General features: G+C 68.2%; 43 protein-coding genes and 4 pseudogenes. 26 read left to right on the top strand and 21 right to left on the bottom strand.

Going from position 1 to position 57,671, the window contains the following annotated elements:
• Positions 1-194: 194 nt before the first annotated feature.
• The gene (locus ACWEH3_RS28150) at positions 195-680 is read right to left on the bottom strand and encodes an Lrp/AsnC family transcriptional regulator (protein ID WP_450021829.1); all 486 of its coding nucleotides are present in this window, start codon (positions 678-680) and stop codon (positions 195-197) included.
• Positions 681-741: 61 nt separating this feature from the next.
• Here ACWEH3_RS28150 and ACWEH3_RS28145 point away from each other — a divergent pair, with 61 nt between their 5' ends.
• Both ACWEH3_RS28145 and ACWEH3_RS28140 read left to right on the top strand, forming a co-directional pair.
• Positions 742-1,368, top strand: coding sequence for a LysE family translocator (locus tag ACWEH3_RS28145; RefSeq protein WP_450021831.1), 627 nt, complete (start codon positions 742-744; stop codon positions 1,366-1,368).
• Positions 1,369-1,572: 204 nt separating this feature from the next.
• Positions 1,573-2,819, top strand: a pseudogene (locus tag ACWEH3_RS28140) (IS256 family transposase).
• A 1,184-nt stretch (positions 2,820-4,003) separates the two neighbouring features.
• Here ACWEH3_RS28140 and ACWEH3_RS28135 read toward each other — a convergent pair.
• Positions 4,004-5,130, bottom strand: a pseudogene (locus tag ACWEH3_RS28135) (IS701 family transposase).
• Between the two features lie 368 nt (positions 5,131-5,498).
• On the opposite strand from ACWEH3_RS28135, the gene ACWEH3_RS28130 reads away from it, so the two are divergent.
• Positions 5,499-5,903, top strand: a complete 405-nt coding sequence (locus ACWEH3_RS28130; RefSeq protein ID WP_450021833.1) for a hypothetical protein — start codon at positions 5,499-5,501, stop codon at positions 5,901-5,903.
• A 277-nt stretch (positions 5,904-6,180) separates the two neighbouring features.
• Here the strand turns inward: ACWEH3_RS28130 and ACWEH3_RS28125 are convergent.
• Together ACWEH3_RS28125 and ACWEH3_RS28120 are read right to left on the bottom strand one after the other, a co-directional pair.
• A pseudogene (locus ACWEH3_RS28125) lies at positions 6,181-6,794 on the bottom strand (IS1380 family transposase); the annotation flags it as partial.
• Positions 6,795-6,839: 45 nt separating this feature from the next.
• Complete coding sequence (locus ACWEH3_RS28120; RefSeq protein WP_450021835.1) at positions 6,840-7,742, bottom strand: helix-turn-helix transcriptional regulator; 903 nt, start codon at positions 7,740-7,742, stop codon at positions 6,840-6,842.
• A gap of 115 nt (positions 7,743-7,857) precedes the next feature.
• Between ACWEH3_RS28120 and ACWEH3_RS28115 the strand changes: the two genes are divergently transcribed.
• Together ACWEH3_RS28115 and ACWEH3_RS28110 are read left to right on the top strand one after the other, a co-directional pair.
• Entirely contained in the window at positions 7,858-9,222 is a 1,365-nt protein-coding gene (locus ACWEH3_RS28115; RefSeq protein WP_452358412.1) for a hypothetical protein, read from the top strand.
• A gap of 187 nt (positions 9,223-9,409) precedes the next feature.
• Positions 9,410-9,655 carry a hypothetical protein gene (locus tag ACWEH3_RS28110; protein WP_450021839.1) on the top strand — a complete coding sequence of 82 codons (246 nt, stop codon included), beginning with the start codon at positions 9,410-9,412 and terminating at the stop codon, positions 9,653-9,655.
• A gap of 557 nt (positions 9,656-10,212) precedes the next feature.
• On the opposite strand, the gene ACWEH3_RS28105 is transcribed toward ACWEH3_RS28110, so the two are convergent.
• Entirely contained in the window at positions 10,213-11,733 is a 1,521-nt protein-coding gene (locus tag ACWEH3_RS28105) for a catalase (RefSeq protein WP_450021841.1), read from the bottom strand.
• Positions 11,734-12,106: 373 nt separating this feature from the next.
• On the opposite strand from ACWEH3_RS28105, the gene ACWEH3_RS28100 reads away from it, so the two are divergent.
• The 7 genes from ACWEH3_RS28100 to ACWEH3_RS28070 all read left to right on the top strand — a co-directional run bounded on the left by ACWEH3_RS28100 (position 12,107) and on the right by ACWEH3_RS28070 (position 18,172).
• Positions 12,107-12,436, top strand: coding sequence for a DUF732 domain-containing protein (locus tag ACWEH3_RS28100; protein WP_450021844.1), 330 nt, complete (start codon positions 12,107-12,109; stop codon positions 12,434-12,436).
• Positions 12,437-12,549: 113 nt separating this feature from the next.
• Positions 12,550-13,599 carry a fused (3R)-hydroxyacyl-ACP dehydratase subunits HadA/HadB gene (locus ACWEH3_RS28095; protein ID WP_450021846.1) on the top strand — a complete coding sequence of 350 codons (1,050 nt, stop codon included), beginning with the start codon at positions 12,550-12,552 and terminating at the stop codon, positions 13,597-13,599.
• A gap of 161 nt (positions 13,600-13,760) precedes the next feature.
• Complete coding sequence (locus ACWEH3_RS28090) at positions 13,761-13,925, top strand: hypothetical protein (protein WP_355080886.1); 165 nt, start codon at positions 13,761-13,763, stop codon at positions 13,923-13,925.
• A gap of 278 nt (positions 13,926-14,203) precedes the next feature.
• Positions 14,204-15,403 (top strand): PP2C family protein-serine/threonine phosphatase, encoded by a 1,200-nt coding sequence (locus ACWEH3_RS28085; RefSeq protein ID WP_450021896.1) that lies wholly within the window; start codon positions 14,204-14,206, stop codon positions 15,401-15,403.
• Positions 15,400-17,025: a sensor histidine kinase gene (locus ACWEH3_RS28080; RefSeq protein WP_450021848.1), complete on the top strand. Its 1,626-nt coding sequence runs from the start codon at positions 15,400-15,402 to the stop codon at positions 17,023-17,025. Before ACWEH3_RS28085 ends, ACWEH3_RS28080 begins: the two co-directional genes overlap by 4 nt.
• Positions 17,022-17,468: a response regulator gene (locus ACWEH3_RS28075; protein ID WP_450021850.1), complete on the top strand. Its 447-nt coding sequence runs from the start codon at positions 17,022-17,024 to the stop codon at positions 17,466-17,468. The genes ACWEH3_RS28080 and ACWEH3_RS28075 overlap by 4 nt, the downstream gene beginning before the upstream one ends.
• A gap of 284 nt (positions 17,469-17,752) precedes the next feature.
• On the top strand, positions 17,753-18,172 hold the full coding sequence (locus ACWEH3_RS28070; protein WP_450021852.1) for an ATP-binding protein: 420 nt from the start codon (positions 17,753-17,755) through the stop codon (positions 18,170-18,172).
• A gap of 9 nt (positions 18,173-18,181) precedes the next feature.
• On the opposite strand, the gene ACWEH3_RS28065 is transcribed toward ACWEH3_RS28070, so the two are convergent.
• On the bottom strand, positions 18,182-18,559 hold the full coding sequence (locus tag ACWEH3_RS28065; protein ID WP_450021854.1) for a MerR family transcriptional regulator: 378 nt from the start codon (positions 18,557-18,559) through the stop codon (positions 18,182-18,184).
• Between the two features lie 145 nt (positions 18,560-18,704).
• Here ACWEH3_RS28065 and ACWEH3_RS28060 point away from each other — a divergent pair, with 145 nt between their 5' ends.
• The 3 genes from ACWEH3_RS28060 to ACWEH3_RS28050 all read left to right on the top strand — a co-directional run bounded on the left by ACWEH3_RS28060 (position 18,705) and on the right by ACWEH3_RS28050 (position 19,768).
• Positions 18,705-19,124, top strand: coding sequence for an Hsp20/alpha crystallin family protein (locus ACWEH3_RS28060; RefSeq protein ID WP_450021856.1), 420 nt, complete (start codon positions 18,705-18,707; stop codon positions 19,122-19,124).
• 204 nt (positions 19,125-19,328) lie between these two features.
• Positions 19,329-19,487 carry a hypothetical protein gene (locus ACWEH3_RS28055; protein ID WP_450021858.1) on the top strand — a complete coding sequence of 53 codons (159 nt, stop codon included), beginning with the start codon at positions 19,329-19,331 and terminating at the stop codon, positions 19,485-19,487.
• 23 nt (positions 19,488-19,510) lie between these two features.
• A complete protein-coding gene (locus ACWEH3_RS28050) occupies positions 19,511-19,768 on the top strand; it encodes a cold-shock protein (protein ID WP_450021860.1) in 258 nt (85 codons plus the stop codon).
• Positions 19,769-19,795: 27 nt separating this feature from the next.
• Here ACWEH3_RS28050 and ACWEH3_RS28045 read toward each other — a convergent pair whose 3' ends face one another.
• Positions 19,796-21,391: a GMC oxidoreductase gene (locus ACWEH3_RS28045; protein WP_450021862.1), complete on the bottom strand. Its 1,596-nt coding sequence runs from the start codon at positions 21,389-21,391 to the stop codon at positions 19,796-19,798.
• A gap of 277 nt (positions 21,392-21,668) precedes the next feature.
• Here ACWEH3_RS28045 and ACWEH3_RS28040 point away from each other — a divergent pair, with 277 nt between their 5' ends.
• Together ACWEH3_RS28040 and ACWEH3_RS28035 are read left to right on the top strand one after the other, a co-directional pair.
• Positions 21,669-21,893: a hypothetical protein gene (locus tag ACWEH3_RS28040; RefSeq protein ID WP_450021900.1), complete on the top strand. Its 225-nt coding sequence runs from the start codon at positions 21,669-21,671 to the stop codon at positions 21,891-21,893.
• 63 nt (positions 21,894-21,956) lie between these two features.
• Positions 21,957-23,420: a DUF6345 domain-containing protein gene (locus ACWEH3_RS28035; protein ID WP_450021864.1), complete on the top strand. Its 1,464-nt coding sequence runs from the start codon at positions 21,957-21,959 to the stop codon at positions 23,418-23,420.
• A 107-nt stretch (positions 23,421-23,527) separates the two neighbouring features.
• Here the strand turns inward: ACWEH3_RS28035 and ACWEH3_RS28030 are convergent, their stop codons facing one another.
• A complete protein-coding gene (locus tag ACWEH3_RS28030; RefSeq protein WP_450021866.1) occupies positions 23,528-23,737 on the bottom strand; it encodes a hypothetical protein in 210 nt (69 codons plus the stop codon).
• Positions 23,738-24,142: 405 nt separating this feature from the next.
• Between ACWEH3_RS28030 and ACWEH3_RS28025 the strand changes: the two genes are divergently transcribed.
• The 3 genes and pseudogenes from ACWEH3_RS28025 to ACWEH3_RS28015 all read left to right on the top strand — a co-directional run.
• On the top strand, positions 24,143-24,334 hold the full coding sequence (locus tag ACWEH3_RS28025) for a (2Fe-2S)-binding protein (RefSeq protein ID WP_355080904.1): 192 nt from the start codon (positions 24,143-24,145) through the stop codon (positions 24,332-24,334).
• Between the two features lie 58 nt (positions 24,335-24,392).
• Positions 24,393-24,872: a bacterioferritin gene (bfr, locus tag ACWEH3_RS28020; RefSeq protein WP_039801806.1), complete on the top strand. Its 480-nt coding sequence runs from the start codon at positions 24,393-24,395 to the stop codon at positions 24,870-24,872.
• Between the two features lie 27 nt (positions 24,873-24,899).
• Positions 24,900-25,114, top strand: a pseudogene (locus ACWEH3_RS28015) (aldehyde dehydrogenase family protein); the annotation flags it as partial.
• 78 nt (positions 25,115-25,192) lie between these two features.
• Here the strand turns inward: ACWEH3_RS28015 and ACWEH3_RS28010 are convergent.
• From ACWEH3_RS28010 to ACWEH3_RS27990, 5 genes are all read right to left on the bottom strand, one after another.
• Positions 25,193-26,035, bottom strand: a complete 843-nt coding sequence (locus tag ACWEH3_RS28010) for a patatin-like phospholipase family protein (RefSeq protein WP_450021869.1) — start codon at positions 26,033-26,035, stop codon at positions 25,193-25,195.
• 301 nt (positions 26,036-26,336) lie between these two features.
• Positions 26,337-27,347, bottom strand: a complete 1,011-nt coding sequence (locus ACWEH3_RS28005; RefSeq protein WP_450021871.1) for an adenylate/guanylate cyclase domain-containing protein — start codon at positions 27,345-27,347, stop codon at positions 26,337-26,339.
• A gap of 43 nt (positions 27,348-27,390) precedes the next feature.
• Entirely contained in the window at positions 27,391-27,717 is a 327-nt protein-coding gene (locus tag ACWEH3_RS28000; RefSeq protein ID WP_450021873.1) for a hypothetical protein, read from the bottom strand.
• A gap of 338 nt (positions 27,718-28,055) precedes the next feature.
• Complete coding sequence (locus ACWEH3_RS27995) at positions 28,056-28,481, bottom strand: DUF4383 domain-containing protein (RefSeq protein ID WP_355080915.1); 426 nt, start codon at positions 28,479-28,481, stop codon at positions 28,056-28,058.
• Positions 28,482-28,967: 486 nt separating this feature from the next.
• Positions 28,968-29,702 carry a hypothetical protein gene (locus ACWEH3_RS27990; protein WP_450021875.1) on the bottom strand — a complete coding sequence of 245 codons (735 nt, stop codon included), beginning with the start codon at positions 29,700-29,702 and terminating at the stop codon, positions 28,968-28,970.
• On the opposite strand from ACWEH3_RS27990, the gene ACWEH3_RS27985 reads away from it, so the two are divergent.
• Together ACWEH3_RS27985 and ACWEH3_RS27980 are read left to right on the top strand one after the other, a co-directional pair.
• Entirely contained in the window at positions 29,701-31,545 is a 1,845-nt protein-coding gene (locus tag ACWEH3_RS27985; protein WP_450021877.1) for an ABC transporter ATP-binding protein, read from the top strand. The two genes, ACWEH3_RS27990 and ACWEH3_RS27985, sit on opposite strands and share 2 nt — an antisense overlap.
• Positions 31,539-33,377: an ABC transporter ATP-binding protein gene (locus tag ACWEH3_RS27980; protein WP_450021879.1), complete on the top strand. Its 1,839-nt coding sequence runs from the start codon at positions 31,539-31,541 to the stop codon at positions 33,375-33,377. Before ACWEH3_RS27985 ends, ACWEH3_RS27980 begins: the two co-directional genes overlap by 7 nt.
• Before the next feature lie 108 nt (positions 33,378-33,485).
• Here the strand turns inward: ACWEH3_RS27980 and ACWEH3_RS27975 are convergent, their stop codons facing one another.
• Both ACWEH3_RS27975 and ACWEH3_RS27970 read right to left on the bottom strand, forming a co-directional pair.
• Positions 33,486-33,791: a hypothetical protein gene (locus ACWEH3_RS27975; protein ID WP_355077673.1), complete on the bottom strand. Its 306-nt coding sequence runs from the start codon at positions 33,789-33,791 to the stop codon at positions 33,486-33,488.
• Positions 33,792-33,964: 173 nt separating this feature from the next.
• Positions 33,965-34,555, bottom strand: coding sequence for an HdeD family acid-resistance protein (locus tag ACWEH3_RS27970; RefSeq protein ID WP_450021882.1), 591 nt, complete (start codon positions 34,553-34,555; stop codon positions 33,965-33,967).
• Positions 34,556-34,768: 213 nt separating this feature from the next.
• Here ACWEH3_RS27970 and ACWEH3_RS27965 point away from each other — a divergent pair, with 213 nt between their 5' ends.
• A complete protein-coding gene (locus ACWEH3_RS27965) occupies positions 34,769-35,755 on the top strand; it encodes a glycosyltransferase family 9 protein (protein ID WP_450021884.1) in 987 nt (328 codons plus the stop codon).
• Between the two features lie 30 nt (positions 35,756-35,785).
• On the opposite strand, the gene ACWEH3_RS27960 is transcribed toward ACWEH3_RS27965, so the two are convergent.
• Positions 35,786-36,106: an ArsR/SmtB family transcription factor gene (locus ACWEH3_RS27960; protein WP_379251696.1), complete on the bottom strand. Its 321-nt coding sequence runs from the start codon at positions 36,104-36,106 to the stop codon at positions 35,786-35,788.
• Between the two features lie 183 nt (positions 36,107-36,289).
• Here ACWEH3_RS27960 and ACWEH3_RS27955 point away from each other — a divergent pair, with 183 nt between their 5' ends.
• Entirely contained in the window at positions 36,290-37,006 is a 717-nt protein-coding gene (locus tag ACWEH3_RS27955) for a M23 family metallopeptidase (RefSeq protein ID WP_450021886.1), read from the top strand.
• A gap of 307 nt (positions 37,007-37,313) precedes the next feature.
• A complete protein-coding gene (locus tag ACWEH3_RS27950; protein ID WP_450021888.1) occupies positions 37,314-38,375 on the top strand; it encodes a hypothetical protein in 1,062 nt (353 codons plus the stop codon).
• On the opposite strand, the gene ACWEH3_RS27945 is transcribed toward ACWEH3_RS27950, so the two are convergent.
• A complete protein-coding gene (locus tag ACWEH3_RS27945; protein WP_450021890.1) occupies positions 38,347-38,667 on the bottom strand; it encodes a hypothetical protein in 321 nt (106 codons plus the stop codon). The genes ACWEH3_RS27950 and ACWEH3_RS27945 overlap by 29 nt on opposite strands.
• Before the next feature lie 243 nt (positions 38,668-38,910).
• On the opposite strand from ACWEH3_RS27945, the gene ACWEH3_RS27940 reads away from it, so the two are divergent.
• The gene (locus ACWEH3_RS27940) at positions 38,911-39,246 is read left to right on the top strand and encodes an RNA polymerase-binding protein RbpA (protein WP_355077661.1); all 336 of its coding nucleotides are present in this window, start codon (positions 38,911-38,913) and stop codon (positions 39,244-39,246) included.
• A 75-nt stretch (positions 39,247-39,321) separates the two neighbouring features.
• Here the strand turns inward: ACWEH3_RS27940 and ACWEH3_RS27935 are convergent, their stop codons facing one another.
• From ACWEH3_RS27935 to lnt, 4 genes are all read right to left on the bottom strand, one after another.
• Positions 39,322-40,104, bottom strand: a complete 783-nt coding sequence (locus tag ACWEH3_RS27935) for an ABC transporter permease (RefSeq protein WP_355077700.1) — start codon at positions 40,102-40,104, stop codon at positions 39,322-39,324.
• 89 nt (positions 40,105-40,193) lie between these two features.
• Positions 40,194-41,186 carry an ATP-binding cassette domain-containing protein gene (locus tag ACWEH3_RS27930; RefSeq protein ID WP_450021892.1) on the bottom strand — a complete coding sequence of 331 codons (993 nt, stop codon included), beginning with the start codon at positions 41,184-41,186 and terminating at the stop codon, positions 40,194-40,196.
• Positions 41,183-54,820: an amino acid adenylation domain-containing protein gene (locus tag ACWEH3_RS27925; RefSeq protein WP_450021894.1), complete on the bottom strand. Its 13,638-nt coding sequence runs from the start codon at positions 54,818-54,820 to the stop codon at positions 41,183-41,185. The genes ACWEH3_RS27930 and ACWEH3_RS27925 overlap by 4 nt, the downstream gene beginning before the upstream one ends.
• Before the next feature lie 376 nt (positions 54,821-55,196).
• On the bottom strand, positions 55,197-56,855 hold the full coding sequence (gene lnt / locus ACWEH3_RS27920) for an apolipoprotein N-acyltransferase (RefSeq protein WP_450021898.1): 1,659 nt from the start codon (positions 56,853-56,855) through the stop codon (positions 55,197-55,199).
• Between the last annotated feature and the right edge of the window lie 816 nt (positions 56,856-57,671).

Raw genomic sequence — 57,671 nt, 5'->3', positions numbered from 1 at the left:
CCGGTACGCTGCCGGGTGCGACCGCGTTGGAGCAGGCCCGCGCGGCGGGGAAGTTCACCCCGATGCACGATGCCTGGCGGACCGCGGCACACAAGGCCCAGGGCGACGCCGTCGGCACGCCGGCTCTTCGGATCAGTCACTTCCGAAACCCGCCATGCAAGTGGTCGAAAGCAACTCGAGTTCAAAGCTGGTACTCAGCGCAATGGAGAAACCCACGGTTCGCCGAAGATTAGTTGAGTGCGGCAATGAACAACTTGAGGCAACGTGAGCAGGCGGTCGATAATCGCAGATTGGAGCGCGGTGCTGTCTTCCACCGCGACGTGTAGCAGGTAGTCCTCCGTCCCGCTTACGTTGTAGAGAGCGAGCACCTCCGGCATCTGAAGTGCTCGTTGGACGAAGTCGGTCGCGGTCTCGCGTGAGTGGGGGCGAACCTGGATGCCTAGGAAGGCCTGCTCGCCGCGTCCGAGCCGCGCCGGATTGACATGGGCACGAATGGAGGTGATCACTCCGCTTCTTCTCATTCGGCGGATGCGCTCGAGGCAAGTACTTGGCGCCACCCCCACTCTGGCGGCGATCTCCTTGTTCGGCACCGTCGCGTCGACCTGAAGAACCTCCAAGATCGCCCAGTCAACCGAATCAAGTTCGGCGATTTTCCGATTTACGCTCCTCGATTCGGCCACCGGTACATGGTACCGAACGGCCATCTACCGTGACACGTTCCCGTCTATGGAAGGTGGTCACATGCCGATTGGAACATGGGGGGCGTTTGTAGCTTCTCTCATCGTGGCGCTTGTTGTGCCTGGGCCGGATTTTGTGGTGATCGTTCAGTCGACGACCCGCGGGATCCGTCGTGGCCTCGCGGCTACCTGGGGCATCGTCACTGGCCTTTGTCTACACGCTGGGCTCACGGCTGCCGGACTCGCGGCGCTCTTGGCCTCTCTTCCCAGTCTCATGAACGTGCTTCGCCTTGCGGGGGCAGCAGTGCTGTTCGTACTAGGCGCCGCCATGCTCCGGAATTGGCGGTGCGCAACAATCGACTCGGGAGACCGCGCGGGGGGCCCTCAAGCCTTCATTCGCGGCTTTCTCACCAACATCACCAACCCGAAGGCACCCTTGTTCTTCGGCGCTGTGCTGCCCCAATTCCTGGACACTCATACGGATATGCACACTCGAACGGCTATCCTCGCCTTGACTGTAGTCCTGGGTTCGGCACTTTGGTGGACGAGTGTTGTGATCCTCATTGGGCATACGAATGTTGTAAAATCGCTCCAAGTCAGCCGCGTCCTTACGCTCGGGGGTGGCTTGATGCTGATCGTCATTGCAATCGCGCTTGCCATTGGAACTGTCTACACGCTGGCAGCAGCGTAAGATGCATGGTGAGTTCGCGTTTGCTAGTGTTTGGAATCGTTTGCATCCATCACTGCCACCTCCGGACACATCTGTAACGTGACGGTACCCCACGGATGTGCTCGCCGGGACTGTCGGAACAACGGCGGATTTGACCTTGGTCTGACTGGCCGGACCTGCCGGTTCGGCGGGAAGGATCGAGCAGTGTCGGAGACACTCGACGCCGTGGCGAAGAAGGGCGCGGCGGATACCAAGAAGCTGGCCGAGCAGCTGCTGAAGCAGACCAAGGAACGGGGCATCGACCTGGTCGGCCCAGGCGGGTTGCTCAACCAGCTGACCAAAACCGTGCTCGAGACCGCGTTGGAAGCGGAGATGACCGAACATGTCGGCTACGAGAAACACGACCCGGCCGGGCGCGGAACAGGAAACTCCCGCAACGGGACTCGGTCGAAGACGGTGGTCACCGAGATCGGTCCGGTCGAGATCGACGTGCCGCGTGACACCAGCTCGACGTTCGAACCGAAGATCGTCAGGAAACGTCAGCGGCGGGTGTCGGGGGTCGATGAGATCGTGTTGTCGCTGACCGCGAAGGGGTTGATGACCGGGGAGATCTCGGCGCATTTCGCCGAGATCTACGGCGCTTCGGTGTCCAAGGACACCGTCTCCGCGATCACCGACAAGGTGTCGCGGAGATGACCGACTGGTGCAACCGGCCTCTCGATCGCGTGTATCCGGTCGTGTTCATCGATGCGATCCACGTGAAGATCCGAGATGGCCAGGTCACCAACCGTCCGATCTACGTGGTCATCGGTGTCACCGTGGCCGGTGAGCGCGACATCCTCGGGTTGTGGGCCGGCGACGGTGGCGAGGGCGCCAAGTTTTGGCTGGCCGTGCTGACCGAGATCAAGAACCGCGGCGTCGCCGATGTGCGCATCGCTGTCTGCGATGGGCTGAAAGGCTTGCCGGAGGCGATCACCACCGTCTGGGAACGCACGATCGTGCAAACGTGTGTGATCCACCTGCTGCGCAACTCATTCCGATATGCCGCCCGGCAGTATTGGGACCAGATGAGCCGTGACCTCGAGCCGGTCTACACCGCGCCGACCGAGGCCGCGGCAAAAGAACGGTTCGGTGAGTTCGCCACGAAGTGGGGGCCACGGTATCCGGCGATCGTCAGATTGCGGGAGAACGCGTGGAGTGAGTTCGTGCCCTTCCTCGACTACGACGTCGAGATAAGGCGGGTCATCTGCTCAACCAACGCCATCGAGTCCCTCAACGCCCGCTACCGCAGGGCGGTGCGGGCGCGCGGGCATTTCCCGACCGAGCAGGCGGCGCTCAAGTGCCTGTATCTGGTGACCCGCTCGCTGGACCCCACCCGACGCGGCCGGGCACGATGGGCGATGAGGCGGAAGCCCGCGCTGAACGCGTTCGCCATCACCTTCGAAGACCGGATCACCCCGACCGGAAACTAACCAACACCGGGGTCAGATCCGCCGCTTACCCGACAGCCCCGGAGTTCAATCGCTGTCAGTTACCGACCAGCGTGCCTGCGTCCGACGGCCGACCCCGGGCATGGAACCTTTTTGCACAGATGTTCTATTAATCCGGTCTCGAGGCAGTCGACGGGCCGACGGCGCCACAGCCTCCCCGCCGCTGACCGGCCTCCCGCGCCCCGAGCAGCTTGCAGTTCTGTGCGCTCGCACGGACACCATCCACGCTCGAGTCGGCGCCTGCGAAGCCCCGCCGATGCTCTCCACCCGCCAGCGAACACCCTACCGACCCCCGGGCCCTGGGCGAGGCGCTGCCCGCCGGTGGGCCACCACGCGATAGCTGATCGCCTCCACCGAACGCCTCTGCCTAGTGCTGGGATTACTCGCCGCGGCAACCGTCGCCGAGGGCAATCCCCGCCCAGATCCGCAGACACCAGGCCATCGAGGTGGAATTCGAACTCCGGTCCGTGAACGGCCACGTGACGCTCACCCTTCGACAGCGGGTTCCACGGGACGCGGTCCAACCAGCGCAGTGATAGACGGACATGCTGGCCGAAAGACTCCCGAATCCGAATGAACCCCGAACCGGTCTGCGGCGGTTCGGGGCTCGTTCAGGGGTATTCGCGCCTACCATCCGATCGCTCAAACAGTTGACCGCTCAAATCTATCCTGTGTGTAGAGCATCTGGAAAATCCGCTGTCGCGCCGACAGGTGGGCGGTCCCGGCTCAGGCGGCGATGCTGAGCATGCTGGCGCGCACTCTGGGCAGTCGGCTTGCGATGATCTGGGCTGCAGATTCGCGGGCTTTGCGGTCGTTGTGGCCGTAGTAGCGGTCGGTGGTGTTGACCGATTCGTGCCCGGCATCGCGGGAGACAACGAAGATCGGGACACCGTCCTGCAGCTTCCACGATATCGGTATGGCGCAACGTGTACGGGGTCAGGACCTTGCCGCCGAGCGTACGAATCGCGGGGCCGAACCGCGCCAGCAAGTCTTCCGGGTCGGCATCACGCCACAGTGCCTTGTTCCGCAACAGCTTGCGATCTCTGCGCGCACATGATTGATCTGCGACGCATCGCCCCGGCGACGGTCGTCTACGGCCTGCTGCGATCAGCCGATTCCGGTGGGTCGACAGAATGCGCACTTAAAATCAGAGCAGATCTTCAGGCTCAGCCAGTGCATGGTCGGCATCTCGATGGCTGCCCTAACAACCCGAAAGGTCTGATACTCCTGAGGGTCATGCCGATGTGACGGATCGCCGCTGGTAGTGGCTTATTTTTGCGCGGTGTTGGTGGCGTCGTCGCCATGTCGACCACGTCAGCCGGTGCCAGGTGCCGTGGATCGGGTTGATAATGAGAACGGCCAATAAGTGTCGAATCTCGTTGCGGGTCAAGGGGATCAGACCGATTTGTGAGTCCGGGCTCGCGATGGCGTGCTCGGTGACGGTGAGGAAGGCGTGAGCCAGCATCGCCAGGATCGTCCAGCGCCGCCACGAGCGCCAGCGACGGACCTGATGTTGGTCCAGCCCACACAGGCGTTTGCCGGTCTGGAAATTTTTCCTCGATCGACCATCGGCGGCCGGTGACGAGACTGTGCAACGGCACGGGTTCGGGTGCATAGCAGCGGTAATAAGCCAGCTCACCGCTGCTGTGGTTGCGGCGGATCAGCAGCCACCGATACCCGGGTGGGTCGGCGTCGGTATCGGGAGCGGTGCCGATCCACGCCCAGTCGTAGAGCCGGGGGCCTTTTGCGCCGTCACCAGCCGAGTGCGGCTGCCAGCCGCTCCGCGGCACCCGGTCGGCGAGTGCGTCGGCGCGATAGCGGCCAGTCGGAGTGTTCACCCGCCGGTCACAGGCGATGGCCGGTACGTATCCGACGCCGCGGGTCTCGAGCGCGCCCCGCAATGCGGGGTCGGCGCCGTAGACCTCGTCGCCGGTGACCCATGCGGCGGCCACGCCCGCGTCGAGAGCGCGGGTGATCATCGTGCGCGCCAACGCGGGCTTGGTCGCGAACCCGACATCGTCGGGACACCGGCCGCCTCGCAGCGGACGCGGTCGATGGCCCAGGATTTCGGCAGGTAGAGTTCGCTGTCGATGAACGCGTGCCCGGTTTCGGTGGTGTAGCCGAGATAGACTGCCACCTGCGAGTTCTCGATACGCCCGGCGGTACCGGTGTATTGGCGTTGGACCCCGACAGTGGCCGTGCCCTTCTTCAGGTCGCCGCTTTCGTCCACCACAAGAATCGGATCTACCTCGCCGAGGTGCTCGACCACATAGCCACGGAGGTCATCACGCACCGCATCCTCGTCCCACACCGCTCCGGCCAGGAAATGCTGCTCGCATCCGGTGTTTTGTCGCCAGCGGCCTCGGCCAGGGTCCAACAGTTCTTCCTCGGCAGCTCGGACATCAAGCCGCTCACCATCTTCGGGCCGTCCGCCGAGACTCGACACGTCCGAACCGCCTCGCCACACGATCCATCAGTTTGTCGAACAACACAATCCATCGGTCAACCTCTACGCTGTTACCCACGGCCACCACACCTCATCCAGAGCACAGACAACCCTGGATGATCACCCGGTGGCCGCCCTACTTCCTGGTAGAAGCGCCCGGCCACGAACTATCGATGGAGTACTACTCCCGAATCGTGGACTCTACGATCGTTCGTGTGAGTGCCCCGAAACTTCGAGCATCCGATGCGAGCGGACAGACACTGGATGATCCGACCGACACCCAGGTGCACGACCTCTTCGCGTGCCTGAACGCACGCTGGCCGTTCGCAATCGTGGAAAGGCTCGATTGCGAACCGACGGGCCAGTTCTACTTCCAAATTCACCTCGATTACGTCGGTGACCAGGACCCGGATACCGGCGAAAAGGTTGACGTCGATTACGACGTCGAGTTCCGCGACGGCGGCCCGGACAAGCACTACCGCGCCAGGGTTACCGGCGCGTACACCATCGCCGGAAAGGATCTCGCGTACATCGTGTACACCGTGTATCGCGCGTGGCGGACCGAAGATCCCCAGCTGGAAGCTCTGCTGTCGTGGGAATTGCTAACATCCGACAGCTGAGCCGATGTATCGGCAAGCCTTTCCAATCGGGCACTTCAGCTGGACACCGAGCCGATCCCGGCAGCGCTGAAGGTTGGTCGACGCGGCTGCGGGCGGTGAAGCAACCACCACCTGACGGCGAAGTCCGGCTGGAGTACTAAGCCTTGATTCACGGATGCGGTTTGTCTGTGGTCCGCGCGCCGCTGGCGCGCGGACCAGCGGGTTGTGGTAGCCGGTAGCCGCTGGTCTGCCCAGCCCTTCCACTGTTGTTCCTGGTCGTAGGGACGGTTGCGGGTGTTCAGGCGGTCGAGAGTGTGGCAGTGGTGGCGTGCCACAACTGCCGCCAAGCCGTGGCCCAAGGCCAATGCGCGGGCAGGTGCAGCACAGGTTTTCGTTGCGGACGGGCGAACCGGGCGGGAACTGCGATGATCTTGCGTCGCAGCGTGGTTCCGCGGGCTCTGCCCAGTTGCGGGTCGGCGAGCGCGCCAGCGGCGCGCAGCAGGTTATGGGCGATCGCCGCGCACAGCACCCAGGCGGAGTTCGCGCCGAACCGCCCGGACGGCATGTGTGCCAGCGGGCCGTCGATCAGGTCAGCGAACACGGTCTCGATGATCGCGTGGCGGCGGTGAGTGAGGTCGGCATCGACGGTGGGTTCGGTCGTATCGGTGAAGAACGGGTGGTACCGCCAGACCGGGAACAGTTCGTCCTGGCGGGCGGCATCGCGAACGCGGCGCACGATAAGTCGGGCAGCGACCCGATCGGGCCTGAGGCAAAAGCGGTGTACAAGATTTCGGCGACTTCGGCGTCAGAGATCCAGTTCCCGGTGTCGGGATCGCGGACCGCGCCCGGATACTTCACCGGTGTCCACGCATCGGCGGGGATCGACGCGATAGCCCGCGCCACGGCACGGTTGTTGGGCCACAATCATTGTTCACGTCACCGAAGCAACCCTGGCCCTCACCCCACTGCCGCATGATACATCTCCCGATGCTCCGCCCACGGACGCGACCGCTCCTCCGGACTCATCGCCAACAACTCCCGCAATTTCCCCCACGCCACCTCACCGGTCGGCGTATACACCTGCATCCACGCATTCGGCACCGACGGCAACGACATACTCGTCAAAAACATCTCCAACTCCCCCACCGCCAAATTCCGCACCGCCTTCGTCCGACTCACCGGCACCGCCACATCATTCAACGCCCACAACGACGCGAAACTCTCACTTTCTCCACACAACTCCGCAATGAACTCCTCCCACCCCGGATCACCAAGATTCTTCGCATACGCCCCACGCAAATACCCCACCATCCGCCGCAGATCATCCCAATTATGACGGTAGGCGTTGCAGCACTCCGGAGTCAAAAACACCCGACGCGCCACGTTCCGCTCCCCCGCCAGAAACCCCGGGCACAACGCCTCATACGACGAGTTGTGCGCCAACACGTCATACCTCGCACTCAACACCACCCCCGGCAACGGCTCCAGGTGATCCAAGATCACCTGCAACTCCTCCGGCAACGCCGACCCCGAATCCACCGAAGGCACCGTCGGCACGTCCGCCAACCGATACAAATGCGCCTTCTCCGCCGCATCCAACGACAACGTCCGCGCCACCGCATTCAAAACCTGGACGCTTACATTGATTTGGCGCCCCTGTTCAAGCCACGTGTACCACGTTATTCCGATCCCGGACAATTGGGCGACTTCTTCGCGACGGAGCCCCGGTGTACGTCGACGCGTTCCCGTGGGGATGCCGACATCCTCGGGTGAGATACGCGCTCGCCGGGATTTGAGGAAGGCTCCTAGTTCCGCGCGCCGCGCCTTGCGCACTGCTCGCACGTCGACGACTTCGGTCATTCCAGAGATCATCCCGTACCGGGACACAAGTATCCAGGTGCTGCTGGTACCAGTTTCGGCGCGGCGCGGTGCCGGTGATGTTCGGTTCGTCCCGACTGGGTACGACTGTGGAGTGGTGCGATGGCGTGAAGCACTCGAAGGCGTCACCGCGTTCCTGGCCGCCGCGGTGGCCGGGCTGTTGCTGGTCGTGCCGCTCAGCTTCGGCAGGACCTGTCATTGCACGCCCTATCAGGTGAATCGATTGGTGTTGAGCGTGCCGCGGGAGGCAGCGATCGGTGTGCTGGTCGCGGCGGTCACCGCGGTGGTCGCGGTCAGCCTGGCCCGGGCGCGTACAGCGTGGTGGATCGCGCTGGCGGCGACATCGCTGCTGTTGGTCACGCACACGGTCGAAGCGAACAGCGCCTCGCCCGATGTCCTGACGACCACCGCCTACCTCGACGCGATCGGCAGCGGCATCCTGCTCGGCGCGACGGGCGTGGCCGTACTCGGCCGCCGCGTGCCCGCGATGGGTTTGGTGCTGGGCGCTGTCGGCTGCTTCGTGATCATCACGCTCTCGCAGGCGTCGGGGCTGCTGGGCAACCCGCATCGGGCGACGGCCGAGCCACACGTGTGGTCGGTGTTGGAAACGCAACCTCTGTGGTTGCTGGCGGCGGTGGCCGGGCTCATCCTGGGGTGCCAGGTGGTCACCCGGCACCGGTTCACGCCGGAACCGATCTATCCGGAACTGCCGCTCAGCCCGGTCATCGCCGCGATCGTGCTCGTGCTGACCGAATTGGCCGTCGCGGAGTGGCGCTTCCGTCACGGCGACGGCAGTCTCGCGCTGATCGTGACGGCACTGTGCACCCTGCTGGCCACGACCGTCGCCGCCTGGCTGCTACCACGCCGGGACGGGATCGCGATCTACCTCGCGGTCGGGCTCAGCGCCACAGGCAGCGCGGTGGGCAACGGTCCGCGACCGATATGGAGCGTGCCGCTCCTGCTGGGCCTGATCCTGCTGGGGTATCTGGTCGGCACCCGAATCCGACCGTCGAATCCCCTGATAGGCGCGGGTTTGCTCGCGGCGGTCGCGCTGTTCGCCTCCGTGGCCCCACCAGGTGGCATGCGCAATGTGGTCACGGCCGCGCTCGCCGTCGTCGCGGGGTATTGCGCGGTCTGCATCCAGCCACGAACGGCGGGCAGCATTCTGGCGATCGCCATCCTGTGGCGCCCCTCGACGGTGGCGCCCACCCGCACCGAGTCGTTCGACTGGACGATGGTGTCGCCGCACCATCTGCACGACTGGGGCCCGGTCACCGTGGTGTCGGGCTCGGAATGGGCGGCGTTCGCCATCGCGGTCGGCTGTGGGATCGGACTCGCTCTCCGCGCTCCTCGAAGAAGAAGAGCACCCACACCGCGCCGCGCTCCGTCCGACATGGCGGCGATGCGACACACGATCTCCAGGGCGTCGACGGCTCGACATGGGCGCATGGAACCGAGTTAGGCGCATACCTCCGCCTTCGCTCCGGCCGTGCGCGGGCTGAAGACGGACTACGCCCAGACAGCACCCATCAGGCGATACGTAGCGGCCAGACCGTGCTCCTGGTCGACGACTGCCTCGCTACCGGCGCGATCAAGCGCGCCGCGCTGGAGCGGTGCGGTGGCTGGGTCCGACGCGAATCGTGGTGGCCGTGCCCGCCTCCCGAGTCCACGTGCCAGGAAGTGGGTCGATCCGTGAACCGAATCGTGTGCGCGACCACACCGGGCGTCGCCTATCGGTCGCGAACCGAGCGGCGCAGCCACCTGCTTCCGCAGCATGGACCGCCAACCAGTTCGACGCGCTGATCCACATCGACGAGACCAGCGCACTGGAACCGACCAGTACCTCCCGATGGGAAGCCGGGGAACTGCCCGAAACCTACCCCTTCGCCGTGTGACCGGTCGCGCCGCCGTGGTGTGGCAGCGAACTACCGTCATGATGCGGCGCCGATATCCCGCCGTGGTGCGGCACAGGTCGACCGAGCGGCATCTGCGGTACCGGCGGCGCGGGCGGAACGAATCGCAGGATTTCGGAGAATCCCCGGAATCCACCGGGAATGGGAACGTCCAGCGGGAGATCGGGCTCGCCGACGGACGACGGCTCCGCCGCGGCGGGAGCGGCGGAAACCACCGCTGCCGCGGCCACACCAACCGCGGCGATCGCCCAGGCGGCCCACGAACTGTGTCGCGAGCGTTGATCAGGTCGAACATCGGCGTCGAACGCCATCATGCGGTCCTCCGATCTGCGTCGGCCGGCCCGGTACGATCCATCCGGTACCACGGGGCGTCACCGAGCTCGAATTCGTTCGAAACACCACGGTGCTTGCGGTCCACTGGATCCGGAGAGTCATGCTCCCGCACACACTCGAAGAGCCGGCGCGGGACACCCGACGAAAAGATCACGAAAAGACAACGAACAAGCGGCCGGTCGGCACCGGCCGCTTGTTGGCGTCCGTCAGGCTTTCGCTTGCGCCGACGAGCGAGCCGGATTCGCTTGTCCGGCCGCCTTTGGGTCGAGTTCGTCCTGTTTCGCGCGCACCCCGGCCTCGACCCGGTCGCCGAGATTCTTGTCGACATTGCGCCAGTACTCGAATGCCCGGTCCAGCACCGGCGCGCTGACGCCGTTCAGCAGGTGCCCGACGATGTTGTCCACCAGCCGCTGCCGTGCCGCGTCGTCGAGCACGTCGCGGACCATGGTGCCCGCTTGGCCCCAGTCGTCGTCGTCCCGGTGCAGCGTGTAGGCCGAGCGCACGAGCTCGCCGTCGGTGTGCCACGTCGCGGGCGGACCAGCGACGGCGGGATCGGCGTGCGGGCCGCCCTTCGAGTTCGGCACGTACACCGGATCACCCGGGTTGTGGTGCCGCAGCGCGCCATCCTTGCTGTACGAGCGGACGGTGGTGGCGTGCGGTGTATTGACCGGGAGCTCCTTGTAATTGGCGCCGATACGGTGCCGGTGCGCGTCGGGGTAGGAGAACCAGCGGGCCATCAGCATCTTGTCCGGGCTCGGCCCGGTGCCGGGTACCGAACTACTCGGCTCGAATGCCGCCTGCTCGATCTCGGTGTGGTAATCCGCCGGATTGCGGTCGAGCGTCATCCTGCCGACGTCGATCAGCGGATAGTCGCCGTGCGGCCACACCTTGGTCAGGTCGAAGGGGTTGAACCGGTAGGACTTCGCCTCGTCGAACGGCATGATCTGCATCTTCAACGTCCAACTCGGGAAATTGCCGCCTTCGATGGATTCCCAGAGATCGCGGGTGTGATAGTCGGTGTCCATCGCCGCCATCTGATCGCCTTCGTCCTGGGTGAAGAACTCGATGCCTTGATCGGTCTTGAAGTGGTACTTGACCCAGAACCGTTCCCCGGAAGCGTTCACCCACATGTAGGTGTGGCTGGAGTATCCGTTCATGTGCCGCCACGTGCGCGGGATACCGCGGTCACCCATCAACCAGGTCACCTGGTGCGCGGATTCCGGCGACAGCGTCCAGAAGTCCCATTGCATGTCGTGGTCGCGCAGATTGTTGTCGGCGCGGCGCTTCTGGGAACGGATGAAATCCTGGAACTTCATCGGGTCGCGCACGAAGAAGATCGGCGTGTTGTTGGCGACCATGTCGAAGTTACCCTGCTCGGTGTAGAACTTCAGCGCGAACCCGCGCGGATCGCGCCAGGTGTCGGGGCTGCCACGCTCTCCCGCGACGGTGGAGAAGCGGGCCAGCATCTCCGTCTTCTTCCCCGGTTGGAATACCTCGGCCATGGTGTAGGCACTCACGTCGTGGGTGACCTCGAAGACGCCGAACGCGCCGCCGCCCTTCGCGTGCGGCTGGCGCTCGGGCACGCGTTCCCGATTGAACGCCGCCATCTTCTCGATCAGATACCAGTCCTGCAGCAGGATCGGCCCATCCGGCCCGACGGTCAGTGAATGCTCGTCGCTGGGGACCGGGATCCCGGCGTCATCGGTGGTGTAGTTCGGGCCAGACATCTCTCTCCTCTCCTACGGAGCCGCAGGCAGGAGGCCGGCGACGAGACCGCGGGGACGAGCGGCGCGACCGCTTCACGACCGCGACGTGGTTTGCGGGTAGGTTCCCGCGCTCGACGAACAGCATCGCGGCCGCGGCCAGCCGAAGGCCTGTACCCGTCCCGTCGGTCCTGTCGATCGACTTCCCAGGGAACCACTGCTCAAACTAGCGCTGACCAGGCCCTCCGCGACGAGGAGCGACCGGGTCCGCGCCACCGGCGGCGCGCGATCGGTACGCGCACGACCGGCACGGGGGCTCTTCGGCGGGGCGGCCGCCGCCCGGCTAGGCTGCGTCGGCTGTCGCATGCCGAATTCCGTCCGACCACAGATTCCTTCGATGGGAAACGAAATGAAGCTCGCGCTGTGCGGGGTGCTGGTCGTCTGTACGTTGTCCGTCTCCGCGGTCGCGGCGGCGTTCCTCGTCACCGAAGCGCGTGCGCACGCCCCGCGCGGTGCCGCCAAAGGCTATTTCGCCGATCTACAGCGGCTCGGCGTGCGGACCGCGGGCGACGGCGTGACCGCGGCGCTGCTCGATCTGGGCTACGCGGTGTGCCGGGAATTGGCGGCGGGAGCGCCCGAAGCCGACATCGTTGTGCGGGTGAGCGCGCACCAATCGGTGGACGAGGCCGCCGCCGTGGTGGTGGCCGCCGAGCGGAATCTGTGCTGAACCGCCACGATCGGCGACCGAGGCGCCCCGGTCCGCGGACGTCTCCGGCCGCGAAACGGCGTGCGATGCGGGCTGACCGGAAATCCGCCTCTCCTTGGGTAGATTCCCCCGCGATGTCCAGAATCCCTGCTACATCGAGTGCGAACGACGCGGCCGACGCCGCGGTGCCCGCCGCTATGGTCGGGCGCCGGTATCGCAGCGGCGATCACTACGAGGTCGCCCGCGAGAAGATCCGTGAGTACGCCCGCGCGGTGCGCAATCGGCACCCGGCGCACTGGTCGGAGGACGCCGCGGCCGACCTCGGCTACGGCAACCTGGTCGCTCCGCCGACCTTCGGCGCGGTGCCCGGGTATCTCGCCTACGCCGAGGTGTTCGACACGATCCTGCCGGGCTACGACCTGAGCCGGACCATCCAGACCGACCAGATGATCGAATTCCACCGTCCGCTCCTGGCCGGCGACCGGATCGGTTTCGAGATGTCTCTGGACTCGTTCCGGCACGCGTTCGGCGGCGACCTCATCGTCCTGCGTCAGACCATCCTGGACCGGGACGATCGCCCGGTGCTCACGTCTCGGACCAGCTTGGTCGGGCGGGCCGACGAGGCCTTGCCTGCCTGGTTGGACGCTGTGGTGATGCACGGAGTACGCCCGGAGGCCCGGCAGCAGCGCCGGGTCCCCGACCCGCGCCGCGTGGGGAACGGCAGCGAGCCCTCCCGCGAGACGCCCGTCACATCGGCGAACCCGCGGGGACGGCGGTTCGAAGCCGTGCGTCCCGGCGCGGAACTTCCCCCACGCACACTCACGGTCAGCCAAGGCGACCTGGTCAATTACGCCGGAGTGGCGGGCGACCCGAACCCCATCCATTGGAGCACCGAGGCGGCGGCCAGGATGGGGATGGGGACGGTTGTCGCGCAGGGCATGTTCACCATCGGGCTCAGTGTGGATTTGCTCACTTCGTGGCTGGGCGACCCCGGGGCCCTGCGCTCCTACAACGTCCGGCTGACCAATCCGGTGCACGTCGGCGCGACCGGAGGCCGGATCGAGTTCTCGGGCCGGGTGAAACACCTGGACGCGGACACGCGCACCGCCACCGTCGCGGTCACCGCCGAGCACGACGGACACAAGATCTTCGGTCGCGCGACGGCCGAGGTCGTCCTCGCGTGATCGCGCGACCCGTCCGCGCCGCCGGATCGGTGTGTTTGGCCCGGAGCGACGCGGGCACGTTGGAGGCGGAGCACGCGCCCGCCGGGATCGGTGGACGCGAACTCGGCACTCGATCGAGCGGGCAACCGGCCCGCTCGCACCCGAAAGGACCGGTATCTGTCGTGGTTGTGCTTCTTGCTGTGATCGGCTCGGCTTCCCTTGCCGTCATCGCGGTCCATGCCACGGTCGTCGCACGCAGCTTGGCGGAAGTCCGCTCCCCGCGCCGTGACGGCGCGACCCGGGACGACGAGCGGAGCACCGCACGACTGACGGGCACCATGGTCTGATCTTCCCGCGCCCTTCGCGCCCAGCCTCCGCTTCTGCCCAGGTGAACACCGTCATGTCTCGGTCGGGTGGCGGATCGGATACGATCTTGCCTGCCTCTCGGTCCAGCAAACGGCCGCTGAGACAGTAGGCGTGCGCTGGTGCCGCCATTGGGGATCGGAGGCCGGGTTGTCGGTGTTCGCCGACGACGGCATCAGTGGTGTCAGTCGTTTCGTCACCACCGGACCCACGACCGGCGGTGTCCGTGCGGCGTGACGGGACAGACGACGATCCCGAGGTGATGGTCGGCGCGGATTGGCCGTGGCAGCAACCTTCGGTGCTCTTGATCGAGGACGATCCGGGGGATGCGCTGCTGGTGGAGGAACTGGTCGTGGACGGCGCGCCGGGCCTGCGACTGGACTGGGTCCGGTCGCTGGCGGAGGCCGCCGAGCACCTCGCCTCGGCCGTGCCCGACTGTGTGCTGCTGGACCTGCATCTGCCCGATGCCAACGGGCTCGAGGCGGTGGAGCGCATCCGCAAGCACACCGACCAGGTCGCGATCGTGGTGATGACCGGGCTCGATCAGGAGCAGACCGGGTTGGCCGCGGTCGCGGCGGGAGCCCAGGACTATCTGGTCAAAGGCCGGGTCGAGCCGGAGCTGTTCGGGCGCGCCGTGCGGTACGCGATCCAGCGCAAGCAGGCCGAGCGCACCAGCGCGGCCCTGCAGGCGAGCAATATGCGCGCGCAAGAGAACGCGCGGCTGGAGCGCGGTCTGCTGCCCACCCCGCTGTTGCGGGGACAGCGGGTCGTCGACGTCGTGGCGCGCTACCGTCCCGGCCGGGCCCATTCACTGCTCGGCGGCGATTTCTACGACGTCGTGCAGGACGCGGACGGCACGGTGCACGCCGTCATCGGCGACGTGTCGGGCCACGGCCCGGACGAGGCGGCGACCGGCGTGGCCCTGCGCCTGGCCTGGCGCACCCTGGTGCTGAGCGGCGTCACCGGCGCACGGCAACTGCGGCTGCTCGAGCAAGTGCTGCTGGCCGAACGCACCGGCAAGCAGACCTTCGCGACGGTCACGAGCCTGGTGTTGCATCCCGGCGACCGCCGCGCCCAGGTGCTGCGGGCCGGGCACCCGGGGATGCTGCTGCGCTCGGCTTCCGGATTGACCTGGGTCGAGGTCCCCGGCGGGCCCGCCCTGGGCTTCCTGCCCGGTCGTGCCGAGTGGCCCGTCCACGATCTGGAGCTGCCGCTGGGCTCCGGGCTGATGGTGTTCACCGACGGCCTGTTCGAAGGGCACGCCGGAACCGATCGGGAACGACTCGGTGAGCAAGGGCTGATGGAGGTCGCACGCGCCGTGCGAGCCGCGGATCCCGACTGGTTCGTCGACGAGCTGATCGGTCGCGTGGAGGCGCTGGCGGGTGCGTCCGGCGGATTGGACGACGATGTCGCCATTCTGTATCTGGGATGGAACGGCGACGGGCAAGAACAGGAGCGATGACGATGACGACCGGTCGAGCGCCGCTCAGCGCACGATTGACCGCCCAGGCCTGGTTCCAACTGGTATTGGCCGCGATGGTGCTGGTGGTGATCATCGGCACCGTGGCAGGCGCCCAGGTGATCGCGCAGACCAACCGCGTGACCGATCGGCTCATCGACAGGACGTTGCCCGCGGCGGCCGAAGCCTACCGGTTACAGAGTGCCCTGGTTAACCAGGAGACCGGTCTGCGCGGCTACCGGATCACCGCCGACCCGCAGTTCCTCCAGCCCTACCGGGACGGCACCCGGGACGAGGCGCAGTCGGCGACCCGCCTGCGCGAGCTGCTGGCCGATCGACAGCCGCTGCTCGACGAGCTCGACGCCGTGGAGCAGGCCGCACAGCGCTGGCGCGACGAGTTCGCGGAGCCGCTGGTCGCGGGGTTGGCCTCTGGATCACCCCTCGGCACCGACTCCACCACGCCGGTCCGCGGTAAGCCGCTGTTCGACGACATCCGGACACGTTTCGACACCCAGAACAGCAGTCTCGCGGCGGCCATCGCGCACGACGAGGACGAGCTGACACACACTCGCGCGGTCCGGGACGCCGTGCTGGCCGGGATGGTCGTGGCGTTCCTGCTGACCGGTGTCCTGCTGACCGTGCTGATCCGGCGCTTGATCGTCCGTCCCCTCGGGTCCTTGACGGATGCGTCGCTGCGGGTGGCGGGCGGCGACTTCGATCATCACATCGAGGCCCACGGCCCCGCCGACCTGGCGACCGTCGCGAACGCGGTGGAGAGCATGCGCCGCCGCATCGTCGCCGAGCTGGATTCCTCCCGAGCCAAGGAAGCGGTGCTCGCGGAGCAGAAGACGGATCTGGACCTGCAGGCCGTGGAACTGCGCCGGTCCAACGCCGAGCTGGAGCAGTTCGCCTACGTCGCCTCACACGATCTGCAGGAGCCGCTGCGCAAGGTGGCGTCTTTCTGCCAGTTGCTGGAGAAGCGCTACGGCGACAAGCTCGACGAGCGCGGCAAGCAGTACATCGACTTCGCCGTCGACGGCGCCAAGCGGATGCAGGTGCTGATCAACGACCTGCTCACCTTCTCCCGTGTCGGCCGCGTCACCGACCGCACCGAACCCACCGGCCTCGGCCCGTCCCTGGACAAGGCGCTGACCAATCTCTCCGCGGTGATCGATGACACCGCCGCGAGCATCCAGCGACCCGACGAGCTGCCCGAGATCATCGGCGATCCGACCCTGCTGACCATGCTGTGGCAGAACCTGATCGCCAACGCCATCAAGTTCCGCGAGCCCGACCGCGTACCGCGGATCGAGATCACCTGTGAACCGGCCGAGAACGGCAGTGGCTGGCTGCTGTCGATCTCGGACAACGGCATCGGTATCGCGCCCGAATTCGCCGAGAAGGTGTTCGTCATCTTCCAGCGGCTGCACAATCGTGAGGAGTACAGCGGAACCGGTATCGGGCTGGCTGTCTGCAAGAAGATCGTGGAGTATCACGGTGGCCGGATCTGGATCGATACCGAGTACACCGCGGGCGCCCGTTTCTACTTCACCCTGCGCACCGCCGAATCCGACCTCACCGGCCGCACCGCCGACGTACCCGCCCCCGAAGGAGCCACCGCATGACCGATCCCGGCCAGCCCATCGACATCCTGCTCGTGGAGGACGACCCGGGCGACGAGCTGATGACGCGAGAAGCCTTCGAGGACAACAAGATCGGCAACACCTTGCACGTCGCCAGGGACGGCGAGGAGGCGCTCGAATTCCTCTATCGCCAAGGACGGCACGCGGACGCCCCGCGGCCTGATCTGATCCTGCTCGACCTGAACCTGCCCAAGTACGACGGCAGGCAGGTGCTGGAGAAGATCAAAGCCGACCCCGATCTGTCGCACATCCCGGTGGTCGTGCTCACCACCTCCGCGGCCGAGGAGGACATTCTGCGCAGCTACCGGCTGCACGCGAACGCGTACGTCACCAAGCCGGTGGACCTCGACCAGTTCGTCGCCGCCATCAAACAGATCGATGAGTTCTTCGTCCAGGTCGTCCGGCTGCCGCGGCAAATCCTGTGATGGCGCTCGCCGCGGTGCCGGCGCCGGAGATTCTCACCGACGGGACCGCGGCCTTGCATGGGGAATGATCAACTGGGTATAGCTCGGGGAGAACGGCACATCCACGGCGAACACGACAGCCGAGCTCGACGGCGGTCCACGTGCTCGGCGTGGCGAGTACAGCGCACCGATCCCCGATAGGGAGGTAACGAGGTGACGGCGCATCGACGCTATCGGCGAGGCACGACGACGGGAAAACCGGCCCGCGACAGACACACTGCGCTCCCGGCGGCTGGTACGCGCTCGTGAGCGCGGGCGAGCGGGTCCCCCTACCCAACGCCGTGACGCCGCTGGAGCTGGACTTCCCCGCCGAGGCGGTGCAATTGGCCAACGTCCGGCATACCTTGCAGGAATGGCTCACCCAGTGCGGCATGGCCGCGGCCCCGGCCTACGACGTGCTACTCGCCGTCGGTGAGGCGTGTACGAATGCCGTCGAGCACGGCCATCAGGGCGACGGCGGCGTGGTCCGCTTGCGCGCGTCGATCGACGGCGAGGAACTCCGGGTGACCATTTCCGACAGCGGCCGCTGGAAACAGCCCGACCAGCAAGCCGATTCCCTGCGGGGTCGGGGTATGCCACTGATCCGCGCACTCATTCCAGAGGTCACCGTGACCGCCGGCGATACCGGCACGGTGGTCGATCTGCGCACACCCTTTTCGGCATAGTCCCGGAACCTATGCGCCACCGGGCGGATGGTTCCGCGCGTCTCGCAGACGGACGTTGTCGGCCTGCAACCGGTCGTTGGCCGCGTGCAGCCGGTCGTTGTCCGCGTGCAGGTCGGCGTTCGCGTCCTCCAAGTCGAGAATGCGGCGGATGCCTGCCAGGTTCGCTCCCGTGGCGACCAAGTCGGTGATTCGCCGCAGCCGGGCCAGATCGTCGCCGCTGTAGCGGCGGGTGCCTCCGTCGCTGCGCGCAGGGGTCAGCAATCCGTGACGCTCGTAGAGCCGGAGCGTCTGCACCCCGATTCCGGCCAGTTCGGCAGCGACCGAAATCCCGTACACCGCTTGGTCGGGATCCGGCAGATGCCCCGAGTCGCCCCTGTCCTGCGCCATCCATCCTCACTTCACTTCGGCCGACAGATTTCATAGTTTAGCGCCTTGCGCTCAACTTCCTCTGGTGGTACAAAAAATCTATGCCAGACAACAGAGGTTATCTGGCCCCTACTATGGAGAATGGAGTGAGTTGGAGGTGGCGACCATGCTGATGCGCACCGATCCGTTCCGCGATCTGGACCGTCTGACGCAGCAGGTGTTCGGCACGAAGGCGCACCCCGCGGTGATGCCGATGGATGCCTGGCGCGCCGGCGAGGAGTTCGTCGTGGAGTTCGACCTGCCCGGCATCGATCCCGAATCCCTGGACCTGGACATCGAGCGCAATGTGGTGACGGTACGCGCGCGTCGTCCCGAACTGGACACGGGCCGGGAGATGATCGCCGCGGAACGCTCTCGCGGCGTGTTCAGCCGTCAGCTGTTCCTGGGCGAGAACCTCGACACCGACAAGATTCGCGCCGACTACACCGACGGCGTTCTTCGCCTCACGATTCCTGTGGCAGAGAAGGCCAAGCCACGCAAGATCGAAATCGGCCGCGGTAACGGGCACAAGGCGATCGACGTCTGAAGCCGCGTAGACCGCAAGACTCCCGCACAATCGAAAGCGAGGTGATGTCGCAGCCAGTGATATCGGAATCAATCCGCGAAGAGTGTCATTCCCGCTTTTTCGGGCGGGCCCGGAATACCGGGCCCGCCTCACGCTGATATATAGAAGATGTTATCGCACAAGCGGTTTCGTGCTACCGGAGCGTACTTGATGGAGCATCCTATTATGGCAGCCACCGATTCACCCGACCCCGTGCTCCCGGCGGCCGAGGCCGGAGCCGGGATTTCCTCCGACGCCGCGATCATCTGGCCCGACCCCAGTCCGCTGGACGCTTGGTGGCGGCGGATCATGCATTCCGATCCGGTGCGCCGCAGCGCTGCGTGATCCGGCCTCTATCCTTGACTTTCGTGACCGAACAGCCCTACCACCCCCGTGGCGCGGCGGAATACTGGCGCCGCGGCACGGTGGTCTGGTTCAACATCGAGAAGGGCTTCGGGTTTCTACAGCCCGAAGACGATCCCACGCCGGTTTTCGTGGAGTACACCAGCATCGAGACCACGGGATACAAAGCGCTGCACGCGGGTCAGCCTGTGGTGTTCACCGCCGCCATGCGCAAGCGCGGCCCCGAGGCCACGGCGGTGCGCCCGGTGCTGCCCGACGCTTGACCACGGCCCTGAGCCCGGCGGCAACGGTCAGAAGACCGTGCCGACGTCATTGGCCGCCAAGGTGTCCAAAGCGCGCTCGGCAATAGCGGCAATCGTCATCGACGGGTTGCACGCCGCGGTGTTCCCGGGCATGAGCGCACCGTCGAGCACGTACAGGCCCCGCTGGCCGTGCACCCGGCCCTCCAGATCACAGACGGCTCCCATACTCGCACCGCCCAAGGGGTGCCAGGTCGACGGGAACAGCAGGTTGGTGTCGGTGAGAATGCTTGCCGGACCGGCGATCCGGTGGGCCGAGGGACCGATGTAATTGTCCTGGATGTGGCTGTCACCGTCCTGCGGCCACTGCAGAATCGCGTCGTCGCGGGCCGCGTCGTAGACAAAGTGCCCACGACCGTCGCTGACGCCGTACCCGACCATCATGGTGCTGTTGGCATCGGCGCCCATGGGCGGGATGGACGCCTGGATCAGGGTGTGAGCGGAGTGCGGGTCGGACCAGTTCTTGCTGCCGTAGACCACTGGACCGCCCTGCTCCGCACCGAAACTCGCGGTCGGATCGGTCCACAGGTAGATGCGGTCGGCGTTGGTGCCCCAGCCTTCGCCGAGTCCGTCGGGCAGATCGGAGATCAGGCCTTTCGCCGAGGCGCGCACCAGCAGTCTTGTGGTGTTGAGACTTCCGGCCGCCAGCACCAGCGCACCGGCGGTGATGATCTTGTTCTCCAGTACGGCGCCGCTGGTGTCCAGGCGCTCGACGTGGACGATCCACTTGCCGTCGGCGGCACGCTCGACATCGGTGACCTGGTGCAGCGGCTCGACCGTCACCAGGCCGGTCGCCTCGGCGGCCGCGATGTAGGTGACGTCGACCGAATGCTTGCCGCCGTTGTTCACCCCCATGGCGCCGTCGCCGTTGGTGTAGGAAGGCTTCATCTCGCCCCGTAGTTCGGCCAGGGCGAAGTTCCAGTCGATGGGCATCGGGATCTTCGACAGCGGAAGCCCGGCGCGGCGCACATGGTCGGCGAAGACCCGCGCGGCCGCGTAGTTGGGACTGGCGATCAACTCGTCCGGGGCGACGGCCAAGCCGAGCATGCGTGCCACCCGCGGGTAGTGCACCCGATCCATCGTCGCCCAGTCCAAGGCCTCGGGGAAGTGGGTATCGAACACCTCCCGCGTCGGTTGCAGGGACATCCCTTGATAGACCAGCGATCCCCCGCCCACGCCCGCCGCGCACAGCGCGGTCATATTGGTACCGGGCACCGCCTCGACGAGTCCGGTGTACGGCTCGAAGACCAACGGCTTGCCGAACAATACGGGGCTGGACTTGTACCAGAGCACCCGCTTGTCCAGCGCCGAAGCGCGCGGGAAGGTCTCCGCGTCCGGGCCGGTCTGCCAGCGCAGACCACGTTCCAGCACCAGGACCCGAACTCCGGCCTCGGCCAGGCGCAGGGCGGTGACACCACCGCCGAACCCCGATCCGACGACGACCACCCGATGCTCCTCCCGGGTGAGCGGAACGCTGTTCACCCGCGCGGCGATCGGACTCGTCGTGTTCGCGTAGCGGGAGGCGACCACGAGACCGCCCGCCGCGGCTGCTCCGGTCAACAGTGACCGGCGCGAAATTGCTGACATCACACACCCTCGAAGATCGGACGCGAGCTCGGATCTCGCGCGGCCCACCATGGCCGCTAGGGGACAGTAATATAACCGGACATACATGTCCGGTCATGGCCGGATCTGTAGCAGAGGTCACAATCGCTTCGGAGGGGGTCCGGTGCTGCGCGCGAGGCGTGGACGGCCGCCACCGCGCTGCCGGCCGGAGCACCACGCGCCTGCGCGTGGGCGCACTGGTGCTGTGCGACAACATCCGCCATCCCGTACCGCCGAGAACGCTTGGCCGCAAACCGATATGGCGGTACGCATCGCCGGGTCCACCGCGGCCACCCACAGGCCCGGCGACGCGGCGGACACGACGCGGGTCTGCCTCGACTACCTGTTCCGGTCGGCGTGGAGCCTGGCGGGCGGCAGCACCGAGATGGCGCGCAACGTCATCAGCGAACGCGTGCTCGGCATGCCCCGCGAGTTCGCCGCCGATCGCGACGTTCGGTTCAACCAGGTCGGAAACGGCCGATGACCCGCGCGAATCGAGTAGTCGGCTACCCGTGCTCCGATGGCCGACGTCCGCGACCATTCAGCCATGTCAGACAACATCTACGCCGGCGCGTCGGTTCAGGTCTACCCGCAGGACGCCCCACTGAGTCACCCGCACGCCTGCGTCAACGGCTTCCTCGACTACGTCGCGAAGTTCAACACGATCAATTTCCACGCCAAGGACGACGACGTCCGGGAATGGCGCTACGACAAGGAGTACGACAACTGGCAGGACCGCCTCGGCATGGACTCGGTGAAGGTCTTCTATCACTACGCGCACAGCACGACCATGGACGACGGCGTGTTCCTCACCGCGATGGGCCGGACCTGGGACGACACCATCTACGCGTGGTCGGATCGGATGAGTTTCGGTGACCAGCGGTTGCGCTACTTGTTCCTCCACGGATGCGAATCGTTGCGAATGCACGACGGGCACAGCCCATTTCGCACCTGGCATACGCCGAACCTGGGCGCGCGGATGCTGTTCGGGTTCGACAGCCTCACCTTCGACACCGATCAGCAGGGGACGCGGTTCTTCAAGGAGTGGAACACCGGCAAGTCGTTCAGCCAGGCCTGGCAGGACGCCGCGCTGTCGATCTTCCACAACGATCACCGGGTGTCCTCGGCGGCATGCGGCGCCACCGTCCGGGAGGCACAGGATCGGCTGTGGAACGAGCGTCTCTTCTTCGGCGAGCCGGTGTCGGACAATTGGTACTGGTGGCGATGGGCGGGCCAGGTCCCCATCGAGGTCGACCTCGGCATTCACGTTCCTCGCCAACCGTGGTCGCTGCGCTTGTCGCGCCGTCGCGCCGACGCGGATACCGCCGCCGAGCTCGCCGAACGGTTCGGTCTGCGGGCCGTGCTCGCCGAGCCTGCGTCGCCCACAGCCGAGGAATACTATGCTCCGGTCGAATTCGAACCGCGGCTGGTCATGCATCCGGACGGCGCGTACCACGTGTTCTACGCCGAGCCGGACCGCACTGCCGACAGCATCGCACCACAGGAGGTTCGGGATATCGCCGATCGCGCGGTCCGGCAACTCGACCTCGGCCACGACCTGGCGTTGGCCGGCATGTCGGCCACCTTCCACGGCGGTGGCAGCCGCGACGGTGACGAGGTAGCGGCATCGGTGGCCGAGTACACCCTGCACTACCGCCAGGTCTACGACGGCGTCGCCGCGGTGGCAGGCGGCGATGGTCAACTGAGCGTGACGCTCGACCCGACCGGTCGGCTCTGCTCGATATCGGACACGACAGTCCCGATCGCGGGCGCCGACGAGACCCGCCCGCCATCGGGCGACGATTTCGACGCCGTAGCGGCTCTGGACGCGGCGACCACCGCGCGAGCCGAACGTCTGCGCGACGGCGCGCGCTCGACCGTCGTGCCCGATTCGCTCGAGGTCGGCTACCGCTTCGATCGCGACGCCGCGGTCGTGGTCGCCCGGCAGGCGGTCGAGATCACCTCCAGTGACCGCTTCCGGATCCGCGACGTCGTCGAGATCACCGTCTGAGCCGGGCCCGGCGCCCTTTTTCCCGCGTATTCCGGGTCTCAGCCCGGGATGGTTTTGTCGACCAGAACGAAACGCGCCCACCCTCACCTACGTCGACAGGCGCGGATTCATCCCGGACCCGGCGGAGTCAGGGCGCGCAGGCAGAAGCCCGTGACGCGCTCGACGTCGCCGGGAACGGGCTCGCCGTGTCGGCGCAACCGCTCGGCGAGCGTACCGATGGTCGCGTGAGCGATCAGTGTCGCGCCGGAATCCGGTGCGGCGCTGCCCAATTCCGCGAGCGTGTCGCGCAGTAGCCCGGCCGGCGCGGTGTCCACCACATCAGGTCCGGCCGTCAACCCCAGGCCCGGCCCAGCGGCCCTCCAGAGCACAGCCAGTGTCGCGGCCGCGGGCCGTGGTGGCGTGCGTGGTGCCACAGGCGGGCGCGGCGGTGGACGACTGCGGGCTTTCCTGGGTGAGCGGCTGGCCGGCTATAAGGTGCCGCGCCACGTGCTGCTGTTCACCGAGGAGGACATGGCGCTCACCGCCTGCGCCAAGATCAAGTCCAGCGAATTGCGGCAGCCGGCCGCGAAGCCGCTGGCCGGCTGGCGGCCCCTATCCGCTGCGCCGGGGCTCGCGTCGGCACCGACTTCACACCGCTGCTTCGAGCTGCTATACATTAGGGGAGGCTTACCTCGTTAGTCGAGGCTAACCTCAGCGATAAAGTGACCTGGTTGTGAGGCTTCATGTATGTCTGCATCTGTAACGCGGTGTCCGAAGGTGACGTGCACACCTGCGTTTCGGCGGGCGCCGACAGCATCCGCCAGGTGAAGAACGCCTGCGGATGGAAGCCCGGTTGCGGCAGCTGCACGGCGCGATTGGCCGAGGTGATCGGCCGCGCGCGGGCATCCACCGGAGCGCAGCCCTCGGCCGCCTGAGCCGACACACCAGGCGGTCTGCCCGCCGCTGCGCGCATTTTGTGCCACGATCGCTGCTATGGACGGCGACAAGGACATCGTTGCGCTGCTCAACGAGCAGCTGACGGCCGAACTCACGGCGATCAACCAGTACTTCCTGCACGCCAAGATGCAGGAGAACTGGGGCTTTACCAAGCTGGCCCGGCACACTCGGCACGAGTCCATCGATGAGATGAAACATGCCGAGATCCTCACCGATCGAATCCTCTTCCTGGAGGGCCTGCCGAACTACCAGAAGCTCAACCCGCTGCGCATCGGGCAGAGCGTGCCCGAGCAGTTGCGGGCCGACCTGCAGATCGAGATGGAAGCGGTCGAACGGCTGCGCCGTGGCATCGAGTTGATGCGTTCACGCGGCGACGTGACCTCCGCTCGTATCTTCGAGCAGATCCTGGAAGACGAAGAACAGCACGTCGACTACCTGGAAACCGAACTCGATCTGGTGGAGAAACTCGGCGAGCCGCTGTACCTCCAGCGCTTCACCGAGACTCCGGACGACTGATCTGCCCCTACCGGTGCGCCTCGGAGAGGCAACGTCGCGGGCGCCGATCCGGACCGGGCTCGCGCCATGGCCCGCCGCATCCGGGCGGGTTGGGTCACCATCAACGACGCCTTCGACTTCCACGCACCCTTCGGCGGCTATCGCAAGAACGGAAACGGCCGGGACCGGGGTGAATTCGGTTTCCACGACTACTTGGAGACCAGGGCATCCTCGGGTACGCGCCGGACCGTAGTCGGGGATGAGGCCGACGACCACAGCGGCGCCGGGCGTCTAGCGACGGGACACGCCCGCCCGATCGACCGGCGGTCGCCACGGCTCGGTCAGCCTTCGGGCCAGACGTCCTTCAGCAGCAGCGCGGCTTCGGCAGACTGGCGCACGCCCGCCGAATACGCGGGAGCCAGCGCCGCCGAGTCGAACACGTCGATTCCGAACGCGGCGATGGCTTCCTCATCGGGGACAATGGAAACCTCTGTCGCCGAGCCCAGCTCGCGATCGCTGGGGATGCGCGGGAACATGTGCGCCAAGGGTTCGAGGATCACCACGACATCCGCGCCCGCGGCCAGGTCCGCGTTGACCGGCGAGCGCAACCCGCCGTCGAAGTAGTGGCGGCCGTCGATCGGGATCGGCGGGAAGACGCCGGGCACCGCGGTGCTGGACGCCAGCGCTTCGGGCAGCGACGCCGCGCCGTCCTTGGTCCATGCCCGTAATTCACCGGTGGTGATGTCGATCGCGGTCACGACGAGATCGCGCGACGGCCACTGCGCCACACCGGCCAGCCCGCCGATGCGCGCGACGTGCTCGTCCGGATCACCGGCCTGCGCGGCCAGCGCCAGCTCCCCCGCCCGGCGGCGTGCCTGGGCCGGATCCTGGCCAGGGGCGCGCAGCACGGCGAATATCTCCGCGATTCGCGCCGGATCCGCCCGCACCGGCGCCGCCGACGTGGACGGCGGCCGCAACAAGCGCGCCGGATCGCCACCGTCGGCCAGGACCGCACCGACCACCGACCCGGCGGAGGTTCCCACGAACCGGTCGGCCAGCGTCAAGTCGATACCGTTGTCCCGCAACCCTGTAGCCAATCCCGCCAACCACGTCAGACCGACCGGACCACCCCCGCCCAGCACCAGCGCGACCGAGAAACCCTTGGATGACACCGTGTCCGACATGACGCCAGCCTATCCGCACCGGCCCCGGCCGACCGCTTGCTCATTCGTCCGACCTGTCAATCGGGCCCCGCGATCTCTCAACGGTGATAGATCTCCACGACAGCGTTACCGACCACCCCGACGAGACCGGGACCCCAGTTGTCGTGCGCTGCCCGTTCGGCGTGAAAGGGTACTGAGCTGGACGTAGGAACCGACCGCGTACAGCGGGAAAGGCCCCGACTCGTACGGTTGATGATCGGCGAGTGAACGCGATCCAACGGGCCCGCACATCATCTCGCCACGGGGCTCGGCCGGTAACCGGTCAGCTTTGTTTGCGCTGCCGCTCCCGCAACACGTGGGAGCGCAACCGTGAGAATCCCTTGACCCGCACGCTGCGCAGATGGCGCAGAAGGAATTGGTCGTCGTCATCCAGAGCCGCGGCGGCGCCGTCGTCGAGGAGGACGGTCCCAGGACGGGCCACGCCGGTCAGCCGAGCGGCGACGTTCACCACCGTGCCGTAGAGGTCGCCGAAGCGGGTCAGGACGGGCCCGTACGCCAGGCCCATCCGGATCTGGGGCATTTCCGGAACAGTCTGCGCCGCGCGGGCCACCGCCGCGTGCATCGCCAGGGCGATTCGCGCGCCGTCGCGGGCGTTCTCGGCGGCGAACATCACCTCATCGCCGACGTTCTTGATCACCCAGCCGCCGTGGGCGGTGACCGCTTCTGTGGTGGTGGTCTCGAATGTCTCCAGCAGATCCGTCAACTCGTCGAGATCGAGGTGACGGGAGAGCCGGGTGTAGCCGACCATATCGGCGAAGCCGACGAGCAGTTGCCGTGTGGCGCCGTCGGATTCGAGTGAGCGGCTCAGCGCCGCGGCGAGATGTCGTTGCCACGCGTACTGCTGCAAATTGGTGAGCACCGCGATGGTCCGGGCCGTGGCCTCGCGGTTCGATTCGGACATCGACTGCCCGCCTTCGGCGGCGATGCGGCTGCCGATCTCACGGGCGATCAGATCCGCCTGCCACTCGGCCAGCCGCGCCATCGCCTGACCGACACTGCGGGCGGCGGCGATCTGACTCTGCTCGCTCGCCCCCGCGACCGGGTCCATCGCGGTGAAGTGGCGCACCGCGGCGATGTCGGCATCGGTGAACACCACGTCGTCGTCACTCGCCGCGGCGGGGAAACCGAGTGCCACCCACAGCTTCTTGGCACGTTCGACAGACACTCCGGAAAGCTCGGCCACCTGGGCACGCGTGTACCGTCGTGGGCCGCCGAGCAACGACTGCTCGACCACAGCGTCGACCACGTCGGTCACCTCACCGGATTCGATCACCCCGCCAGTACAACACATGCGGCGGCGACCGGCGCTCGATGATTCAAGCCCAGATTCGCGACAGCGCCGAACGGGAGTACGTCTGCTGGGGCGTCACGGTGATCAGGTCGCACACCTCGACGAGGTCGCCCGGTACCGCATTGCCGAAGTGGTGCAGACCCGGTGCGATCACGGCGTCGACGCCGAAGGTGCGGACCACGTCGACGAGGCGATCCACCGGTGCGTCGGTGCCGGCGCCGAAGGTCACCGTCTTACACAACTCGTAACCCAGACGTTTGGCCAGACTCCGCATCTGCGCTTCGTCCCAATCCTGGGACACACCCGAGACGTCCTTGCGGAGATATCCCAGAGCGGGTGGTTTGGCCCTCATCGGTACTCCCTTGCCGCGTTGCCGAAGTAGTCGAAACGCCTGCACTCCTGCGGCTCGCGCGGTGTCGGCGCATCGAATTGCAGGCTGAGCAAGTTATTGACATCATATGTTGTCAACAGCAGTCGATGTCAACATGTGAGGCGTTCGGCAAAGCGGCTTTCCGGCGTCGCCCGCACCGAGGGTACCGCCGAAGGCCGAGCTGCGCCGGTTGCGCCGCTCGGCGATGAGATACGTTGAATCACAATACTTTTCGATAACAGAACGGACACAGGGTGGTGTCGGGACGCACCTACGGACCGGCGGGCCGTTCACATGGGCGACGCGGCCGATGCGTCGGGCTATTCCAGAATCCCGGTCTGCCTGCCCGCGCCGGGAGCCTGGGTCAGTGGCCGCCGCGCCAAGACCGCACCGAGGGCGATCATGCCCGCGCCGAGTACGAAATGCAGCCAGTTGTCGGCCGTATCGAGCGGCACGAAGTTCGCGTCGCTGCCGGGGTTCACGACAAGTCCGTACAGCCACAGCACGAGATAGAGGGCGCCGCCGCCGAGGAGGAACGCGCGCGCCGACGGAGCGGTGCGGGCGGCCAGCACTCCGGCGAGGCCGAAAGCCAGATGGACCGCGTTGTGCAGCACCGACACGCTGAACAGACCGAGCAACTGGGCCTGCGAGTGATGTCCCGCCCAGTCGAGTTCGCCGTAATCGGTCGTGATCCCCGGAATGAACCCCAGGATGCCGACCAGGAGGAACGCGGCTCCTACCGCCATGGCGGCGACCTGAAGAGGAGACCGCCGATCCCTTGTCGCGCCCGGTGTGGAATTGGACATCGCCGAACCAGCCCTTTCGGTGTGGGTGGACCTCCGTCCCCACCGTGCTACCCGGGTGACAACGAGGCAAACAGCGGCAGCCCAGCCCGGGGGGACGACATCGCCCCGCAGCGAACGGCCGAGTCCGCCCATCGCCCCTCGCGACGAACGAACGGGACATGGTCGCGCTGAGACGCCACCCACATACCCCGGGACAGAGGCACTTTCGTGATTCGCATCTCCTCCGATCGGCGCGCCGAAAGCCACGGCGGCGAAAACATCGGCGTTCGCGCTGGTCATTCCGTTCGCAGCGGGATAGGTCGCGGCTTTCGGACACGACTGCGGAGGCATCGGCCCCGCACCGCGGACTCGCGCGCGCCATCCGCGCGGTGAATACTGTCGGCGACTCGAAAACAACTGTCCGCCTTGGTAAGCCGACGCAGTCTGTCAACCGGATGGTGATGCCAGGGAGGCAAGGACCGTGTTGGTCTGGTGTGTTGTGACGATGATCGTGATCGTTCTGCTGGGAGGAGCGGCGTCGGCGATGGCATGGGATCCGCGGGGGCGTCGCCGCTCCGCCGCCGCTACGCCGGTTCCGGTGTCGGTGACCTCGGAGTCCACCGTGCCGAACCCGGGCGAGTGGCCGCGCACACGGTGAACGCGCGTCCGGCCCGCAAGCGGGATACCCGGACGAGGGCGCGGGCGCGGTAGCGACGATGCGCAGGCCGCTGCCGCCGGAGGCGCGTTTGCGGCCGCATTGCTCGCCCAAGCGCCTTCCGTCATCAGCGGCTTACTCGGAATCTCTCGAGCGCATTCTGTTCGCACGAAGGTGCGGTCGTAGCCTTCCCCGGATCGGGATCGCACCACCGAGCGTCGATCCGACGAAAAGAACTGTTTTGCAGGGATGTTCATCGGACAAAGCACTTCGATTCGTCGAGGCGGAAAACGCCGGGGTCGGTCTGCATCCAACTCGGCGATAAACCACGGCTCACTGGCGGCAAGATCGTCCGCACCACCGCCGAACTTTTGCTGGGAAGCATCGTCGTCCCGCAATTTCCGATCACGCTGATCGAGTTCATTGCTGTCGGTCCACGATCCAGGGCACGGTTGTCCAGGGCAGGCAGGCGGTTGGAGGCGTGGTGGCGAATGGATCAGCCCGGACATTCCGGTGTCCGGGGTCATGAGCTACGGAAAAGGCGCACTGCTCGCCGCGGCCGCCGACAGCGAGGCCGGGCAGGACCCCCGCACCCTGCGCAGCGGGTTGGCGATCATGCTGCGCGGGTGCGGGCGGGCACCGGGCGCCGCCGCGGTCGCGATCGGCTCCGGCCTGGTGAACGCGTGCTGCATGGTGCTCGCCGCGAGAGCCGTCGGATGGAGTACGGAGCACGTGGTGGTCGCGAGCTTCGCCGAGGGCCGTTTCCTGGCGGGCGCCGCCGCGACCGGTGCGGCCTTCGTGCTGGCGGTCTCGCTGCTGCGCATCGCGACGATCATCCTGCGCGGTGTGGCGACCGGCACGGTGCAATACCGCAACGAGGCCCAGACCCGCAAAGCCGTGGTCGCGCAATACCTGCGGCTCGGCATCGCCTGGCATCGCCGCAGGCCGGCCGGGCAATTGGTCTCCCGCGCGATCTCCGACGTCGAGACGGCCTGGGATCCCATGCAGCACTACCCGTTCGCGGTCGGTATGACCGCCATGCTGCTGTTGGTCATGGTCGACATCGCGCTTGCCGATCTCTGGCTCGCCTTGATCGCGCTGGTGCTCATCCCGCTGGTGCTGGCCGCGAATCTGCTCTACCAACGGGTGCTCGCACCGCGGGCCCGCGCGGCTCAGCAGCAACGAGCACTGGTCAGCGGGCTCGCGCACGAGGCCATCGCCGGACGGCAGGTGGTACGCACCCTCGGCATCGGCGATCGGGAGATCGATCGTTTCGCGGCCGCCGCCGACGACTCCCGCACGGCGAACCGGCGTATGGGCAACGCGAGCGCCGTCTTCGACCCCGCGATCGAGCTGATGCCACCCCTGGCGGCGCTGGCCATCCTGGCCGTCGGCGTGGCACGGGTCGACGCCGGGCTGCTCGGCGTCGGCGCCCTCGTGGAGGTGATCTACCTGCTCATCACCACCGCGATTCCGCTCAACGTCATCGCCCGCTTCCTCGGCGTGCTACCGCTGGGCGTGGCGGGGCAGACCCGGGTCGACCACGTACTCACCGCCGCCGACCGCCCGGCGCACGGGCAGCTCCCACTCGGCGCGCACGATCGCGGCGTCGCCGTGCAGCTCGCCGGAGCCGGTTACGGCTACACCGGCGACACCCGCGCGGTGCGCGACCTGACCGTACGGGTGCGTCCCGGCGCCGTGCTGGCGGTGGTCGGCGCGACCGGCGCGGGCAAGAGCACGCTGCTGGCGCTGCTGGCGCATCTGCTCGAGGCCGACCGGGGCGCCGTCGCGCTCACCGGGGTCGACACCCGGCTCCTCGCGCCGGACGCGGTGCGCCGCCGGACCGCGCTGGTCACCCAGAACGCCTTCCTGTTCGCCGACACCGCTCGCGCCAACATCACCCTCGGCGCCGCGGCCTCGGACGAAGAGATCGAGCGCGCCCTGCGCATCGCCGACGCCGCGGGGTTCGTCGGCCGCCTTCCCGACGGCCTGGACACCCACCTCAGCGACACCGTGCAACTCTCCGGTGGTCAACGTCAGCGGTTGGCGCTGGCGCGGGCCGTCTTCCGCCGCCCCGGCCTGCTGCTGCTCGACGACGCCACCTCCGCGCTGGATCCCCTGGTGGAGCGGACCGTGGTGGAGGCGCTGCGCGCCGAGTACGCGGGCGACGACCGCCGCACCACGGTGGTGCTGGTCGGGCATCGCGCCGCAACGGTCGGGCTCGCCGACACCGTGGTTTTCCTCGCCGGTGGACGCATCGTCGCGCAGGGACGGCACGAGGACCTTCTCGCTACCGAACCGGCGTATCGCGCGCTGCTCGGCGCATACCGCGCGTCCGATCAGACCGACACCATGGAGCCGGCGTGGTGAACACGCGCACCACCGAGCCGACCGGACCCGACTACCGCACCACCGGCCTACTGCGCCGCGTGCGCCGCGACACCGTGCTGTCCCGCCGCACTCTCGCGGTGATCTTGCTACTGGCCGTCGTCGCGGCCTCCGGCCGGATCGTCATCCCCGTCACCATCCAATACGCCCTCGACCACGCGCTGCTCGGTGCGACCGACCAGGCCACCCGCGCACGGGTCGTGACCGGCGCCGTGTTCGCCGGAGTACTCGCGGTACTGCTGGCGATGCTCGCTTCCGCGTTGATGAACCATCGGGTCATCCGCACCGTCGAGCAGGCACTGCTGGATCTGCGGGTGGCCGCCTTCGCCCGCATCCTGCGCCTTTCCCCCGCCGATCCCCGCGCGGATTCCGGCGGCGCTCTCGTCGCACGCGTCACCAATGACGTCGACGTGGTCACGCTGTATGCCCAGTCCGGCGGAATCACACTGGTGCAGAACATCTCCCAGATGCTGCTGGCGCTCGTGGTGATGCTGGTCTACTCGTGGCCGCTCGCGCTGCTCGTGCTGTTGATCGGCATCGGCGTCCCGGTCGCGGGCCACACCCTGCAGAAGTGGGTGGCGCGCCGCTTCGATGCCGTGCGCCGAAGCATCGGCGAACTCTACGGCGGCCTGCTGGAAGTGCTCGTCGGCATCGACACCATCCGCGGCTACGGCATCGAGGAACGGATGCGAGCCCGCGCCGACGCGCAGATCGACGCCGTGCTCGACGCCCAGCGGCGCACCCTGTGGCCGATGGGATTCAACGTCTCCATCGGCGAGGTCGCCAGCGGGCTCATCACCACCTCGGTCGTGGTGGCGGGCACCGCGGCCGGAATGGGCGTGCTGGGACCGGGACTCGGGCTCAGCGCGGGCGATATCGTCGCCTTCCTGTTCCTGGTGACCTTCTTCGTCCGCCCCATGCAGTTCGCCGTCAGCAGCCTCGCCGACGCCCGTGACGCCGAGGCCGGCCTGCGGCGCGTGGTCGAAATCCTGGATATCCCCGAGGAATCCACGGCGGCCCGGCGCACAACGCTGCCATCCGGCCCGGCCACCGTGGAACTGCGCGGCGTCGGCTTCCACTACTCCCCCGACCGGCCCGCGTTACGCGGCCTGGACGTGCGTATCGCGCCCGGCGAGCACGTCGCGATCGTCGGCGAGACCGGCTCCGGCAAGAGCACTTTCGCGAAACTCGTGACCCGGCAACTGCTGCCGACCAGCGGCACGCTCACCCTGTGGGGTGTCGACCTCACCGAGATCGCCGACGAAGCGCTCACCCGGCGGGTCGCGATCGTCCCGCAGGACGCCTTCCTCTTCGATCGCACCGTGGGCGAGAACATCGCGCTCGGTCGCGCGGGCGATTCCCGCGACGCCGTGCTCGACGTACTGGCCCGGCTCGGGTTGCAGGACTGGGTGCGGACTCTGCCGCAGGGACTGGAGACCCCGGTCGGCCAGCGCGGCGAGGCTTTGTCGGCGGGTGAACGCCAGCTCGTGGCCTTGGCCAGGACCGCATTGGTCGATCCGGATCTACTCGTCCTCGACGAGGCCACCAGCGGCGTCGACGCAGGCACCGACGTGCGGGTGCAACATGCACTGGCGCGCCTCACTCGCGGCCGCACCACCCTCACGATCGCGCATCGGATGCACACGGCCGAGACCGCCGACCGGGTGCTGCTCTTTCACGAGGGCCGGATCACCGAGGACGGCACCCACACCGAACTGCTCGAACGCGGCGGGCGCTACGCCCGCCTGCACGCGGTGTGGGCACGCGATACCGTGTCGGCCTCGCGACGAATTCCCACCGACGTCGGCGGGTGATCCGGGACAGATCGGGCGATCACGAAAACGGCCGAGGCGGTCGCACCACACCGACGAAGTTCGTGCGATGGGTGACGCCACGCCTCGGCCGCCATTGCGACGAGCGGCTCAGCTGACGGAGACGCTGCCGCCCTTGGGCAGATATCCGATCTTCTCCACGGGCAGCTCGCCGACCACGGAACCGGTGCAGTCCCTTCCGGAGTACAGCGTGACGGCACGATCGGTGCTGTTGACGACGGTGATCTGGAACGTGGTGTAGAAAAGTCCGTCGGTGTTCAGGCAGCCCACCGGATCCGCGTGCAGTTCGCCGTTGATCCCCAGCGTGCCGACCGCGGCCTGCGCCGTCCCCGCCGACAGCATGGCCGCGGCCCCCGCCAGGGCCAGCGCACCGACAAACCCAGCAGTACGAATCATTCGTGCCTCCAGTTCTTTTCGATGTCGACCAACCCCGAAGCCGACGTCTGGTGAAAATGCGCCTGTGATTCTGTCACGAGTTCCAGCAGGACGGAACCGTGCTGGTCGGACGCACTGCAGACACGGCGCCGCCCGGCTGGGCACCGGTGGCGCCCCGCCGAGCGGGATCGCGATCAGGCGACAGCGCCCTCGGCGTGAAGGGCCTTGACCTCCCGGCGCACCCCGAACGCCACGATGATCTCCACGAGGCCGACGATGATCAGCCACACTCCGGCCAGGAGGGCCAGCGTGGCCACCGACTGCACCGGCCAGACGATCAGTACGACACCGGCCGCCGCGGTGACGACCCCGAAGAACACCTGCCACCAGCGTCCCGGCATCTCCGGTTCGGAGATGCCGGCCACCAGCAGCGCGATCCCACGAAACAGCCAGCCGATGCCGATCCACAACCCGAGCAGCAGCAACGAGGCCAGTTCGTCGCGGAAGCAGAACACGCCGATCACGATGGACACCACGCCGATGATGAACGCCAGCACCCGCAGGCCGGTGCTCGCCGGTGCGGCGAAGGCCGCGACCAGCTGCAGGAAGCCGGTCACCACCAGGTAGATGCCGAAAACGATGCCCGCCGCCGCCAGAGTGATGTCGGGCCAGACCAGGATCACGATGCCGAGGATCACCGCGAAAATGCCGGTCAGCAGGATGGTTTGCCACCCACGGCGGGCAAGAGACTGCAAGGGACCCTCTACCACGCTGTTTGTCGTCATTCCCTGATGCTATAGCCGCTCCACATGAGTTTTCTGGACATTTGCCGAGCAGGATTCCCTGTGGCTTTCCGGTAGGCGCGACAACGTTGCGCGGTGTGCACGTTTCGCTGTTCGCACGTCCGGGTAGTTATCCCTTAGTGACTCTTCGTTGGCGCCCCTGGGGTGAACGGGTGGGTCGGGGTTCGGTGAGACTCGGGTGGCTAGGAGAAGAGGGTGGCGGTTCTGCTCGTGTTGCAGGCGCGTGGGCTGGGTGATCTACTCACCGCGGTCCCGGCTCTACGTGCGCTGCGCCGGGCCAAACCGCGCGATCGCATCGTCTTGGCGGCACCGCTGCGACTCAAACCGATCGTCGACCTGATCGCCTCGGTCGACGCCTTGATGCCGACCGCCGATCCGAGCGGCTTCCGCTGGGACGCGCCTCCCCCCGAGTTGGCGGTCAATCTGCACGGCTCGAGCGCCGAAAGTATCGTCACGCTGTCCAAGACCAGGGCCGAGCGCATTCTCACCTTCCGCCATCCCGCGTTCCCCGAGTTGCCCGGCCCGGAGTGGGAACCGGACATGCATCAGGTGGACCGCTGGTGTCACCTGCTGGAGTACGACGGCATCGGCGCGGATCGCCGCAACCTCGGACTGGTTCCGCCGGTGTCGACGACCAGCCGCCGCGACTGCGTGGTCGTGCACATCGGCGCGGGCGCACCGGCTCGCCGCTGGCCGGCGGACCGGTTCGCCGCCGTTGTCCGGCACCTGCTCGCCCTCGGGCGAGAGGTGGTTCTCACCGGGGACGAATACGAACGCCAACTCGCGCTGGGCATCGCCGCGCGGGCGGGCCTGCCCGTCGGCCGAGTGCTCGCCGGGCAGCAGAACCTCATCGATCTGGCCGCCACCGTCGCCGAGGCCGCCCTGGTGATCTGCGGAGATACCGGCGTGGCGCATCTGGCCACGGCGTTCGGCACCCGCACCGTCCTGTTGTTCGGCCCGACGCCGCCGCGGTGGGCGGGTCCGCCCGCGCACCTGCTCGGCAGGCACGCCGTGCTGTGGACCGGCCACGTCGGCGATCCGGACGCCGACACCCCCGACCCCGGCCTGTTGCAGATCGGTGTCACCGAGGTGATCAACGCCGTCGACAAGCAGCTGAACAAGCGCAATTGGCCCGGCACCGGTACCGACCGCCGTAAGACGGCGTATCGACGCGTGGGATGACAGGCGTTCGGTGCGGTCGCGCCGCCGCGGTCAAGCGTTCGCCGTCGCGGCGGTTTTGAGGGCCGCGGAATAAGCGGCGATCGCACTCGGCCAGAACTGCTCCAGGTAATCGCGGGCGTCGGCGAGACCGCGCGGGTCGAGGGAATACAGCCTGCGGTTGCCGTCCGGCCGCATCATCACCAACCGCGCCTCGCGCAGCACACGCAGATGCTGTGAGACCGCCGAGCTGGTCACTCCGAGTTCTCGAGCGAGTTCGCCGACCGAGCGCGCGGCCTGCGGCAGGGCCTCGAAGATCGCGCGGCGCGTCGGGTCCGCCAGCGCCGTGAGGGCACGAACTCCATTAGTCGCCACTCACACAGTGTGCGCAGTCAGCGTTTCGCCGGTCAACTATCGACACGGCATCGTCTTCCCAGCTCGCATAGGAATCTGGCGCCTTTCGTTACCTTTCCGTGACCGGCGAGCTGGGTTTTTCCTTGGCCGTGACGGTTGCCACAGGATTGCGGATGCCCCAGACGGCTCCCGTACGTTCGACGCATGCCCGTGACCTTTCCGTTACCGATCCGTCGCGCCGCGACGCGGTTGCGCCGTGACCGCGCCGCCGCCCGCGTCGTCGCCGCCTCCGCGGTCGTCACCGCCTCCCTCGGCATCCTCGCCGCGGCGCAGCAGGACGAGGACACCGACGCGTCCGCCCGTCTCGTCGCGGGGAAGATCGCCTCGGGCGAGATCCGCCCGGCCGAGGGCATGGCTCGATTCGCCGTCTTCACCCCGCCGACCGGTCCGGCGCCACAGGCCGCCCCGATGCCCGCGCCCTCGGACGTGAACCGCATCGCGCGGAACTTCGCCCGCCCCATGACCGTCCGGCCCGCAGCGGGCGTGCTCACCTCGAATTTCGGCACGCGCTGGGGCGCGATGCACGCGGGCCTGGATTTCGGCGACCCACTCGGAGCTCCGATCGCCGCGGTCACCGACGGCGTGGTGATCGAGGCCGGTCCCGCTTCAGGCTTCGGCCTGTGGGTGCGCGTGCAGCAGGACGACGGCACCATCGGCGTCTACGGCCACGTGAACGACATCCTCGCCACCGTCGGCCAGCAGGTCCGCGCGGGCGACGTCATCGCGACGGTCGGCAATCGTGGCTACTCCACCGGCCCGCATCTGCATTACGAGGTCCGTCTGCCCGACGGCACGCCGATCGATCCGCGGCCCTGGCTGGCCGGACGCGGCATCGACGTCGGGTATGCGCCGGAGGACTGATCTCGCGAACGGACCCGGCGACAGCGCCGTCGCCCGCGAGGGGCCGCGAACGCAACGACGCGTTCGCGGCCCGCTTCTTCTCTCCAGGCGGGCCGGGCACGCCGAGCACGACGGCCCGCGATCTCGCCGCGGGATCACATCGTGTGAGCCGACTGGACGAGTTGTGACAGCGAGCCGGGGCAGGACCTTTGCGGCGGCATGTGCGTCTGCGGTACCGACCGATCGTGTCGCCCGATACCCGGGTACTAGGCGCGAATAGCGCCGCGGCGGGACGCCCTCCGGCGTCCCTGATTTCTACGTTCGGTCCATGTCCACAACATATTTCGCCACCGCGCCCGAAGAGTGGTCGCGGGCAAGCGCGAAGACGGCGACGCGCGGGCGACTGCATCGGCCACTGCTGGGCACGGTCGCCGCGATGACCGCGCTCGTCCTGTTCTCCCTCGCGGCGATGCCGATCGACGACCGTACGCTGCTCGGCGAATCGGTCTGGCTCAAGCCGATGAAATTCGGCCTGGCGTTCGCGCTCTACAGCCTCACCCTGGCGTGGCTGCTGTCGTTGCCGCACAAGGGCAGCCGGGTCACCTGGTGGCTGGGCTCGGTGTTCGCGGTGACCGGATTCATCGATGTGGGATTCATCGTGCTGCAGGCCGCACGCGGCACGTTCAGCCACTTCAATACCGAGGACGACCCGGTGAACTCGATCGGGCAGATGGTCTTCGCCTCCGGCGTGCCCGGCCTGTTCCTGGCCAACCTGCTCATCGTGCTGATCTTGTCCTGGCAGCGTTTGGTGGACCGCCCGACCGCGCGCGCCGTCCACGCCGGACTCGCACTGGCCGTGGCGGGCATGGCCCTGGGCTACCTGATGGGCTTCACCGGCAAGCAACTCGTCCGCGACAGTGACGGACGAATCGTCGAATTGGCCGCCGGGCACACGGTGCTGTCCGGCGCGGGCGATCCGGCCGCACGCGATGCCATGCGCGGCATGCCGATAACGCACTGGAGCACGGTCGGCGGTGACCTGCGCGTTCCGCACTTCATCGGGCTGCACGGCATCCAGGTGCTGCTGCTGGTGGCCGTCGCGCTCGCCTGGCTCGCTCCCCGGTACCGCTGGCTGCGCGCCGAACGCGCCCGCGCGGCCGTCGTGGGTGTGCTCGCGGCGGGCTACGCCGGCCTGCTGGCACTGGTCTTCTGGCAGGCGATGCGCGGCCAGTCGCTGGTCCACCCGGACACCGCCACCTGGTCGGCGGGCTGCGGACTCGCCGCGACCGTCCTCGTGCTGCTCGCCGCGGTGTATCTGCGCCACCGCGACCGCGCCGCACACCCGAACCCGGCGGAACCGGTCAGCGCAGACGTTCCGCGTCACGGGTGAGCGCGACCAGCGTCTTGCCGAGCACCGCCAGCTCATCGGGCGTCGCCCCCTCCGCGATGGCGGTGGCGACGTCCTCGGCGGCGCAGCGGGCAGCGAACCAGCGATCGGCCAAGTCGGCGGCCTCTTGGGCACTGAGTACCACCGCGTTGTCGGGAATTCCCGTTCCCTTCAGACTGTTGCGGTGTTCGTAGGCGCGTTGGCGACAGGACTGGCGGCAGTACCGGCGACGGCGGCCGGCCTCCGATTCCACGATCTCCCGCCCACACCACTGGCAGGACAAGCGGCGCGACATGACGCAGAACACTAATAGCTCGCCATCCGCGGTCCGCTCAGCGGCCCCCGGCGAATCACCCGCCATCGGGCGCGACGAGTCCTGTGCGACGCGGGCACTACAATGGAACGGTTCACCGCGGCCGCGTCGGGAACTATCGGCGCAGGCCCGATCGTTGTACATCAGGTCCGGCGGGTGCCCCGCGCACTCGCGCGGACACGGTCGCAGCGCACGAAGACTCGAGCACACAGGGAGAGGCACACCATGGCAGATCGCGTACTCCGAGGCAGTCGGCTCGGAGCGGTGAGCTACGAGACCGATCGCGACCACGACCTGGCTCCGCGTCGGATCGCCCGGTACCGGACCGACAACGGCGAGGAATTCGACGTTCCCTTCGCCGACGACGCCGAGATACCGCCGACCTGGCTCTGCCGCAACGGCCAGGAGGGCGTGCTGGTCGAAGGCACCAGCCAGGAGACCAAGAAGGTCAAGCCGCCGCGCACGCACTGGGACATGCTGCTGGAACGCCGCAGCAAGGAGGAGCTCGAGGAGTTGCTCAAGGAGCGCTTGGAGTTGCTCAAGACCCGTCGCCGCGCCTGACGGTTCGCGAATACGGAAACGGCCGCCGCATCGTCCGGATGCGGCGGCCGTTCGCTGTGCGCGTGGTCGTGCGGGTCAGTGACTGGCCACCTTGCGGTAGCGCAGCAGCGCCAGCGGCACGGCCACCACGAGGATCGCCACCGAGCAGGCCGCCGCGTATTCGACGCTGTGGTCGGCGGCCCAGCCGCTGGGCGGGACGAAGGTGGGCGGCGAGTCGTTGTCGAACAGCTTTCGTCCCGCCGCCGAGACCGCGGTGATCGGATTCCACTCGGCGATCGTGCGCAGCGGACCCGGCAGCGTCTCGGCCGAGATGAACGCCGAGGAGATGAACGTCAACGGGAACAGCCAGATCAGCCCGGCGCTCTGTGCCACTTCGACGGTCGGCGACATCAGGCCCGTCAGCGCGCCGACCCAGGACATCGCGAAGGCGAACAGCAGGATCACCGCGAACGCCAGCACGGCGTCGGAGACGCTGCCGTGGATGCGCCAACCCACGATGTACCCGCACCCGACCATCACCGCCAGGCTGAGGATATTGACCACCAGGTCCGACAGCGTGCGGCCCATCAGCACGGCCAGCCGCGACATCGGCAGCGCGCGCATCCGGTCGATGATGCCCTTCTGCAGGTCCCCGGCCAGGCCGACCGTGGTGAACGCGGCGTTGAACGCCACCGTCTGGGTGAAGATGCCCGCGAGCAGGAATTCGCGGTATTGGCCGCCGCCCAGCGAGGCGCCGAAGATGTAGGCGAACAAGAACACGAACATCAGCGGTTGGATCGTGGCCGTCACCAGCAGCGTCGGCACGCGCAGAATGGTGAGCAGATTGCGGTGCGCGACGATCGCGCTGTCCCGGAACAACCGCAGCCGCGGGGCGGAAGTCGGTTGCGTCGCGGCCTTTTTCGGCTCCTGTTCCGCCTTCGGGGCGGCCTCCCCAACGATTGCCGTGCTCACGACATGATCTCCTCTTGTACGTCGTCGGTCTCCGGTTCCGTGACGGTCGCTCCGCTCGGTTTGCCGGTGAGGGAAAGGAATACGTCATCGAGACTCGGCCGATGCACGTTCGCGTCGACCACGCAGACGCCCGCGTCGTCGAGCCTGCGCAGCGCCTCCACCATCGTGCGCGAACCGTCACCGACCACCACCCATACCTCGTCGGTGCCCGCCTCGTGGCCGGGCTCGCCGACGCCGACCTGCGCCAGCACGGCCAGTGCGGGCGCGGCGGCCTGTCCGGCGGCCAAGGTGACGGTGAGCCGGTCACCGCCGATCGAGGTCTTCAGTTCGTCGGCCGAGCCGCGCGCGATGACCTGCCCGTGATCGATGACGGTGATGCGGTCGGCCAGCAGGTCGGCCTCTTCCAGATACTGCGTCGTGAGCAGCACCGTGGTCCCGTCGTCGACCAGGTCGCCGATCACCCGCCACATGTCCAGTCTGCCGCGCGGGTCCAGGCCGGTGGTCGGCTCGTCCAGCACCACCACGGCGGGGCGGGCGACCAGCGCGCCCGCGAGGTCCAGCCGCCGAGCCATGCCGCCGGAGTAGGTTCCCGCTCTGCGGTGCGCGGCGTAGTCGAGCCCGAGAGCGCCGAGCAGTTCGGTGGCCCTGGCGGTCGCCTGCCGCGGCGACATTCCGTACAGCCTGGCCACCATGCGCAGGTTCTCGTAACCGGACAGGTTGGCGTCGACGGCGGCGTACTGGCCGGACAGGCCGATACGTTTGCGCGCCGCCGCGGGATCGCGCAGTACGTCGACGCCCGCCACGCGCACCGACCCGGCGGACGGCTTCAGCAGCGTGGTGACGATCCGCACGGTCGTCGTCTTGCCCGCGCCGTTGGGGCCGAGCAGGCCCATCACGGTGCCCGTGGGGATTCGTAGGTCGATCTCGTCCAGCACCCGGACCCGGCCGTAGTTCTTCACCAGGCCGGTCACTTCCACCGCGAAACTCACCTGTGCGTCTCCTTCGTCTCCAGCCACCTCCGCAGCACCGGCCCGATCACCGCCAGTGCCTCCGGGGTGGTCATCGCGGAGTGCGCGCAGCGCAGCTCGTGGTCGTGGACGGCGCCGGTGACGTACGGCTCCCAGGCGTCGGCGCGCCGGTCGGGATCGGCCCGGTTGATCGGGTCGTCGCCCGCACTGAAGAACAGCAGGTCGCCGTCGAACGGGCGGGGCCGGAAGCTGTGCGCGAGCACGGTGCCGTTGGCGTAGCCCGCGTAGAGCCGCTCCAGATGCTCGACGGTCAGCGCCGCGAACGGTCCGGACCGGGCGCGCAGCAGTTCGGCCGCCTCTCGCAGACTCATGCCGGGATCGATCTCCGCGCCGAGTTCGTCGCTGCCGAACTCCCCGACGATCTCGGCGACGCTCGGCGTCGCCTGGTCGAGCAGTTCGTCGGACAGGCGGTAGCTGTCCATCATCGACAGCAGCGCGACTTCGTCGCCCGCCTCTTGCAACTGCACGGCCATCTCCTGTGCGATCAATCCGCCGAGCGACCAGCCGAGCAAGTGGTAGGGCCCCTCGGGCTGGATCTCCTTGATCGCGGCCACGTAGTGGCTCGCGGCCTCGTCGATCGACGCGTAACCGTCCCGCCCGGCGGCGTGGGGCGCCTGCAACCCGTACACCGGCCGGTCCCCCGGCAGGTGCGCGAGCAATCCCGAGTAACACCAAGCCAGACCGATCGCCGGATGCACACAGAACAGCGGCGCCCGGCCGGCCACGGTGCCCGGCCGGATCGGCAGGACCGGCGCCAGCATCGCCGCCACCGCGGCGCCCGAGGTCGCGCCCGCGTCGTCCAGCCGCGCCGCGATGGCGGCGGGCGTCGCGTCGCCGAACATCAACTGCACCGGCAGGTCGATGCCCGTCTCCCGCACGTGCGCGACGACTTTCGTAGCCAGCAGCGAGTTGCCGCCGAGTTCGAAGAAACCGTCGTCCGCGCCCACCGACTCCACACCGAGCACCTCGGCGAAGGCCGCGCACAGCGCTTCCTCCGTCGGGGTGGACGGGGCCCGATAGCCCTCACCCGCGTTGAACACCGGCTCCGGCAGCTTCGCCCGATCCAGCTTGCCCACGGGGCTCAGCGGAACCTCGTCGAGCAGCATGATCGATTGCGGCACCATGTAATTCGGCACCAGTCCGGCCACATGCCCGGTCAGCTCGGCCGCCGTGAGCGACACTCCTTCGCGCGCCTTCACGTACGACACCAGCGCTGTCGCGCCTGCCGGGGTGCGATGCCCGATGGTGGTGGAGAACGCCACCCCGCCGTGGCGTGCGAGCGCGGCGTCGATCTCGCCGAGTTCGATACGAAAGCCGCGGATCTTGACCTGATGGTCGGTACGGCCGACGTACTGGATCTCCGGCGCGGCGTCCGCCGTCGACCCGTGCTCGCGTGACCCGGCCCACCAGCGCACCAAGTCGCCGGTGCGGTACATCCGCTCCCCCGGTTTGCCGAACGGGTTGGCGACGAACCGCTGCGCGGTCAGACCAGGACGGTTCAGGTAACCGCGGGCCAGCGCGTCACCGGACAGGTGCAGCTCGCCGGTCACCCCCAGCGGAGCCGGATGCAGCCGCGCGTCCAAGACCGCCGCGTTGACACCACGGATGGGTCCGCCGATGGTGATCGGCTCGCCGGGCGTCATCGGCTGCGACATCACCGTGACGATGGTGGTCTCGGTCGGGCCGTAGACGTTGTACAGACTGCGGCCCGGCGCCCACCGGGTTACCAGGTCCGGCGGCAGTGCCTCACCGCCGACCAGCACGTGCTGCAACTCCGCGAGACCGTGCGGGTCGACCGTGCCGAGCGCCGAGGTGGTGATGAACGCGTGGGTGATTCCCTCCGTGGCGAAGACCTGCCGCAGTTCGTCGCCGCCGACCACGCCGCTGGGCGTGATCACCAGGGTCGCCGCGCCGCCGAGGGACAGCAGCAGATCGAGCATCGCGGCGTCGAAGCTCGGCGTGGCGAAATGCAGCACCCGGCACCCCGGCTGGACGTCGAACCGGTGGGCGGTCTCGGCGGCGAAATTCGACAATCCACCGTGGGTGACCATCACGCCCTTCGGCGTACCGGTAGAGCCGGAGGTGTAGATCACGTACGCGGGATTGTCGATTCGCAGCGGGGCGAGACGCTCCGCGTCGGCGATCGGCACGTCCGGCGCGGCGAGCACCAGGCGGCGGAACGCCGGGTCGTCGAGCACGATCCACTCCGCGCCCTCGGGCAGCTCGCCGCGGTAGCCCGCCAGCGTGATGCCCAGTGACGCACCGGAATCCGACAGCATGTGCGCGATGCGCTGCCGCGGGTACAGCGGGTCGACCGGCACGAACGCCGCTCCGGCCTTGGCCACCGCGAGCACCGTCGCCACCGACTCGATCGACCGTGGGATGCCGAGTGCGACCAGCGTTTCCGGGCCGACGCCACGGGTGATGAGTACGCGCGCCAGCCGGTTGGTCCAGCGATCCAGGGCGTCGTAGGTCACCTCGGTGCCGTCGGCCACCAGGGCGATGCCGGCCCGGTCGACGCTCGCCGCCAGCTCGAACACTTCGGGGAAGGTGATCGGCCGGTCCGGTTTGGCCCCGCGCACCGGAGCCAGCCCCGACCACTCGGCGGGATCGAGCACCTCCAGATCGCCCACCGCGGTGGTCGGGTTCGCGGCGATCGCGGCCAGCAAGCGGGCCAGGCGCTTGCCGAGCCGCTGCGCGGTCGGCTCGTCGAACAGGTCACTCGCGTAGTTCACCGCCACCGTGATGCCGGCCGGATCACGTTGCGGGGTCTGCGTTTCGGTCAGGGTGAATTGGAGATCGAACTTTGCTACCCCGGTGTCGATGTCGGCCGTCTCGATGCGCAGCCCCGGCAGGTCCAAGCCGCCGACCGGCTCGTTGCGGACCGAGAGCATCACCTGGAACATCGGATGGTGCGCCTGGGACCTGGCCGGGTTGAGCACCTCCACCAGACGTTCGAACGGCAGGTCCGCGTGGGCGAAGGCGTCCAGGTCGGTTTCGCGCACGGCGTGCAGCAGGTCGGTGAACCGGGCGCCCGGGTCGATCCGCGTGCGCAGCACCAGCGTGTTGACGAACATGCCGACCAGCCGGTCCAGCGCGGGATGGCCGCGACCCGCGATCGGGGTGCCGACGGTGATGTCGTCGGTAGCGGTCATCCGGTGCAGCAGCACCGCGAGCGCGGCGTGCAGGACCATGAAGAGGCTGACGTTGTTGCTGCCCGCGATCATCTGCAACTCGCGGTGCGTGACCGGGTCCACCGCGCACTCCACGGTGCCGCCCCGGTAGGACGGGGCCGGCGGACGCGGCCGGTCGGCGGGCACGGTCAGCAACTCCGGGATGCCGTCCAGTGTGTGCCGCCAGTACTCCAGCTGCCTGGTCACCGCCGAGTCCGGGTCGTCCTCGCTGCCGAGCACCTCCTGCTGCCACAGGGTGTAGTCGGCGTATTGGACCTCGGGCTCCGCCCACTGCGCCGCGCCGCCGGCGCAGGCGGCGCGGTAGGCGACGGCGACGTCGGCGGCCATCGGCTCGAGCGACCAGCCGTCCATCGCGATGTGATGCACCACGACGACGAGCACGTGCTCCGCGGGCTCGCCGGTCTGCACCGAGATCAACGCGGCGCGGATCGGAACGGTGGTGGCCAGATCGAATCCCGGTGCGGCGAAACGACGCGCGGCGGCCTCGACCTCGTCCGGGCGCACCGTCATCCGCGACAGCGAGATGGCTGCCTCGGCCGGGTCGAGTACGACCTGCGCGGGTTCGCCGTCGGTCTCCGGGAACACCGTGCGCAGGGTTTCGTGCCTGGCTTGCACCGCGTGCAGTGCGGAGACCAGCGCGGCGACATCGAGGGCACCGGTCATGCGAAGCACGAGCGGGACGTTGTAGGCGCCCGACGACTGCCCGGCGCCCGACCCGGCGTTGAACCGGTTGAGGAACCACAGCCGCCGCTGAGCGGCCGACAGCGGGATGCGCTCGGGGCGCTCCCGGCGCACCAGCGCCGGGCGGTCGGCATCGGACGCCGCGCCCGCCTCCAGCAGCTCGGCGAGCCCGGCGACCGTCGGCGTGGCGAACACGGTGCGTACGGCGAGCCGTACGTTCGTCGCCGCGGCCAGCCGCGCGACGAGCTGGGTCGCCAGCAAGGAGTTGCCGCCGATGTCGAAGAAGCTGTCCTCGGCGCGCACGCCGTCGGCCCCGATCAACTCACCCATCACCGCGGCCACCAAGCGCTCCGCGTCGGTCCGCGGCGCACGGCCGGACGAATCCCCGAGCAACTGCGGTTCGGGCAGTGCGCTGACGTCCAGCTTGCCGACCGGAGTCAGCGGGATGGCGTCCAGCACGGTGAGCCCGGAGGGCACCATGTGCGTGGGCAGCCTGCCCGCGACGAAGGCGCGCACCTCCTCGGTGTCCACCCCGGCCGCCCGGTCGGCGGGCTGTACGAACGCGACGATCCGGTCGGCGCCGGCGATGCGGCGCACCTCGGTGTGCGCGAACCGCACCGAGGGGTGTTCGCCGAGCGTGGCGGTGATCTCGCCGAGTTCGACCCGGAAACCGCGCAGCTTCACCTGGTGGTCGCTGCGCCCGAGGTAGACCAGCTCGCCGGCGGCGTTCCAGCGCACCACGTCACCGGTCCGGTACATCCTGGCGCCCGCGGGCCCGCACGGATCGGCCACGAAACGCGCTGCGGTGAGCCCGAACCGGTCGAAGTACCCGCGCGCGAGGCCGTTCCCCGCGAGGTACAACTCGCCGGGAACACCGACCGGCACCGGGCGCAGTCGCTCATCGAGCACCAACGCCCTGGCTCCGCGCACCAGGCTGCCGATCGTGATCGGATCGCCGACGCGGATCGGGCGGGAGATCGTGATGACCACGGTGGTCTCGGTCGGCCCGTACACATCGCACAGCACACGTCCCGGCGCCCAGCGCGCCACCAGATCCGGCGCAACCGCCTCGCCGCCGACCATGAGCGCACGCAGGTGTGGCAGCGGCCAGCGTTCGTGGTCGATGGTGGCGAGCGCGGCCGGGGTCATGAAGCCGTGGGAGACGCGCTCGCGTTCCAGCAACGCGGCCAGCTCGTCGCCGCCGTAGATGTCGGGCGGGCAGATCACCATCGCCGCGCCCGCGCCCAGGGCGATGAGCAGATCCAGGATCGCCGCGTCGAAACTCGGCGTCGCGAAGTGCAGTGTGCGGGAATGCTCGTCGACGCCGATGCGGTCGCGGATCTCGTCGGCCAGGTTGGACAGACCGCCGTGGGTCACCGCGACGCCCTTGGGCGTTCCGGTCGATCCGGAGGTGTAGACCAGGTAGGCCAGGTCCGCCACCTGGTTGGCGCGCGAGCGTTCGTGGTCGTGGATCGGCGCGTCGTCGTGGCCCTCGAGTTCGGCGGCGAATTCGGGACGATCCAGTAGCAACCACTCGATGTCCCGCCCGGCCGGGGCGGCCGCGCGCAGCTGCTCCGCGTGCGCGGTGATCGTGACGCCGGTCGCGCAACCGGAGTCGGTGAGCATGTGCCGGATACGCTCGGCGGGGTACTTGGGGTCGACCGGGACGAAGGTCGCGCCTGCCTTCGTCGCCGCCAGCAGCGCCACCACCGAATCGATCGAGCGGATCAGCCCGAGCGCCACCCGAGTTCCCGGGCCGAGTCCGCGCGCGATGAGTGCCCGCGCCAAGCGGTTGGATCGCCGGTCGAGTTCGGCATAGGTCAGTGAGGTCGTCCCCGCGCAGAGCGCCGTGTTGTGCGGGAACCGCTGCGCGGTGGCGGTGAAGTACGCGGCCAGCGTGCACGGCTCGGCCGCCTGCCCGCCCCGCGCCGGGGCGAGTGTGCGGCGCTCGTGATCGGTACGCGCGTCGACGTCGCGGATCGGCGCGCGCGGGTCGGCGGTGACGGCGGTGAGCACGCGCAGGAATCGGTCCGCCAACGTCTCGATCGTCGTCGCGTCGAAAAGTTCCGCGGCGTAGATGAACTCGTAGACGCTGTCGGTCTCGTCCGCGGCGGATCCCGGTGCGCCGGTGTCGTTCGCGACCCGCAACTCCAGGTCGAACTTCGCCAGCGCGATGTCCAACGGCTCCGCGCGCAACACGAGGCCGGGCAGTTCCAGGGCGGGCACCAGACCGTCCTGCACGCTCAGCGCCACCTGGAACAGCGGATGACGGCCCGTGGCGCGGGCCTCGGCGCCGAGTTCGTCCACGATGCGCTCGAACGGGATGTCGGCGTGCGCCAGCGCGGCCAGCTCGGTATCCCGGTCGGCGCGCAGCAGGTCGGTGAAGCTGCGGTCCGGATCGACGTCGGAGCGCAGCACCAACGTGTTCACGAACATGCCGACCAGTTCGTCGAGTTTGGTGTCGGTACGCCCCGCCACCGGGGTGCCGATCACGATGTCGCGACCGCCGGTGACACAGCGCAACAGCACCGCGAACGCCGAACGCAGCACCATGAACTTGCTGACGCCTCGATCGCGAGCCAGCGCGGCGAGCCCGCGCCGCACCTGCTCCGGCACCGTGAAACGCACCGTTCCGGCCTGCTGCGTCGGCTCCTCGGGCCGCGGCCGGTCATAGGGCAGCGGCAACTGGTCGGGAATGTCGGCCAGCGCGGTGCGCCAGTACTCCAGTTGGGTCGCCGCGACGCTGTCCGGATCGCCTTCCGAGCCGAGGCAGGCACGCTGCCAGAGCCCGAAGTCGGCGTACTGCACCGGAAGCGGCGTCCACGACGGCGTCGCACCCTCGTGCCGCGCCGCGTAGGCGGCGGCCAAGTCCTTGGTCAGCGGACCGAGCGACCAGCCGTCGGCGGCGATATGGTGCAGCACGACGCCGAGCAGGTAGCGCTCCGGGGAGGTGCGCAACAGCGACAGACGCAGCGGCGGCTGCCTGGTGAGATCGAAGCCGCTGTGCGCCAGGGCTTCCAGCGCGGCCTTCGCGCCGGAGTCATCGATGTCGGTGACCACCACCTCGGGCACCGCCCGCTCGACCGGCAGCACCACCTGCTGCGCGCCGTCGGCGTCCTCGGGGAAGACGGTGCGCAGTACTTCGTGCCGCCCCACCACGTCGGTGATCGCTTCGCGTAGCGCGGGCACGTCCAGATCGCCGGCCACGCGGATCACGAAAGCGATATTGTACGCACTCGATTCGGGCGCGAATCGGTTGATGAACCACAAACGCTGCTGCGGCAGCGACAATGGAATGCGTCCCGGACGCGGCGTCTGCACCGCCAGCGCCTGCCGCTGCGTCCGGGGCGCTCGGTCCAGTTGCTCGGCGACTCCCGCGACCGTCGGCGCCTCGAAGATCGACCGCACCGGCAGCTCCACACCGAACTCCGCGTGCAGCGCGGCGGCGAGCCGGGTGGCCAGCAGCGAGTTGCCGCCCAGATCGAAGAAGCTGTCCTCGGCTCCGGTCACCGGGCGTCCGAGCACCCCGCCGAACACGCCCGCCACGCCCAGCTCCAGTGCGGAGCTCGGCGGACGGGACGTCGCCGCGGCCTCGAACACGGGCTGCGGCAACGCCTTTCGGTTCAGCTTGCCCGCGGGCGTCACCGGGATCTCGTCCAGCACCGCCACCGACGCGGGCACCATGTAGCCGGGCAGCCGCTGCCGCGCGGTCTCCAGCACGGCCCGCGCCTCGACCGGCCGATCGGCCGTCACATACGACGCCAGCCGGACCTGGCCCTGCTCGTCGGTGTGCACCACGGTGAGCGCGAACCGGATGCCGGGATGCAGGCGCAGCACGTTGTCGATCTCGCGCAGTTCGATACGGAAGCCGCGGATCTTGACCTGATCGTCGGCGCGCCCGAGGAACCGCAGCTGTCCGGACCGCTCCATGACGACCAAGTCGCCGGTGCGGTACATCCGCTCCCCCCGCCTGCCGTGCGGGTTGGGCACGAACCGCTGCGCGGTCAGGCCGAAACGGCCGTGGTAGCCGCGGGCGACGCCGGGACCCGACACGTACAGCTCGCCCGGCGTGCCCGGCGGCACCGGATGCAGGCGACTGTCCAGCACGAACAGACGCATGCCACGCACCGGCGCACCGAGCGGCACCGGCCGACCCGGCCGCATGGGCCCGCTCGCGGTCGCCGCGACGGTGGCCTCCGACGGACCGTACATGTTGTGCATGCGATGTTCGGCGGTCCAGGTCTCGACGAGTTCCTCCGAGCAGGCGTCACCGCCGACGATGACCGTCTCCAGGTCGTCGAGCCCCTCGCTCGGCACGGTGGCCAGCGCCGCCGGTGTGACGAAGGCGTGGGTGACCCGCTCCTCGCGCAGCAGCGCGGCCAGCTCGGCGCCGCCGTACATGCCCGGCGGGGCGATCACCATCGTGGCGCCCGCGGCGAAGCCGAGCAGCAGCTCCAGCACCGAGGCGTCGAAGCTGGGCGAGGAGAAGTGCAGCGTGCGCGCCGCGTCCGAGACGCCGAACAGGTAGTTCTGCTCGCCGGCCAGGGAGGCGATACCGGCGTGGGTCACGACGACCGCCTTCGGCGTGCCGGTGGACCCGGAGGTGTAGATGAGATAGGCCGGATGGCTCACCCGCATCGGGTGTTGCCGCTCGTCGTCGGTGACCGGATCCGCCGAGTGACCAGCCAACTCGGCGTTCAGTTCACCCGAGCCGAGGATGAGCCAGTCGACCTGGGTCTTGCGGTGCCTGCCCCGCGTCGCGGGCAGGGCGGGCATGGCGGCGAGGCATTCGGGGTCGGTGATGCCGAGCGTCGCCCCGGAGTCACCGATCATGTGCGCGATCCGCTCGCCGGGGTAGCTCGGATCGATCGGCACATAGGCCGCACCGGTTTTGGCGACGGACCACACCGCGGTGATCGCGTCGAGCCCGCGCGGCAGCGCGATCGCGACGACGGTCTCGGGACCGGCCCCGTGCTCGATGAGCACGCGCGCCAGCGTGTTCGATCGCTCGTCGAGTTCGCGGTAGCTGGTGTCGGCGCCGAGATAGCGAACCGCCACCGCGTCCGGCAGCCTGCGCGCGGTGCCGGACAGCAAGGTGGCCAGAGTGATCGACGGCTCGGCGGGCGCGCCCCCGATGGGCACCAGATTCTCGGACTCCCTGCGGTCGAGGATCGGCAGGTCGCCGACCGGCAGCTCGGGAGCGGCCACGCCGCCCGCCAGCACGGCGATGAACCTGCGGGCGAACGACTGCACCGTGGAGTGGTCGAAAACGTCGGTCGTATAGCCGAATTCGGCCGACAGCGGTCCGTCGCCGGAGTCGTCGTGAACGACCAACTGCAAGTCGAACTTCGCGACGTCCGAGGCGATCGGCAGCACCGCGGCGCGGACCCCGGGCAGCTCGATCCGCAGATCCGGCGCGTGGTCGTAGGACAGCATCACCTGGAACAACGGATGCCGCGACGGAGAACGCTCCGGGTTGACCACCTCGACCAGCCGCTCGAACGGTACGTCGGCGTTGGCGAAGGCGTTGAGGTCGGTCTCGCGCACCACGTCGAGCATCCGGTCGAACCCGGCCCCCGGGTCGACCGCGGTGCGCAGGACGAGGGTGTTGACGAACATGCCGACCAGGTCGTCGAGCGCCGGATCGGAACGACCCGCGATCGGGGTGCCGATCGCGATGTCACCGCTCGCACACAGCCGCGACAGCAGGGTCGCCAGCGCCGCGTGCAGCACCATGAACATGCTCACGCCCCGGCCGGCCGCGAGTTCGACCGCCGCGCGGCGGATCTCGGCCGGAATGGTGAACTCGACCCGGCCGCCCACAGTCGACCTGCGCAGTGGGCGCGGGCGGTCCAGCGGCAGATCGAGTTGCTCGGGGAGCCCGGCCAGCGCCGCGCGCCAGTGGGTGAGCTGACGGCTGAGCGCGCTGGCCGGATCGGACTCGTCGCCGAGCAGTTCGCGCTGCCAGAGGGCGAAGTCGGCGTACTGCACCGGCAACTGCGTCCACTCCGGTTCCACGCCGTTCGCGCGCGCGGCCACCGCCGTCATCAGGTCCTTGGCCAGCGGTGCGATGGACCAACCGTCACCGCAGATGTGATGCAGCACGACGAGGAAGACGTGGCGCTGCGGGCCGGTGCGGTAGAGCGCCACCCGGATCGGAGCTTGGCTGCGCAGGTCGAAGCCGTAGCCGGCATATTCGGTCGCCAGGTCCGCCACGTCGGCCGCTGTGACATCGATCGGGTCGAGCGTCAGCGGGATCGCCTCGGCCGAGTGGATCAGCTGGTAGGGCCCCTCCGGCGACTCCGGGAAGGTGGTGCGCAGGCTCTCGTGCCGTTCGATGACGTCGACCAGGCCAGCACGCAACGCGGCCACGTCCAGTGGGCCTTCCACCTCCACCGCGAGCGGCATGTTGTACGCGGCGGCGTGTTCGGAGAACCGGTTCAGGATCCACAGCCGCTGCTGCGCCTGCGACAGCGGGATCCGCTCCGGTCGTTCGGCGGGCGTCAGCCGCGGCGAGGCGACGTCGGTGGTCTGCATGGCGAATCGCCGGGTGAGCGCCTCGATCGTCGCGGACTCGAACAGGTCACGGATGGTCAGCGCGGTGCCGAGGGCGGCGTTGATCCTGGATACCGCCCGCGCGGCGATGAGCGAGTTGCCGCCGAGATCGAAGAAATTGTGCTCGATGCCGACCTCGGTGTCGAGCACCTCGGTGAAGATGCCCGCGAGCACCCGCTCGACCTCGGTGCGGGGTTCGGTGATCGGCCGGATCGACCGCGTGCCCGGCGTGGGGACGGGCAGCGCCTTGCGATCGATCTTGCCGTTGGCGCTCAGCGGCAGCTCGTCGAGTTCCATCAGCGCGGAGGGCACCATGTAGCTGGGCAGCGTGCGCCGCAGTGCGGTCAACAGCGCGGCCGTGTCCAGCGGGGCATCGTCGTCGTCCTGCTTCGCCGCGACCACGTAGGCGACCAGCTCGTCGCCGGCGCGTCCGGTGTGCGCCACGCATACCGCGCGAGCCACCTTCGAGTCCTCGAGCAGTGCGGCCTCGATCTCACCGAGTTCGATGCGCAGGCCACGGATCTTGACCTGGAAGTCGCTGCGGCCCAGATATTCCAGCACCCCCGCCTCGGCGCCGGAGCGGCCGATCTGCCAGCGTGCCAGGTCGCCGGTGCGGTACATCCGCGCGCCGGGCGTGAAGGGGTCGGCGACGAATCGGTCGGCGGTCAGCCGCGGCTGTCTCAGGTAGCCGCGGGCCAGCTGGACTCCGGCGAGATACAGTTCGCCGACCACGCCGGGCGGAACGGGCTGCAAGCGGTCGTCCAGCACGTAGGTCTGGGTGTTCCACACCGGCGAGCCGATCGGCACGGCGGCGGCATCGGGTGGGCACGCCCAGTAGGTGACGTCCACGGCGGCCTCGGTCGGACCGTACAGGTTGTGCAGTTCGGCGGCGGGCAGCGCCGCGTAGAACTCCCGCACGGCGGCGGCGGGCAGCGCCTCACCACTGCAGAACACCCGGTGCAGGCAGGCGCAGCCGCGTAGATCCGCCTCGGTGACGAACACCGATAGCATGGACGGCACGAAATGCGCTGTGGTGATCTGTTTTTCGGCGATGACCCGGGCGAGGTACGCCGGGTCGCGGTGCCCGTCGGGGGCGGCGATCACCAAGCGCGCGCCGACCTGCAAGGGCCAGAAGAATTCCCACACCGAGACGTCGAAGGTGGCCGGGGTCTTCTGCAGCACCGCGTCCTCGCGGCCGAGCGGATACTCGTGCTGCATCCAGCGCAGCCGGTTGACGATGGCGGCATGGGTCACGCCGACGCCTTTGGGCTTTCCGGTCGATCCGGAGGTGAAGATGACGTAGGCGAGGTGGCCGGGGCGCAGCGCGGCCGTGCGGTCGGCGTCGGTGACCGGCGCGTCGTCGAATCCGGAGAGCCGCGCGGTGTCGATGTCCAGCCGGGTGACCGTCGCGGGCAACTCCACATCGTCCCGGCTGGCCGTGAGCACGCACAACGGCTCGGCCTGACGCACGATCTGCGCGATCCGCTCGGCCGGGTGCTCGGTGTCCAGCGGCAGGTACGCCGCTCCGGCTTTCACGATCGCGTACATGCCGACCACCAGGTCGAGGCTGCGGCGCAGACACAGGGCGACCGTCGTATCGGGCCCGGCGCCGCGCGCGATCAGGAGCCTGGCCAGGCGGTTGGCGCGGCAGTCGAGTTCGGCGTAGGTCAGCGACTCGTCGCCGAACTCGAGTGCGGTGGCGTCCGGATCGGACCCGACGCGCTCGGCGAAGAGGCTCGCGAGGGTGCCCTCCTGCCGGGGCGCGGCGGTGGCGTTCCACTCGTGCAGCACCTGTTCGCGCTCGGCGTGGGTGATCGCGCCGAGCGACTCGGCAGGCACCGTGGGATCGGCGGCCAGGAAGCGGCCGAGGAAGTCCAGATAGCGCGCGTGGTGCACGCCGACTTCGGCCTCGCCGTAGAGGCGGGGATTGGCTTCGAAGTCGATGTGCAGGCGGCCACCGGCGCCGTTGTAGACGTTGACCGAGAGGTCTTCCACCGGGCCGGTGGCCAGCACGTGCATGGAGCCGACCAGACTGCCGAAACGCAGCTCGTCGTGGAACAGCATCAGATTGACCATCGGACCGAAGAATCCGCGCGCGTCGCGGGAGTAGCCGCTGTCGCGCCGGATGTCGTCGTGCCGGTAGCGCTGATGCCGCAAGGCGCCGGTGATCTGTAGCTCGGCCGCCTTCACCAGGTCGCCGATCGTGGTCGCCTCGTCGAAACGCAGCCGGATCGGCACGACGTTGGAGATCACGCCCGCCGAGCGGCGCAGCGACACCGTGGTGCGCGCCGAGACCGGCAGGCTCAGCACCACGTCCGCGTTGCCCGTCACCGAACGCACGTAGGTGGCCAACGCCGCGACGAACATCGCCGAGTCGGTCGTGTTCCACGCGCTGGTCGCCGCGGCGATCGCGGCATGCTGCTCGTCGTCGAGCACGGCGGTGGCCAGCCTGCGGCCCGCGTCGTGGGTGGCGGCGCCGAGCCGGGCTCCGCCGAGGCTCACCGGCTCGCCCACGCCCGACAGCTGCCCGGCCCAGTACTCGCGGTCACTCTGGAAACGGCTGGAATCGTGGTAGCGCGCCTCGTCGGCGTAGATCTCGGCCAGCGGCGTCGCCCGCGACGCGACCGGCTCGGTCCGGTTCTCCAGCGCGGTGTAGATCTCCGCGGTACGGGTGAGCGCGTTCATCGCACCGTAGCCGTCGATGACGATGTGGTGAGCAAACGAGTACCAGATGTAATGGGACTCCCCGATCCGCAGAACCGCGTTGGAGGTCAGCGGATCGCGTTCCAGATCGATCGGCGAGCTCGTGTGTTCGTGCATCCAGCGCAGCGCCGCGGCGCGCGGGTCGGCTTCGCCGCGCAGATCGATACGGCGCCAGCCGGGCCGTGTCACCGGGTCGACGATCTGATACGGAGTGCCATCTATTTCCACCAGGCGGACTTGACCCACCTGGGTCTCGGCGCCGAAACGCTCGATCGCGTACAGCAGCCGCCCCTCGTCCAAGTCGCCGTGGATCTCGACGTACTGAGAGATCGTGAGCGGTACGTCGGGGCGAATCCGCTGCGCGTACCAGAGAGCTGTCTGCGCGGGTGACAGAGCAAACGGTTGGGCCGAGAATTCGCCGGATGAACATTGGTCGACGCGATCCGTGGCCAATGAACTCATCAATCACTCCGTTCTGCCGCTGTTGACGCAACTCCCCGAGCACCGTCCCAGCAAGCGCACGCGCGCCAGCCGTAGGACGTAATCCACGCCCTATGATTCGGAGCGTCGCATCAGCCGGATTGCCGACGTTTTGGATTTGTTTCACATCCAACGTCCTTGGCAGAAGGCCACTTTGGTTGGTTACATTTCCGCAAACATTGCGACTCAACTAGGTCGAACCGAAGCAAAACGGGCCCTGACCAGACTGTTCGATGCTACTCCGCAGATCGCTTCAGTTGTCTGGCGAACGGCGCGCAACTTGACTACGCACCTTCGTTTTCGGGGCGGTAGGGGCAAGAACAAACCGATTGTTCGGTAAAAGCTGGTTCGACAAGATCTATCGGTCGTCGACGGCTCGACGACCGGTTCGCTCGTCCACGCGGGTAGCAGATCGCCGCCTGAGGGCCGCGGCCAGCGCGGCGGCAGCCGTCAGGATAACGAAAACTCGCTCCGGCGCGGGGCCGATTCGTGTTGCGAGAGTGGTGTCGTTGCGCAACGGAAGCTCGGAGACCAGAGCCGCGGGCGCGAACAACGCCGATTCCTGCCGCACACTGCCGTCGGCGGCGATGATGGCGCTGACACCCGACGTGGCCGCGACGACCAGCGCTCTGCCGTGTTCGACGGCGCGAACGCGGGACATGGCCAGCTGCTGATAGGTCATCTCGCTGTCGCCGAAGGTCGCGTTGTTCGTCGGCACGGTGAGCAGTTGGGCGCCCGCGCGCATCGCGTCCTCGAACGAGCGATCGAAAGCGACTTCATAGCACGTCGCCACGCCGATGTCGATACCCGCCGCGTGCACAACTCCGTCACCATTTCCCGGTACGAAATACCCCGCCCGGTCGGCGTATTCGGAGAAATGCCGGAAGAAACTCCGCATCGGCAGATATTCGCCGAAAGGCTGGATGATCTTCTTGTCGTGCCGGTCGCCGGGACCCGCCGCGCCGTTCCACACCATCACCGAGTTGGTCGTCGTCCGGTCCGGGTTGATCAGCACGGCGCCGACCAGGATGGGTGCGCCGATGCGCTCGGAGGCGGCGGTGATCAGGGCGGCGGCGTCGGCGTTGCGCAAAGGGTCGATGTCGGAGGAGTTCTCCGGCCAGATCACCACATCCGGGCGCGGCGCGCGGCCCGCCGCCACCTCGTCGGCCAGTTCTTCGGTGCGCCGGACGTGATTGTCCAGCACGGCCCGCCGCTGTTCGTTGAAGTCCAGCCCGAGGCGGGGCACGCTGCCTTGGATCGCCGCGACCGTGACCGTTCGGGCGCCCACGTCCGGATCGGGCAGTGCCGACCGGAGCAGCAGACCGCTGAGCGGCATGATCAAGACGGCGAAAGCCACAGCGGCGTATCCCAGTCGGGTCGCCGGGATGGGGCCGCTCACGGCGGTCGACTCGGGCGCGCCGTTCTCGGGAACCGTGGTTTCGCGCCCGTCATCCGTGGTACACACCGACCACAACACCGAGACCAACGCGGCCAGCCCGGTTCCGGTGAGCGCGACGGCGAACCCGACCAGCGGGGCGCCACCGATCGCCGCCAGTGACAGGAACCAGCCGTCGGCCTGACCGAAGGCCAAACGGCCCCAGGGAAAACCACCGAACGGGAAGCTGGACCTGCCCCACTCGGCCGCGGCCCAGGCCAGTGCCACCCACAGCGGCCAGCCGGGCAACGCGCCGACCAACCGCCCGAGCACACCGAAGACGCCGAGGTAGACCGCGCAGGCGGTGGACAGCGCCAGCCACGGCAGCGGTCCGACGTAGATACCGGTCCACGGCAGCAGCGGGACGAAAAACGCCAGCCCGGCCAGAAATCCGTAGCCGAAGCCCGCCCGCAGGCGGCCGTCGCCGCGTACGGTGAGCGTGAGCACCGCCACGCCCAAAGGGGCGAGGAACCACCACGGCCTGGGCGGAAAGCTGCCGAACAGCAACAGGCCCGCGACGACCGCCGCCACCGACCGCGCGGCCACCGGATGATTGCGCACCACCGCGGACGCCTGCCGCATCGACGCGAGCATTCGCTCTCGCACCATCACTCGGCCACCATCCGCCGTCGCGCCGGCCCTCGCCAGTCGGCGGCCGACAACCGAGCCGTCCATCGGTCCGAGTCCGTCCCACGCCGCTCGGCAAACCTCGATCCAGCAATGGACGTGATGTTTATCACACGGAATATCAAGTCCGCCATGCTTCGAGCGCGCGCACGCGACTCGCCGCACCAGTCGACCCGCCCGGTGGCGTATTCACGCCACACGACCGACCGAGCGGAGGCGAGGCCTGGAAAACGGCGGACGCACGAGTCATCGGGCGTCCACCTTTTCATCGCCGGGCCCCACTGAATCGTTAGCCGCCGTTCACGCGATTTCAGTTCTCCGCTCGCGCTCCTTCGAGCAGACCGACGCCTTTCAGCCGCTGCAGGCGAAATCGCGAGCCGCCACGCCGGGTTATGCGGCCGATTCACGCACCGATCCGCGGTGGCGCCACGGTGCACCGGAGATCGTCCGGCGAACGGCGAAGAGGGAGCACTGGCACGCAGTGCCACATCGGACCGCCGTGGACGAACAGAGTGCGCCCGGCAGGGGATGTTGTTCGTCCGGCCGGGGCCGAGCCGCTCACGAGCCGCCCCGTGCACCCGAACGCCGGGCACGAGACGGCCGGGAGCCGTCGCGGACTCCACCATCGCGCGCTCACTTCGCATAGATCGTCACTCCCCGGTGCACGGTGCGCAGGCGCTGGAATCCAATGGTGCACGAGACAGTGCGGGCGCTGGCTCGTGCGGAAGCACGCAGCGTCGACACCGTCCACGGCTTCGCCGTATGGTGCGG

Source organism: Nocardia sp. NPDC004718, from assembly GCF_053601535.1.
The sequence above is the reverse complement of the archived record's forward strand: the minus strand, read 5'-3'. Positions and strand labels throughout refer to the sequence as shown.

Excerpts from the sequence above, each read along its gene's own strand:
- ACWEH3_RS27995 (WP_355080915.1), bottom strand. The coding sequence starts at position 28,481 with ATGGCGGTAGGAGCCGCGTTCCTCCTGGTCGGCATCCTGGGGTTCATT.
- ACWEH3_RS27975 (WP_355077673.1), bottom strand. The coding sequence starts at position 33,791 with ATGATTCGTACTGCTGGGTTTGTCGGTGCGCTGGCCCTGGCGGGGGCC.
- ACWEH3_RS27985 (WP_450021877.1), top strand. The coding sequence starts at position 29,701 with ATGAGCTACGGAAAAGGCGCACTGCTCGCCGCGGCCGCCGACAGCGAG.
- ACWEH3_RS28055 (WP_450021858.1), top strand. The coding sequence starts at position 19,329 with ATGGCAGCCACCGATTCACCCGACCCCGTGCTCCCGGCGGCCGAGGCC.
- ACWEH3_RS28045 (WP_450021862.1), bottom strand. The coding sequence starts at position 21,391 with ATGTCAGCAATTTCGCGCCGGTCACTGTTGACCGGAGCAGCCGCGGCG.
- ACWEH3_RS28085 (WP_450021896.1), top strand. The coding sequence starts at position 14,204 with ATGGTCGGCGCGGATTGGCCGTGGCAGCAACCTTCGGTGCTCTTGATC.
- ACWEH3_RS28065 (WP_450021854.1), bottom strand. The coding sequence starts at position 18,559 with ATGGCGCAGGACAGGGGCGACTCGGGGCATCTGCCGGATCCCGACCAA.
- ACWEH3_RS27990 (WP_450021875.1), bottom strand. The coding sequence starts at position 29,702 with ATGACCCCGGACACCGGAATGTCCGGGCTGATCCATTCGCCACCACGC.
- ACWEH3_RS28100 (WP_450021844.1), top strand. The coding sequence starts at position 12,107 with ATGGGAAACGAAATGAAGCTCGCGCTGTGCGGGGTGCTGGTCGTCTGT.
- ACWEH3_RS28120 (WP_450021835.1), bottom strand. The coding sequence starts at position 7,742 with ATGACCGAAGTCGTCGACGTGCGAGCAGTGCGCAAGGCGCGGCGCGCG.
- bfr (WP_039801806.1), top strand. The coding sequence starts at position 24,393 with ATGGACGGCGACAAGGACATCGTTGCGCTGCTCAACGAGCAGCTGACG.
- ACWEH3_RS28040 (WP_450021900.1), top strand. The coding sequence starts at position 21,669 with ATGGCGGTACGCATCGCCGGGTCCACCGCGGCCACCCACAGGCCCGGC.
- ACWEH3_RS28010 (WP_450021869.1), bottom strand. The coding sequence starts at position 26,035 with ATGTCGGACACGGTGTCATCCAAGGGTTTCTCGGTCGCGCTGGTGCTG.
- ACWEH3_RS28095 (WP_450021846.1), top strand. The coding sequence starts at position 12,550 with ATGTCCAGAATCCCTGCTACATCGAGTGCGAACGACGCGGCCGACGCC.
- ACWEH3_RS27945 (WP_450021890.1), bottom strand. The coding sequence starts at position 38,667 with ATGTCGCGCCGCTTGTCCTGCCAGTGGTGTGGGCGGGAGATCGTGGAA.
- ACWEH3_RS27950 (WP_450021888.1), top strand. The coding sequence starts at position 37,314 with ATGTCCACAACATATTTCGCCACCGCGCCCGAAGAGTGGTCGCGGGCA.
- ACWEH3_RS27940 (WP_355077661.1), top strand. The coding sequence starts at position 38,911 with ATGGCAGATCGCGTACTCCGAGGCAGTCGGCTCGGAGCGGTGAGCTAC.
- ACWEH3_RS28075 (WP_450021850.1), top strand. The coding sequence starts at position 17,022 with ATGACCGATCCCGGCCAGCCCATCGACATCCTGCTCGTGGAGGACGAC.
- ACWEH3_RS28060 (WP_450021856.1), top strand. The coding sequence starts at position 18,705 with ATGCTGATGCGCACCGATCCGTTCCGCGATCTGGACCGTCTGACGCAG.
- lnt (WP_450021898.1), bottom strand. The coding sequence starts at position 56,855 with ATGCGGCAGGCGTCCGCGGTGGTGCGCAATCATCCGGTGGCCGCGCGG.
- ACWEH3_RS28105 (WP_450021841.1), bottom strand. The coding sequence starts at position 11,733 with ATGTCTGGCCCGAACTACACCACCGATGACGCCGGGATCCCGGTCCCC.
- ACWEH3_RS28145 (WP_450021831.1), top strand. The coding sequence starts at position 742 with ATGCCGATTGGAACATGGGGGGCGTTTGTAGCTTCTCTCATCGTGGCG.
- ACWEH3_RS28080 (WP_450021848.1), top strand. The coding sequence starts at position 15,400 with ATGACGATGACGACCGGTCGAGCGCCGCTCAGCGCACGATTGACCGCC.
- ACWEH3_RS28035 (WP_450021864.1), top strand. The coding sequence starts at position 21,957 with ATGTCAGACAACATCTACGCCGGCGCGTCGGTTCAGGTCTACCCGCAG.
- ACWEH3_RS27925 (WP_450021894.1), bottom strand. The coding sequence starts at position 54,820 with ATGAGTTCATTGGCCACGGATCGCGTCGACCAATGTTCATCCGGCGAA.
- ACWEH3_RS28025 (WP_355080904.1), top strand. The coding sequence starts at position 24,143 with ATGTATGTCTGCATCTGTAACGCGGTGTCCGAAGGTGACGTGCACACC.
- ACWEH3_RS27955 (WP_450021886.1), top strand. The coding sequence starts at position 36,290 with ATGCCCGTGACCTTTCCGTTACCGATCCGTCGCGCCGCGACGCGGTTG.
- ACWEH3_RS28000 (WP_450021873.1), bottom strand. The coding sequence starts at position 27,717 with ATGAGGGCCAAACCACCCGCTCTGGGATATCTCCGCAAGGACGTCTCG.
- ACWEH3_RS27970 (WP_450021882.1), bottom strand. The coding sequence starts at position 34,555 with ATGACGACAAACAGCGTGGTAGAGGGTCCCTTGCAGTCTCTTGCCCGC.